This is a genomic window from Clostridium sp. AF23-6LB (genome assembly GCF_003461085.1).
Taxonomy (GTDB): Bacteria; Bacillota; Clostridia; order Lachnospirales; family Lachnospiraceae; genus Coprococcus; species Coprococcus ammoniilyticus.
The window spans coordinates 462,671-520,341 of record NZ_QTWK01000002.1 but is presented as its reverse complement, the minus strand read 5'-3'; the positions used below and the strand labels follow the sequence as shown (position 1 = coordinate 520,341).

The 57,671-nt window shown below is 42.3% G+C and carries 45 protein-coding genes and 1 riboswitch (2 of these 46 running past the window's edge); of the genes, 12 read left to right on the top strand and 33 right to left on the bottom strand.

Annotated features, from left to right (window positions below; translation table 11 throughout):
• The 10 genes from DWY07_RS06725 to DWY07_RS06680 all read right to left on the bottom strand — a co-directional run.
• Nucleotides 1-254 carry the start of a hypothetical protein gene (locus DWY07_RS06725; protein ID WP_117822530.1) on the bottom strand. Its footprint begins 595 nt before the window's first position, so 254 of the gene's 849 nt are visible here — the first part of the coding sequence; it begins with the start codon at nt 252-254; its stop codon lies beyond the left edge, outside the window.
• A gap of 20 nt (nt 255-274) precedes the next feature.
• On the bottom strand, nt 275-2,026 hold the full coding sequence (locus DWY07_RS06720; protein ID WP_117808567.1) for an ATP-binding protein: 1,752 nt from the start codon (nt 2,024-2,026) through the stop codon (nt 275-277).
• Between the two features lie 301 nt (nt 2,027-2,327).
• Complete coding sequence (locus DWY07_RS06715; protein WP_117822529.1) at nt 2,328-5,519, bottom strand: GtrA family protein; 3,192 nt, start codon at nt 5,517-5,519, stop codon at nt 2,328-2,330.
• A gap of 76 nt (nt 5,520-5,595) precedes the next feature.
• The gene (locus tag DWY07_RS06710; protein ID WP_117808565.1) at nt 5,596-7,905 is read right to left on the bottom strand and encodes a glycoside hydrolase family 9 protein; all 2,310 of its coding nucleotides are present in this window, start codon (nt 7,903-7,905) and stop codon (nt 5,596-5,598) included.
• Nucleotides 7,906-8,028: 123 nt separating this feature from the next.
• Nucleotides 8,029-8,805 (bottom strand): phosphoribosylformimino-5-aminoimidazole carboxamide ribotide isomerase, encoded by a 777-nt coding sequence (gene hisA, locus DWY07_RS06705; protein WP_117808564.1) that lies wholly within the window; start codon nt 8,803-8,805, stop codon nt 8,029-8,031.
• Between the two features lie 202 nt (nt 8,806-9,007).
• Nucleotides 9,008-9,730 (bottom strand): ComF family protein, encoded by a 723-nt coding sequence (locus tag DWY07_RS06700; RefSeq protein WP_117808563.1) that lies wholly within the window; start codon nt 9,728-9,730, stop codon nt 9,008-9,010.
• A gap of 81 nt (nt 9,731-9,811) precedes the next feature.
• Nucleotides 9,812-12,061, bottom strand: a complete 2,250-nt coding sequence (locus tag DWY07_RS06695; protein ID WP_117784690.1) for an ATP-dependent RecD-like DNA helicase — start codon at nt 12,059-12,061, stop codon at nt 9,812-9,814.
• A gap of 15 nt (nt 12,062-12,076) precedes the next feature.
• A complete protein-coding gene (gene mreB / locus DWY07_RS06690) occupies nt 12,077-13,069 on the bottom strand; it encodes a rod shape-determining protein MreB (protein ID WP_021944010.1) in 993 nt (330 codons plus the stop codon).
• Between the two features lie 24 nt (nt 13,070-13,093).
• Nucleotides 13,094-15,583, bottom strand: coding sequence for a PAS domain-containing protein (locus DWY07_RS06685; protein WP_117808562.1), 2,490 nt, complete (start codon nt 15,581-15,583; stop codon nt 13,094-13,096).
• Nucleotides 15,584-15,682: 99 nt separating this feature from the next.
• The gene (locus DWY07_RS06680; RefSeq protein WP_021944012.1) at nt 15,683-16,612 is read right to left on the bottom strand and encodes a hypothetical protein; all 930 of its coding nucleotides are present in this window, start codon (nt 16,610-16,612) and stop codon (nt 15,683-15,685) included.
• A 267-nt stretch (nt 16,613-16,879) separates the two neighbouring features.
• On the opposite strand from DWY07_RS06680, the gene DWY07_RS06675 reads away from it, so the two are divergent.
• Entirely contained in the window at nt 16,880-17,575 is a 696-nt protein-coding gene (locus DWY07_RS06675) for a hypothetical protein (RefSeq protein ID WP_117808561.1), read from the top strand.
• A 338-nt stretch (nt 17,576-17,913) separates the two neighbouring features.
• On the opposite strand, the gene DWY07_RS06670 is transcribed toward DWY07_RS06675, so the two are convergent.
• The 3 genes from DWY07_RS06670 to metG form a co-directional block, all read right to left on the bottom strand.
• The gene (locus DWY07_RS06670; RefSeq protein WP_173784002.1) at nt 17,914-18,978 is read right to left on the bottom strand and encodes a DUF6382 domain-containing protein; all 1,065 of its coding nucleotides are present in this window, start codon (nt 18,976-18,978) and stop codon (nt 17,914-17,916) included.
• Between the two features lie 43 nt (nt 18,979-19,021).
• Nucleotides 19,022-20,839 carry a glutamine--fructose-6-phosphate transaminase (isomerizing) gene (glmS, locus tag DWY07_RS06665; RefSeq protein WP_117822528.1) on the bottom strand — a complete coding sequence of 606 codons (1,818 nt, stop codon included), beginning with the start codon at nt 20,837-20,839 and terminating at the stop codon, nt 19,022-19,024.
• Nucleotides 20,840-21,205: 366 nt separating this feature from the next.
• Nucleotides 21,206-23,242: a methionine--tRNA ligase gene (gene metG / locus DWY07_RS06660; protein WP_117808559.1), complete on the bottom strand. Its 2,037-nt coding sequence runs from the start codon at nt 23,240-23,242 to the stop codon at nt 21,206-21,208.
• Between the two features lie 311 nt (nt 23,243-23,553).
• Between metG and DWY07_RS06655 the strand changes: the two genes are divergently transcribed.
• Complete coding sequence (locus DWY07_RS06655) at nt 23,554-24,474, top strand: DMT family transporter (RefSeq protein WP_117808558.1); 921 nt, start codon at nt 23,554-23,556, stop codon at nt 24,472-24,474.
• A 90-nt stretch (nt 24,475-24,564) separates the two neighbouring features.
• Here DWY07_RS06655 and DWY07_RS06650 read toward each other — a convergent pair whose 3' ends face one another.
• Complete coding sequence (locus DWY07_RS06650) at nt 24,565-24,942, bottom strand: DUF2752 domain-containing protein (protein ID WP_117808557.1); 378 nt, start codon at nt 24,940-24,942, stop codon at nt 24,565-24,567.
• Nucleotides 24,943-24,951: 9 nt separating this feature from the next.
• Nucleotides 24,952-25,530: a DUF4234 domain-containing protein gene (locus tag DWY07_RS06645; RefSeq protein WP_117808556.1), complete on the bottom strand. Its 579-nt coding sequence runs from the start codon at nt 25,528-25,530 to the stop codon at nt 24,952-24,954.
• Nucleotides 25,531-25,896: 366 nt separating this feature from the next.
• Here DWY07_RS06645 and DWY07_RS06640 point away from each other — a divergent pair, with 366 nt between their 5' ends.
• The 6 genes from DWY07_RS06640 (at nt 25,897) to DWY07_RS06615 (ending at nt 34,366) form a co-directional block, all read left to right on the top strand.
• Entirely contained in the window at nt 25,897-26,829 is a 933-nt protein-coding gene (locus DWY07_RS06640; protein WP_021944020.1) for an ornithine carbamoyltransferase, read from the top strand.
• A 149-nt stretch (nt 26,830-26,978) separates the two neighbouring features.
• Nucleotides 26,979-27,893: an aspartate carbamoyltransferase gene (pyrB, locus tag DWY07_RS06635; protein WP_117808555.1), complete on the top strand. Its 915-nt coding sequence runs from the start codon at nt 26,979-26,981 to the stop codon at nt 27,891-27,893.
• Between the two features lie 13 nt (nt 27,894-27,906).
• Nucleotides 27,907-28,320 (top strand): aspartate carbamoyltransferase regulatory subunit, encoded by a 414-nt coding sequence (locus DWY07_RS06630; protein WP_008400467.1) that lies wholly within the window; start codon nt 27,907-27,909, stop codon nt 28,318-28,320.
• Nucleotides 28,321-28,452: 132 nt separating this feature from the next.
• Nucleotides 28,453-29,754 (top strand): UDP-N-acetylglucosamine 1-carboxyvinyltransferase, encoded by a 1,302-nt coding sequence (locus DWY07_RS06625; protein ID WP_021944022.1) that lies wholly within the window; start codon nt 28,453-28,455, stop codon nt 29,752-29,754.
• A 312-nt stretch (nt 29,755-30,066) separates the two neighbouring features.
• The gene (locus DWY07_RS06620) at nt 30,067-32,151 is read left to right on the top strand and encodes a dockerin type I domain-containing protein (protein ID WP_117822527.1); all 2,085 of its coding nucleotides are present in this window, start codon (nt 30,067-30,069) and stop codon (nt 32,149-32,151) included.
• 34 nt (nt 32,152-32,185) lie between these two features.
• Nucleotides 32,186-34,366, top strand: coding sequence for a cadherin-like beta sandwich domain-containing protein (locus tag DWY07_RS06615; protein WP_117822526.1), 2,181 nt, complete (start codon nt 32,186-32,188; stop codon nt 34,364-34,366).
• Between the two features lie 325 nt (nt 34,367-34,691).
• Here the strand turns inward: DWY07_RS06615 and metK are convergent, their stop codons facing one another.
• The 7 genes from metK to DWY07_RS06585 all read right to left on the bottom strand — a co-directional run bounded on the left by metK (nt 34,692) and on the right by DWY07_RS06585 (nt 39,687).
• The gene (metK, locus tag DWY07_RS06610; protein ID WP_117808553.1) at nt 34,692-35,879 is read right to left on the bottom strand and encodes a methionine adenosyltransferase; all 1,188 of its coding nucleotides are present in this window, start codon (nt 35,877-35,879) and stop codon (nt 34,692-34,694) included.
• 148 nt (nt 35,880-36,027) lie between these two features.
• A riboswitch (SAM riboswitch) is annotated at nt 36,028-36,158 on the bottom strand.
• A 125-nt stretch (nt 36,159-36,283) separates the two neighbouring features.
• A complete protein-coding gene (locus tag DWY07_RS06605; protein ID WP_117822525.1) occupies nt 36,284-37,030 on the bottom strand; it encodes a TraX family protein in 747 nt (248 codons plus the stop codon).
• Nucleotides 37,031-37,037: 7 nt separating this feature from the next.
• Complete coding sequence (locus tag DWY07_RS06600; RefSeq protein WP_021944027.1) at nt 37,038-37,454, bottom strand: HIT family protein; 417 nt, start codon at nt 37,452-37,454, stop codon at nt 37,038-37,040.
• A 60-nt stretch (nt 37,455-37,514) separates the two neighbouring features.
• Complete coding sequence (locus tag DWY07_RS06595) at nt 37,515-38,147, bottom strand: HipA domain-containing protein (protein WP_347465279.1); 633 nt, start codon at nt 38,145-38,147, stop codon at nt 37,515-37,517.
• The gene (locus DWY07_RS13580; protein WP_347465277.1) at nt 38,104-38,373 is read right to left on the bottom strand and encodes a HipA N-terminal domain-containing protein; all 270 of its coding nucleotides are present in this window, start codon (nt 38,371-38,373) and stop codon (nt 38,104-38,106) included. Before DWY07_RS13580 ends, DWY07_RS06595 begins: the two co-directional genes overlap by 44 nt.
• Entirely contained in the window at nt 38,354-38,638 is a 285-nt protein-coding gene (locus DWY07_RS06590) for a helix-turn-helix domain-containing protein (RefSeq protein WP_021944029.1), read from the bottom strand. Before DWY07_RS06590 ends, DWY07_RS13580 begins: the two co-directional genes overlap by 20 nt.
• Nucleotides 38,639-38,862: 224 nt before the next feature.
• Nucleotides 38,863-39,687: a nitrilase-related carbon-nitrogen hydrolase gene (locus DWY07_RS06585; protein WP_117822524.1), complete on the bottom strand. Its 825-nt coding sequence runs from the start codon at nt 39,685-39,687 to the stop codon at nt 38,863-38,865.
• 316 nt (nt 39,688-40,003) lie between these two features.
• Between DWY07_RS06585 and DWY07_RS06580 the strand changes: the two genes are divergently transcribed.
• Nucleotides 40,004-40,576: a biotin transporter BioY gene (locus DWY07_RS06580; protein WP_117822523.1), complete on the top strand. Its 573-nt coding sequence runs from the start codon at nt 40,004-40,006 to the stop codon at nt 40,574-40,576.
• Nucleotides 40,577-40,698: 122 nt separating this feature from the next.
• On the opposite strand, the gene DWY07_RS06575 is transcribed toward DWY07_RS06580, so the two are convergent.
• The 8 genes from DWY07_RS06575 to DWY07_RS06540 form a co-directional block, all read right to left on the bottom strand.
• Nucleotides 40,699-42,663: a leucine-rich repeat protein gene (locus DWY07_RS06575; protein WP_117822522.1), complete on the bottom strand. Its 1,965-nt coding sequence runs from the start codon at nt 42,661-42,663 to the stop codon at nt 40,699-40,701.
• Between the two features lie 309 nt (nt 42,664-42,972).
• Nucleotides 42,973-43,404: an HI0074 family nucleotidyltransferase substrate-binding subunit gene (locus DWY07_RS06570; protein WP_117822521.1), complete on the bottom strand. Its 432-nt coding sequence runs from the start codon at nt 43,402-43,404 to the stop codon at nt 42,973-42,975.
• Nucleotides 43,385-43,666, bottom strand: coding sequence for a nucleotidyltransferase domain-containing protein (locus DWY07_RS06565; protein ID WP_117822520.1), 282 nt, complete (start codon nt 43,664-43,666; stop codon nt 43,385-43,387). Before DWY07_RS06565 ends, DWY07_RS06570 begins: the two co-directional genes overlap by 20 nt.
• Before the next feature lie 212 nt (nt 43,667-43,878).
• Entirely contained in the window at nt 43,879-45,564 is a 1,686-nt protein-coding gene (locus tag DWY07_RS06560) for a [FeFe] hydrogenase, group A (RefSeq protein ID WP_117822519.1), read from the bottom strand.
• 14 nt (nt 45,565-45,578) lie between these two features.
• Nucleotides 45,579-47,420: an NADH-quinone oxidoreductase subunit NuoF gene (locus DWY07_RS06555; RefSeq protein WP_242997321.1), complete on the bottom strand. Its 1,842-nt coding sequence runs from the start codon at nt 47,418-47,420 to the stop codon at nt 45,579-45,581.
• 49 nt (nt 47,421-47,469) lie between these two features.
• The gene (locus tag DWY07_RS06550) at nt 47,470-47,952 is read right to left on the bottom strand and encodes an NAD(P)H-dependent oxidoreductase subunit E (RefSeq protein WP_117822517.1); all 483 of its coding nucleotides are present in this window, start codon (nt 47,950-47,952) and stop codon (nt 47,470-47,472) included.
• 332 nt (nt 47,953-48,284) lie between these two features.
• Nucleotides 48,285-49,838 (bottom strand): SPOCS domain-containing protein, encoded by a 1,554-nt coding sequence (locus tag DWY07_RS06545; protein ID WP_021944124.1) that lies wholly within the window; start codon nt 49,836-49,838, stop codon nt 48,285-48,287.
• 21 nt (nt 49,839-49,859) lie between these two features.
• Nucleotides 49,860-50,291, bottom strand: coding sequence for a protease complex subunit PrcB family protein (locus tag DWY07_RS06540; RefSeq protein ID WP_117822516.1), 432 nt, complete (start codon nt 50,289-50,291; stop codon nt 49,860-49,862).
• A gap of 364 nt (nt 50,292-50,655) precedes the next feature.
• On the opposite strand from DWY07_RS06540, the gene DWY07_RS06530 reads away from it, so the two are divergent.
• From DWY07_RS06530 to DWY07_RS06520, 3 genes are read left to right on the top strand one after another with little or no spacing between them, the layout of a single operon-like run.
• Nucleotides 50,656-53,031 (top strand): endonuclease MutS2, encoded by a 2,376-nt coding sequence (locus tag DWY07_RS06530; protein ID WP_117822515.1) that lies wholly within the window; start codon nt 50,656-50,658, stop codon nt 53,029-53,031.
• A 25-nt stretch (nt 53,032-53,056) separates the two neighbouring features.
• Entirely contained in the window at nt 53,057-53,773 is a 717-nt protein-coding gene (locus tag DWY07_RS06525; protein ID WP_117808537.1) for a response regulator transcription factor, read from the top strand.
• Nucleotides 53,774-53,775: 2 nt separating this feature from the next.
• Nucleotides 53,776-55,278 (top strand): HAMP domain-containing sensor histidine kinase, encoded by a 1,503-nt coding sequence (locus DWY07_RS06520; RefSeq protein WP_117822514.1) that lies wholly within the window; start codon nt 53,776-53,778, stop codon nt 55,276-55,278.
• 259 nt (nt 55,279-55,537) lie between these two features.
• Here DWY07_RS06520 and DWY07_RS06515 read toward each other — a convergent pair whose 3' ends face one another.
• The 3 genes in view from DWY07_RS06515 to DWY07_RS06505 are tightly spaced (at most 18 nt apart) and all read right to left on the bottom strand, a layout consistent with a single transcriptional unit that may run on beyond the window.
• Nucleotides 55,538-56,614, bottom strand: coding sequence for a WYL domain-containing protein (locus tag DWY07_RS06515; protein WP_226801096.1), 1,077 nt, complete (start codon nt 56,612-56,614; stop codon nt 55,538-55,540).
• Nucleotides 56,615-56,626: 12 nt separating this feature from the next.
• On the bottom strand, nt 56,627-57,118 hold the full coding sequence (gene trmL, locus DWY07_RS06510; protein WP_117808535.1) for a tRNA (uridine(34)/cytosine(34)/5-carboxymethylaminomethyluridine(34)-2'-O)-methyltransferase TrmL: 492 nt from the start codon (nt 57,116-57,118) through the stop codon (nt 56,627-56,629).
• A gap of 18 nt (nt 57,119-57,136) precedes the next feature.
• Nucleotides 57,137-57,671, bottom strand: the 3' portion of a protein-coding gene (locus tag DWY07_RS06505; RefSeq protein ID WP_117822513.1) for an AIR synthase family protein. The gene runs 410 nt beyond the window's last position; only the last 535 of its 945 coding nucleotides appear in the window; its start codon lies off the right edge, out of view; its stop codon occupies nt 57,137-57,139.

The following is a 57,671-nucleotide window of genomic DNA, read 5'->3' as shown; positions in this document are numbered from 1 at the left end:
TCCAGAGCTGCAATATTCTCTAATCCCTTTGCAGCACTGTCAAACAGATGCTTGATCTCCTCCGGTGCTTCTTCCTTGTTCAGGTTGTAATAATATCTTCCGATCTCTGTATAGATTCTGTCAAGATTGGAATTCTCAGATGAGATCTTGCCTTTTATCTTTGTCTTCTGTGCAGCACACTTTGTGCTGTCAACTGCCTGATTAGCTAATGACTTTGTCTTTTCAAATGCATTCTGAAAAAAATTACCTGCCATTGTCAAATGACCTCCTTATGTTAATCATCAATATATTTGTTCAATGTCTCAACAACATCGTTCAGATTATATGGTTTTGCTATGTAATCATCCAGTTTATTCTCAAGAATACGTTCCTTATCACCAAACATGGCTCTTGCTGTTACTGCGATAATTGGAAGTCTCTTTCTCTTCTCTTTCTGCTCGATCTCACGGATCTCCTGTGTAGCTGCGATACCATCCATAACAGGCATCTGTACATCAAATAACGCTGCATCGTAAATCTTCTGCTTGAAGAGTTCAACTGCTTTCTGACCATTCTCTGCAATATCGTAAGAGAAGCCTGCCATACCAAGTAACTTACCGATTACCTGCTGATTAACCGGTTCATCCTCAGCTACAAGGATTCTTGCCTTGCTGTGTGCATTGATTGAAAATACAGCCGGTTCTTCTTCCTGCTCAATCTCTACTGATGCATCATCCGATGCCTTTACAACCTTCATAGGTACTTCTACGATGAACGTAGAACCAATGTCTTCCTTACTCTGAACCTGAATGTTGCCACCCATCAGTTCAACGATCTGCTTTGTGATTACAAGGCCAAGGCCGGATCCACCATATCTTCTTGTATCAGAAGAATCAACCTGGCTGAAACGGATAAACAGCTTGCTCATGTTAGCCTCTGAAATACCAATACCGGTATCTGCAACTGCCATACGGATCTTAACCTTATTTTCCCCTTCCATATCCATGGATGCGATCTTAACACGTACACTTCCCTCTGACGTAAACTTGATCGCGTTTGATAACAGGCAGTTTAATACCTGCTGAATTCTCTGTCCATCGCCCTTTACCAGCTTTGGAATATTGTTTCCAAATGAACAGTCGAGCTGTAACCCCTTATTATTTGCAAGTGGTACCTGAGCAGCAACCGTCTCCTCGATCGCCTGTTTGATATCAAATGTTTCTTCTTTGATCTTGTACTTTCCTGCTTCCAGCTTACTGATATCAAGGATATCATTGATCAGTCGGAGCAGTGTATCCGCACAGTTCTTTGCTGTTACAAGGTTATCTCTGTAATCTGCCTGAAGATCATCAGCCATCAGTGTAAGCTGGAGCATACCCAGAATACCATTGATAGGTGTACGGATCTCATGGCTCATATTTGCAAGGAACTCAGCCTGTGTCTTATAGGCTGCATTCGCATCAACAATTGCCTTGGACAATTTGTTCTCTGTATCTTTCTGATCTGTGATATCAATAACCACCATGTTAATGTAATCTGCTTCTGACTTATACATTACGGTGTTAAATACCTTCTGAAGAGATTCCATTGTGATCTCAACATCCATCAGATCTCCTTCTTTTGTTCCGGAGTTATTATATGCCGTAAACCAGGCATTGATATCCTGAAGGACCTCGATCTTGCTTTCTTTCAGGTTCTTGCCGGTGTAATCACTGACATCCAGCTTGAAATACTCACCAAAGATCTCGTTTGCATCTACGATCTGATAACTGACACCATTTACAGGATCATCTATGATCTTTGCCTGTGCAAAACCGATTGGCAGGTTCATAAATAACTTTTTATATTTATCTCCCTTTCCGCCACTTCCACTCGTACCGTCACCACAGATGATGAATACTCCTCCAAATGTTACAACTGCAGCAAGTATTCCAACGATCAGAGCACCCACTCCTACACCTGCAACACCTAAGATACCTGCCAGAAGACCAAGTACCGCACCGGCTGCTGCGACCGGTTTCCAACCCAACTCCTTAATTTTCTCCATTGATGCACCTCTATTTCTACTTTTTTGAATCTAATACTTTGACTCCACATGTTATTATATTATAAATGAATGTTAAGGTCAACGAGATGATAAAAAAACCTATAGATTTTTCATAAAATCTATAGGCCTTTTTTGATATTTTTTACTAGATATCACTAATGCACTGATTACACTATCTCCAGGAATCTGGCAGATATAAACAAATTTCAAGGTTCCATATGCCCTGTTTTTTATATATGTTATACATCTGTCAATTCCCGGCTCACAAAAGCGTACGCATTATGGTTATAATGCCTGTTTTTTATTTTGGATCGTTATCAAATACATCCTTCAAGATCTCATCTACATGCTTATAATAATCATCATCTAAAGTCTCCGGTTCTGTCTGCTCCACCGCTTCATCTACTGACAGGCTCCGGTCGTCCGGTTCTGGCAGATCACTTGTTGCATCCGACTCCGTTTCATTTATGCCGGCACTCTGTGTTCTGCGTTTTCTCCTGCCTGATGTTTTCTCCGCGTTCCGGTTCTGAAGCTGTCTTCTTCCACACAGGAAGCCAAACAGCAGCCAGCATGCAAAGGTAAGGATCAGTCCAAGTTTCAGACCAGGTGGAAAATATTTGAATTCGATCACATGATCACCCGCAGCAAGCTTCAATGCAATAAATGCATTTCCAACCTTGTCAATCTCATATTTTTCGCCATCGACATATGCTGTCCATCCGGCATCATATGGGATCGATGTGAACAGCAGTCCCGGATATGAGATCGTAATATAACCCTTCACATATCCATCTTCCATCTTTCCGATAAGAAGCTGCTGGCTCTGCAGGATATCATATGCCTGAAGGAAGGATTCCCAGTTCATATCTGCAACGATCAGCCGGGCAGTTCCTGTATTTGCCTGGGTATCGCGGAAACAATACTCAACCGTTACCTTCTGTCCCTTTACCAGATGTCCGACATGATAGGTCTGATTCTGAAGTCTTTCATAATTCTTCTCTTCATTGTCAATATAGATACGAACCTTGTTGATACCGGAGCAATTCGCCATGATATAAATATCATTCGTCTCATCCGTAATATCAAAGCTCAACTGGAAGTTACAGGTGCTGCTATCGGTACGCTTGTATGAATAATACTCACTCAGATCTCCCTGACGCGTTACCTCACAGTTATCACTGTATGTGGATACCTCCGGATATAATTCAGAGAATACTCCCGGCACACCGGTAGACAGCTTCACAAACTGGTTCAGCGTCTCAAACATATTTCCGATATCGCCATCATAATCCAACAGATCATTATTGACCATATAACCAAGGCTCAATGCATACGGATTCTCGTATAACCGTATACCATCCACCTCATTTACATAATTCACATCAAAATAATTATACTCGCCATCCCTCTGAAGCAGATATTTTATACCAAGCAGGGAATTGGATACTGTATTTCCACCATCAAACAGAAACTCATTTGCTCCTGTGTAATATCCCAGATCATGCATCATATCAACCAGATCTGCAGATACTGTCGAGCCAAACAGACAGACGCTTTTCAGATTATAAAAGGTCGGTTCGTCTACGATCTTTGTATTCATCATCTCTACCCGGTATGGCTTATCCTTGCAGTCCAGATAATCAATTGCATTCCGGATCTCCGATTCCAGACCAAAATACTGACTGATATCTACATAACCATTGCTGTCATATCCCTTAATTCCATTGATCGTTGTCTCAACCAGACAGACAATCAGAAGCACATAGGATATGATCCGTTTCCACATACCCTTCGTCAATGTGAAGCCGACCATGCATACTGCGTATGCTGTTATAAAGATCTCTGTCCATAACAAGGTTTCCTTTTCCAGTGTACACTTCTTTGTCGCCAGGATCAGGAATGCATATCCACAGGCAATTCCAAGCATAACTGACAGGATATCCTTCTTCTGAAGCTTCATCAGCACTTCACAGCACATGGCAAGCAGCAGGAAAATGAACAGAAATGAAAAACGATTCGGGATTCCATACTGATCATGGAAGCCATGCCAGATATAATTCAAAAGCTGGTTGTTAAAACTTGCAAATATAACTACAAGTATGATCACATTTTTAACCTTATCCCACAACTTGATCCTACGGTTCAGCAGATATACAAACAGCAGAACAAAACAGATCGTTCCACAGTATATATTCAGCCCGCCGTCAAATTGCTGGTTCTTGATTGGCTTTGTCAGATAAAAAAGCTGTTTGATCTGATCCCAGATGCTTCCATACCATTCTGCTTTCGGAAATACACGATTTGCCGAAGCGGTTGTATTCAGTCCAAGGTACGCCGGGATCAGAAGAAATGCTGCCATTCCGGCCGCCAATAAGGAACAGCCCGCTAAACGGAAACCATCCGTAAAGAATTTCTTTATGCTCTTATGATTGGTCAGCAGGAATTCCATAACGAGGAAAATACAGATCATGAAACAAATATAATAATTACACATCAATCCATAGAACAGGGACAGCACATATAACTTATAATTCCCGGTTTCTGTCATCCGTTCAAAGCCCGCCATAATAAGCGGAAGGATCAGGATGCAATCCATCCACATTAAGTTCCAGGAATAACCGATAATATAATTGCTTAATGCATATGCCGTTGAAAAGATCAGAATCACTGCCTGATATTTCCCCTGTTCCTTACATTTTTCCCGCATATAATAAGCAAATGACATACCGGATAAAATGATCTTGATTCCGATAAACAAGCTCATCACAATATAGATATGCTCCTGCTTGAACAATACCACAAGGAAATTGATCGGGCAGGCAATATAATAGGCAATGATCGACAGCATATTGCTTCCAAGACCGATATCCCAGGTATAAAACAGACTTCCTTCATTTTGAAGCTTATCATAATAATCAGAAAAAAACGGAAGGTACTGATGCAGGCTGTCCACCATGGTCAGACTGTTCCCGCCAAATGGTCCGATCTTTTCTGCTATCCATACTCCCAGCAGGAAACAAGCCGGAAGCAGTCCGGCAAGAAGAATAATATAGTTTTTCTTCATAAACAACCGTATAGACGGCTTTTTTTTCTTAAAGACGAAACATTTGCCAAATACATAATTGATCACAACTACAAAGAACTGAATAATGATCTTGGATAAGAATTCATTACAGCGGAAGGAATCACATAACAGATTCGTTCCAACTACTTCGACCAGCATGGCAAGAAGCCTGGTTCCGACAAAGGATATAAATTCCCGGCTTAAAGTCACGGCATCCTTCTTACTACTCTCCGTAAATACAAAAAACTTATTTGCAAAAAATGCAAACAGGATCGCCAGCGATATCGCTATGACATTCGCTCCGCTTCTGGATAAGCCGGTGAACATCCGCAGAAGATAAAATGAAACAATATTTACAACTGTCGTGGCTACACCCGCTATTACATATCTTACAATCTCTTTTTTTAATAACTTCTTTATTGTGTCCATAACTATAACTCTCTTATATCAGTGCAGCCGAACAGATACCCCTGCCGGCTGCATGTTCATGTGTGTGTATTCTTTTTTATTTTGTATTACCCAGACCTGACAGCAGATAGATCAATGGAGAATTCCAGTAGATTGTTATCTCATTACAGGAAAATGACTGTGCATTGTCTGCATAGCGGCTCTCCGGTGCTTTGCCCAGAAGAACAGCCTTCGCATATGGATCTTCCAGATTACTGTCTGCTCCGCCAACTAACATACCCGGCATTGCTACATCTAATACCTGAGATGGTCTGTGGTGTGGATGAAGCGGAGTTCTTGTACCAAAGCCTGTTACATAACAATAGCCGACTGCATTCCTTCCAAGCAGGTAATCTCTCTGATAGGAAGCATATTTTACATAGTCTGCATCTGGCTTCAGCTTGTTTGCCATCAGAAGTAACATTCCCTTATTTGCAATGTTCATATTACTTCCCCATGCAAATGTCTTAGTTGGTGATACCCATACGCCAAAACCATTGTCTTTGATCTGTTCTACCGTCTTATCTACTTCATTGAAGAACAGTTCGTTTGCCTTAGCTGAACCGCCGTCATACTTAATATAATCGTACAGGGCATAATATCCGACATCTGCCCATCCAAGTCCGTAGTTTACAATATCGTCGCCCTCAATGATCGCATCGGCTGCTTTCTTATAGGAATCATCTCCGGTTGCTGCATACAATTCTACTGCTGCCCAGATTGCTTCATCACGGAAAATGGTATCCGGATATTCACCGGTTACAATATCATCCGGATTGGAGAATCCGTGCGCATCCATGTTGCCACTCAGATATTCGTATGCTTTCTTTGATGCTTCCAGACATTTTGCTGCAAAATCTGCATCGTATTCTTTATATAGAACAGACGCCTTTGCCATAACAGCTGTAAAATCTCCGGTGGCTGTATTTGAGATCGGACATGCGATCAACTGTGCTGTTTCTTTCTCCGGCATAACCGTCTCAGGAAATACATCACAGGTTACCTTGTGATATACACCACCATTGTCATCCTGCATTTTAAGCATCCAGTCCAGTTCATATCTTGCTTCATCTAAGATATCCGGAACACCGTTTCCGCTTTCCGGAATACCAATATCATCTGCCTTGTATTCATTATCCTCGTATGTCATAAACAGATCCTGTACCGTCTTGGCACCGGATACAACATAACGGCCATAATCTCCGGCATCATGCCAGCCGCCTGTCACATCGATCTTCTTATCAGTCCCGTATACAACCGCTTCTCCTGTATGGCAGGCAGGATGTGCAAATTCGCCTGCAATGCTGCTGTCAAGTTCTACTCCACAACGCTGGTTATACAGCATCAGTACAACATCCTTATACAGGTCACCATAGATATCATCACCGATCTTGAACTCTGCGGATTCTTCTCCATCATCTGTCTTGATCTTATAGGTTCCTGCATCCTTTACGGATGAGAAATCTGCCTGCTTGCAGAACATCTCTGATGGTGGATCGTAGGTAGCTTCTTCCGGCAGATCTGCTGAATATACGGACTTGTTTGATGTTACATCTATTACTTCAAATGACTTTGCATTTTTTTCGATCACAGTAGCAACCTTGGAATCGCCGGTCAGATAACCAACCTGGTTCACATTGATAGCCATAGGATCCGGTGTTGCTTCTACCTGCTGTGCGCCGGAAGCATCAACTGCCTCTAATAAGATATTATCAAAATAAATATTATGCTCTGCTTCGTCTCCGGTCATACCTTCCTGCTTTCCCATATTAAAGCAAAGACGAGGTGCAGGATCGGAATCCTCTTCCATCGTAAACTGTGCTGTAATGTGCTGCGTCTCCGGTCCGATCGTGATCACATCACTGGTATATGCATGATAATCTCCGCCATTGATCTGTAATCTCCATTCGATCGTACGCTCAATGTCGCATCTTACATCAAAGGAATATTCATAAACGCATCCCTGATACAGACGAAAGCCATCGTAATAGATCTGGTTTGCATAATCCGCACTTCCTGTCTTTTTGATGTTGATGTGAAGCTCTCCATCCTCATTGGTCATTTCTTCATTTCCACCATTCGTATAGGTGTGGAAACCATCCGTATCCTTATCATCAAAATTGATATTGATGACTTTATCACCATCTGAAACACCCAGTGCCTCTGTTGTTGGCTCCTCTGTTTCCTCTTCGGTTGCCTTCTCCGTTGTCGTTTCTTCTTCCTCAGTGGACTCGGCTTCCGTCGTAACCTCTGTCGTCTCAGCGGTCGTTCCATCTGCATCTTTCTTTGTACCACTGCAGCCTGCAAGCAGTGACATGGTCATCGCCGCAGTCAGACAAAGAACAGCAACTTTTTTCATTTTTCTCATGTTTTATTATCCCTCCATATTTTCTTTATGTACGATACCTTCTCAACTGTACATATATTTATAACACGTCGCCTCCCGGCTCCATATGTCTTTCACTTTTATACCATAACAATTAGCCAGCTCTTACTGCTCCGGATATCGCACGACATCCTGATACCGCATATGTCCGCCAAAGATATCAAGTGCGCTTCCGATTGTAAAATCAACCCGGTTTCTGCCAAGCAGCTTCAGTTTATCCAGATCCTCAAAGGACGCGATCCCGCCTGCATAGGTCACAGGGATCCTGCCCCAGTTTCCAAGCAGCTCGGCAATATGTGTCTCGATTCCGGACGCCTTACCTTCCACATCCACCGCATGGATCAAATATTCATCGCAGTAACCGGCAAGCATATCCAGTGTTCCTTCCGTCATTTTTACCTTTGTGAACTTCTGCCAGCGATCTGTCACAATATAATAACCATCCTCGCATCGTCTGCAGCTCAGATCCAGTACCAGATGATTCTTGCCAACTGCCCGTCGGATGGCTTCCAGATTGTCATAGTTGATCTCTCCATTTTTAAATACATACGATGTAACAATCACATGGGATGCCCCCATGTCAAGAAACCGTCCGGCATTTTCCGCATTGATACCGCCACCGATCTGCAAGCCTCCCGGATATTCCGTAAGTGCCAGCTCTGCCTGATAGCAATCCTCCTCATAATACTCGCTTCCCGCCGGATTCAACAGGATAATATGTCCACCCTGTATACCCGCATCCTTATACATCCGGGCAAATGCTGCGCCATCGTACTCAGATACAAAATTCTCTTTTGCAGCATTTCCTTCATCCTGAAGGCTGCTGCCAACGATCTGTTTCACTTTTCCATTATGTATATCGATGCATGGACGAAATTTCATATTTTCTCCCAGGCAATATGCCTTTTTTCATTTTTATATCGTTACAATGTCTGCAAATACAAAGTGTCCGCAGACATTGTTTATTCTAACACAGAACCTTCTATAATCCAAGTGTCATATAAAAACCTGCGGCAGTTGTCCATCTCATGCAGACTCAGATCATGACTCATAACTTACACAAATAGAAAAGGCCGATGCAAGCTCATCGACCTTCTCCTATACATATCACTCCGACATAGACCTGTTCCACGCCAGCCTCCTGTAATGCTTCCGTACATGCCTGCACTGTCGCACCTGTCGTATAAATATCATCTATTAATAAGACCGTCTTCCATTCCGCCGGAAGTGCCCGGACCTCTAATGCCTGTTTTATATTATTTGCACGTTCAAGCGGTGATAATTCCTTCTGTGGTGTCGTATCCGACACACGGAGCAGATGTCCGTTATCTACCGGAATATCCAGTCTCCGTCCTACCACATCTGCCAACAGCTCCGCCTGATTATATCCCCGTTTCCGTAATTTACTTCTGTGAACCGGTACGGGCAAAATGATCTGCAGCCGTTCTGCAAGTCCCGCTTTCCGGATCCGTTCTGCAACAAGACTTCCATAATATTCCACATATTCCCGTTTATTGTGATATTTGATCGCGAGCACACTGGATGCGACCGGTTCCACATACCGGAAGACCGGATATGCCCGTTCAAAGCTCCGGGTATGCGTCCTGCAGTCTGCACAGTATTCCAACTCCTCGTCATCCAGACTTTTTCCACATTTCATACATGTGGGTTCTGTCACATATGGCAGCAACTCATGTTTTCCGCAGATTCCTTTTGCACCATACGGCATAACCTCATCACAGATCGGGCATCGTCTTGGAAATACCAGATCTATCATTGCCCGGTTCCATTTGTTCTGTATCTGCATATATAGCCCCCTTTATTGCTTTTCCTGTTATATCATGTGCTTCGCACATTCAATGCATTCGGAAATTATCCCTCTCCTGATTTATGCCAGTTCTACCAGTCGTTCTGCAAATGTCGTATACCGCTTCTGTTCGTCGATATTATCAATCATCGTCTTAACCAGACCTATATTGCCTACGATCACAACACCCTTTCTTGCCCTTGTAACTGCCGTATAGAGCAGATTCCTGTTCAGCAGCTTTGCCGGACCTGTAAGAAGCGGAATCACCACGACCGGATACTCACTTCCCTGTGATTTGTGTATTGTGATAGCATATGCATGTTCCAGTTCATCAAGCTGGGAGTAAAGGTAATCTACCAGTCTTCCATCATCATATTCGACAACAATCTTCTGATCAAACTCATCAATCTCTTTTACAAAACCGACATCCCCATTGAATACACCTACCCCCTCTTCCTTCACGAAGCGTCCTTTTGCATCCATGATCTTCCATTCCAGCTTGTAATTGTTCTTGATCTGCATGACCTTGTCGCCCTTACGGAATACAACGTCATTTTTCTCTTTCTCCGGTATGCTTCTGTTCGGTGGGTTCAGGATCTCCTGCAGCCGTTTATTCAGATTCTCAACACCCAGCTCATACTTCCGCATCGGAGTAAGCACCTGAATGTTCATCGGATCGACCTGGAAGAACCCAGGCAGACTGTCTAAGATCAGATGTTTCAATTCTGCGATAATATCCTGTGATCCCTGTCTTGGTATGTAGAAGAAATCCCGGCTTTTATTATTGATCGCAAGCTGTTTTCCCGCATTGATCAGATGGGCGTTCGTGATAATGTCACTGTTCTCGCCCTGTCGGAATATCTTATCCAACACTGTTACGGAAAATACTTCCGAACGAATGATGTCCTTTAATACATTTCCCGGTCCGACAGATGGAAGCTGGTTGGAATCCCCTACCAGCACCAGTCTGGTTCCCGGCATGATCGCCTGCAGTAAACTGTAAAACAGGCTGCTGTCTACCATCGACATCTCATCTATGATAATTACATCCGCTTCTAACGGATTGTTTGAATTTCTTGCAAATGTATAGGTGGAACTGTTTCCTTCTTCATCAATCCCGCCACCGGACAGTTCCAGAAGCCGGTGGATCGTCTGTGCCGTATATCCGGTTGCCTCGGTGATCCTCTTTGCCGCGCGTCCGGTCGGTGCTGCAAGCAACAGTTCCAGATTCAATTTCTCAAACATCTTGATCATGGCATTGATCGTTGTTGTTTTACCCGTACCCGGTCCACCTGTGATCACTGCCACGCCGTTATTGACTGCATTCTTGATCGCAAGTTTCTGCTTTTCTTCCAGTGTAATCTTCTCTACTTCCTCGATCTGTGCAAGCATCTTATCCAGTGGACGATCCTCTGATGTGAAATCCAGATCGATATCTGACAATATTCTTGCTGAATTCAGCTCAATATAATAATTTGCCGCAGCATAGACCGCAATTACAGCTCCGTCAAGCTCCTTTACGATCGCCTTGCCTGCCATCTGAAGCTCTATAATCTGGCTTCCGATCTCATTTTCCAGTTCTTCATTATATGGCACATTGTCATCCACCAGAAGTGAATACGTCTTTGCCACCAGCATCTGCTTCGGAAGATACATATGCCCAAGCTGGCTCGCATTTAACAATGTATATAACAATGCTGCCCTGATACGAAAATCCGAATCACTGCTGATCCCCATTCGTTCAGCGATCTCATCCGCCGTCTTAAAACCGACACCACTGATATCCTCAGCGATCTTATATGGATTTGACCGGATGATTTTATACATCTCCTGACCGTATTCATTGAAGATCTTCACTGCCAGATTGATCGATATTCCATATCCGGTCAGAAAAATGATCGCATCCTGCATCTCTTTCTTTTCATTATAAGAGACTGCGATCTCTCTTGCTTTCCGCTCCGAGATACCCTTGACCTCTGCCAGTCGTTCCGGCTCTTCTTCAATGATACGCAGAGAATCCATCTTAAATTTCTTTACGATACGTTTTGCAAGTGCCTCACCGACACCTTTAATGATACCAGAACCCAGATATCGTTCTACACTTACCATATCGTCCGGCATCTTGATTTCATAGGATGTAAATTTGAATTGGAGATCATACTGGGGATGATTGACATATTCCCCTTCTGCAGATATGTAGATTCCTTCACTGATACCGTGAAGGGTTCCGACAAAAATGTCTTCGCCGTCTTCACCTTCTACAGTGAAAACGGCGTAGCCATTGTCGTCATTTTTATAGATAACTTTTTCAACATAACCTTCTTTTATCACAACAAGTCTCCTGCGTTACTCTGTCTTACTGTTGAGTAATTCGATATATTTTCCTGTTCCGATAGCAACTGCACGAAGTGGATCTTCTGCAGTCATGGTTGTAATTCCTGTCTTTTCTTCCAGAAGCTCTTCCAGTCCATGGAGCAATGCTCCACCACCGGTCAATACGATACCTCTGTCTGCAATGTCTGCTGCCAGCTCAGGAGGTGTCCGTTCCAGAACGGAATGAACGGCTTCACAGATCTGGGATGCAGGCTCACGCAGCGCTTCTTCTGTCTCATCTGATGTTACTGTTACTGTCTTTGGAAGTCCGGTTACCAGATTCCTGCCACGGATATCCAGTGTGATGTTCTCTGGTCTTCTGAAACAGGTTCCGATCTTGATCTTAATCTCCTCTGCGGTTCTCTCACCGATCAGAAGATTGTGCTTCTTTCTCATAAAACGCACGATTGCTTCATCAAAATCATCTCCGGCAACCTTAATGGAAGCACTTACAACCGGGCCGCCAAGGGAAATAACGGCAATATCTGAAGTTCCGCCACCGATATCGACGATCATATTACCACATGGTCTGTAGATATCAATTCCTGCGCCGATTGCTGCTGCCACCGGTTCTTCTATAATCGATACATCTCTTGCACCTGCTGCATAAGTTGCATCTTCTACTGCTTTCTTCTCCACCTCCGTTACCTGCGAAGGCACACATACACTGATACGTGGACGTCTTCCAAAGTAACTTCTTCCCACTGCTTTCTGGACAAAATACTTTAACATCTTTTCTGTTATTGTGTAGTCTGATATAACACCCTGACGAAGTGGGCGGATCGCTACGATATTTCCCGGTGTTCTTCCAAGCATCAGTCTGGCTTCTTCACCGATCGCTACTATTTTATTTGTATCTCTGTCATAGGCAACTACGGACGGCTCTTTTAATACAACGCCCTTGCCTTTTACATATACCAATATACTGGCGGTACCTAAATCTATACCGATATCTGAACTTGCCATGATTGGTCCCCTTTCTGGTTACTGTTAATCCTGTACATCCCTTAATATTACAAGAGATGCCTTTCTTCCGTCAAGCCATTTCATGCTGACTTCGGATAAATCCATGATCTTATCGAACTGTCTGATATAACTTCTCCAGCTCACTTCTTTCCGTTCGGTCAGAAATGGCTTCTGCACCGTTGATACACCTTTAAATGTATCATTCAGATCACGGATCAGTGTCTTACTATCTTTTCCTGTAAAATCATATCCAAGCATATCGTTTAACGGCTGATTGGAGAACAATACCTCTCCGGTCTCTTCATCACGGATAAAGATGCCGATCTTGATATGGTTATATGTATCTACCAGAAGCTTATTTACCATTCGAATGTTGCCATCACCCTCTATTCTGGCAAGGATACCCTGAATGACGTTTCGAATATCCTTCGAAAATTCAATATCATCCTCTGACCATATCTTATCTGTATGATTGTTCGCCATAACAATACAACCGCTGATGATATTATTGATCTCTATGCTGAGTGCGACAAAACTCGTTACACCGATCTGCTCCATATTGCTCTGGAAGTTCTTAAAGTTATGGTTCTTATCTGCTACAATGCAGTCGTAAGAACGTTCCTTGCTGTGTGCAAAGAATTTCTTGCCCCGCTGCCATTCTTCCACATATTCTTCTGCAGACATGTTCTTTTCTCTTGACCAGATATGACTGCACATATACTCTTGATCTTCGTTCAGGGAATAGATCGCCATAACATCGATTCCCAGATAATCACTGGTTCTTTCCAAAATATTGCTGATTGTCTTATTATCATCACTGTCCATGGAACTGAGTGCTTCTGTCAGAATCTTCTGTCTCTGGATCTTCTCTTCTAACAACATCTCAACAGATTTGCTCCGTTCTGCTTCTTTGGACAGGACCTTGTCATTATATGCATATTCTGAGAAGATATTGCACATATTCCACTGGATCTTATAGACCTTCTTCATCTTTGTAACATCTGCTGTATCATATCCGCACAGGATCCAGGTTGCAATGTGTTTCTCTCCAATCTTAATCGGGGCTCCGCAGATAATACTTCCATCTATACCGTCATCCATCTCCATAATGACCGGAACATTGTTCTGAAGGATCACCTCATTTAACTTCACAATGATACTCTTATACTGAGGTTTTTCAAAAAGATCATAAAAGCTTCCCATATGCAGAGACGGTCCTGCCGGTTCTACAAGCTGATCTCCCGCCGGAGATACAACCGTTGAATATAGCCCGCTTAAGCTTGCAAATGCTTTTACAATACTGTTCCATTTGTCTTTATCGATACTCTCGCTCGTATATTCATTCTCATCTACAGTCGTGTTCATAATGTAAGAAAGCTTGTCTTCATACTCTTTCTTAGCCTCCTCTACACTGTTCTGCAGCTTCTTGTTTTCTGTAATATCTGTTATAAAGAACTCAATCGTATAAGAAGAATCCCCTGCCTGTGTGATACTGTTCTGGGAACGAACCCATCTGACATTTCCATAATCATCTACGATACGATACTCGTCCTCATAATCGGATCCACCACTCTTTAACACATTCTTCGCATTCTGAATAACTCTTGCGCGATCCTGTGGATGAATATAGTCTTCTGTCAGTTTATTTCCCGCCATAAGTGCATCCACATTCATTCCAAGTAATCTGGCATTCGGTGTAATGTATTTCAATGTGCTGTGTCCTCTGCTAATGGATTTTACCATCACAAGACTCTTGATCTTGTTCATAACAGATAATATATATTCACCTTTTTCCCCATCATAGGAATGCTTTTTTTCTTTTACAAATAATAATTCAATGCCATCAGCACATCCATCCGGCGACTTTACGATGTGACAGTTCAGCATCATAGTAGTGATTGCACTCTCTGCCGATACAAAACGTACCTTCATCTCAAAATCCGTATGTCCTGTATTCTCCGCCTTATAGAGATTCCCGATCAGAATATCATAGTCATTCTTAACTATAATATCGCGAATCCCTACTGCTCCACTGTAAAAGTCACCTTCTTTATATCCGAATTCCGTTATATTCTTTGTTACATAACGAGTCTGCCATCTGCTGTCCGGCTTGTAGAGATACAGTGCCAGAATGCCCGCATGGTTAATGATACGTTCCAGACTCATACTTCCGATTGCTACATCGGAGCGCAGTTCAAACAGTACCATATATGCCTTTTTCCCGTTATATTCAAACTGATTGACAAATCCACTTACAACCAGTCTTTTTTTCTTATTTATATTCAGCAGAAGCCGATGCCAGATAATCGTTTTCTTCTCATTTAAAATTGGCCAGAACTCATCACTGGACATAAACTTATCCGGCTCCATCGTGATCGAATCGATCTGGTTGCCGACCAGTTTTACTGCCGCATTATTGATACTTAAAACTTCTCCATCCTCGCAGAATACAACTGCGGGATATTCAATATGGCTCAGAAAATCTGAATAATTGCTGATTTTGCCTATCTCCAAATGTATCCCTCTTTTCTCTTATGTAACCCCATAGACACATAAAACTTTTCCATGTCAGCCATAGAAAAGTTTCATGTATGCTAAATATCGCTGTTAATATTATTCCTCTGTTTTGTCGTCTTCCGTTCCGGCAGCTTCTTTATCATCCTCGGATGACACCATTGAAGTTGCTTCACTCTTCAGACCTGTAAATGCCTTATCTGCAATATCCTTTGTTACACAACATGCATCTACAACACCATCTAAGGCAGCCAGAAGTTCTCCCATATATTTGCTGACTGCATCACATTCCTTCTTTACATTCTTTCTGAGAACGTATGCTTCGCTGGTCGCTTTGTTTGTAATAGCTTCTGCTTCCTTCTGTGCATTTTCCTTCTGGGTTCTGCACTCATAATCTGTCTTTGCACTTAAAGCTTCTGCAGCTTCATGTGCTTTATTTCTTGTACGCTCGCTGTCGTTGTAAGCCTGTTCCTTCAGACTTGCGCAAGTTGCTTCCGTCTCATCATACATCTGCTTACACTTTGCATTTGTCTCTGTCTCAAGTGCATTGCAACGATCGGTTGTATCCTTCTCCATTGCTTCACACTTTGCAGTCATCTCTGCATGCTGTGCCTCACACTCTTTATTCGTCTGGGCGATCAGCGCATCTGCGCTCTCTCTTGCCTCTAAGAGTGTTCTTGAAATGGATTCATATCTTCCTGCGGATTCGAATTCCTTCTGCTTATAAGCGTTTACCTGCTCCTTCAGAGATTCAATCTCGCTTTCATATTCTGCATTCTTTGCTTTTAAGCCATCAATTGTCTTATTTGACTCTGTCAGATTTACTTCTCTCATAGTCTTAAGGCTTAATACGGCTTCGCTGAGCTTGTTTACATTTGCCTTTAACTCATTGACTTCCTTTTCATGATCAGCCTTTAACTCTTCAATATAATAATCAACTGAATTCTTATCATATCCACCAAATGTTACTGTCTTAAATGATGCTTCTGTCTTTACTTCTTCCTCATCAAAATTATTGTCTTTTGCCACGATGATCCCTCCAAAATAATCTATTATTTAAGCATCTTCCTGTCGTCAGGGCGATCATTGCGCCTGCCATCGTCGTCTATTTCTGTGTGTTATACTTATGCATTCCAGTACAGATGCTCATTTTCTGTAAGCACTAATTGAAATGATTATAACACACCCTTATAGTTTTGCACAATTATTTTTTCTTAATTTAGTTACAAAGCACATATTTTGTGCTATATTGGACAAGGAAATCAAACCGAACTGTTAGGAGGAATTTTTATTACTATGAAACACACAAGAAAATGCCTGACCACTGCATTTATGATCCTGATCTGTCTTTTTGCTTTTACCGGCTGTGGTCAGAAAAAAGTTACCGCATACCAATCGTATGTAAAAAATCTTCTCGATGTTAATTATAAAGGTGATTACACCAATTATGTGAAACAGAATAAAGGAAATGAAACCGATGCACTTGCACTGTATCAGGACTGCCTTTCCAATCTCGCAAACCAATTGATCACACATTATAATCTGAATACCAACCAGTCTGTTGAAGTAAACCAGACTTTTACCACTGTTGCTGCCGCTATTTACAATGATGCACGATATGAAGTATCGGAAAGCTATAAAGAAAACGGGGACTACTATGTGGATGTAACCATATATCCACTGGCAATCCTTGACCAGTCCTACGATGAAATTATTGCTTATATTGAAGCCTTTAATAAAGACGTAGACGACGGTGTCTATAATGACGTTAAGAAAGAGGAATATGATAAAAAGTTTGCAAACGGTATTGCATCGATCCTTTCTTCTCATACCGAAAAACCACAGTACAAGGATCCTGTAGTCATCAAGGCACTTATCAACGATGACGGTGAATACTACAGCATCTCATCCGACAGTCTGAAGGAGATCGACCAGGCAATGATCGCCACTGAGACCGCTGACGCTACGGAAGCCGACACTTCCAAGGAATAAACGGGCGAAAGACAACAGCACCAATTTTTCATCTAAAAAAAGAACAATACCCTTTCACTACGCAGAACACTCTCGTTCTATTTCTCACGTAGCGGTACTAAACTCCCACCTAACGGTGGTTCGTTAAGGACCGACGTTCGTAACTGAGACCTTAGCGAGGCTCGCCGAGGTTAGTTCGAAGTTATACAGAGTAAAAAGGTCTGCTACATGAAAGATATTGTTCTTTTTTCTATCTATACATACTACACGCTGTTGTCTTTCTGCCTATTGATAAAATACTTACAGAATAGTTATATGAAAAGGCTTCGTCTGTCAGAAACAGGACGAAGCCTTTTGGTTTATTTCTCGCGGAATGTGAATTCCTCGTTTGCAAGTTTGAATTTGCTGCCATCGATCAGCATCATGTCTGTACCGCTGTTGATGATCTTGCCACCAAGATAGGTGTGGTTGGTTGATTTGTTATCACGCAGATAATAAACACCATTGACGTTGATGATATATGCATGACGACGGCTGACAGAATTGTTGTCTGTTACCTGATAATCAACACCCTGTGCAGACTTACCGATACAGAAGATCGGTTTGTCGATCTTAATCCGCTCACCGGTTCTGGTTCTTACGATAACAGGACCCGGTTTGCTCTTGGATGCATTCGTCAAAACAGTCGTTGATGTAATGTCTGAATCATCATCAAATCCGATATCATTACCGGAATAATCCTTAACTTCCTTTGCCAGTTTAAAACTTGGAATTGATACAACGGTTGTCTGTAATGGAACTTCCGTATCTTCTATTGCCTCTGCTTTCTGCGGTCTGACAATGAAATGCTGCTCATCCTCCGGATGAACATTGTTGTCGTTCTTCATATCTGTGATCATCTTGTAGAACTCTGACAGATAGAAAGATGGATTATGATCAAAGAATTTGATCAGTTCATATCCACAGTCTGAAGCTTTCTTATTCGCAAAGTCAAGCTTGTTTACCAGATCTCTGACAAACTTCTCCATATTGCATTTTTCCATCGGTTTATCGATTGGAAGGAATACAAGCTGAACACTCATATCTTCCAGATTCAGATACATGTATCCAATATTCAGGATAACCTTACCGAGTGGCATATCATTCGCCTTCAGGTACATCAACTGGTCAGCTATGCTGAACATAATATCCACCAGTTCGTCCCTGTGAATCTTCTTTGTAATAAACTGATTCATCGTAATCATGGCCGGAATCGAATATGTAAGCGCTCTCTGTCCGTCAATATACTCTTCATGGCAAAAGCTGTTGTTTCCTACAAATGATGTATTGTACAGCTCGACTTCATTATGAAGGATCTGGACATCATCTTCAATCTTAAAATATAATTTGTACTCATCGCACAAATATGTCTTCTCTGTGCTCATAATAACACCCTCCGCAATTATTCTCCAGCCACTCAAGTCCCATTTACTCTACAGTAACAGACTTGGCAAGATTACGCGGTTTATCTACATCCAGCCCTTTTGCATCTGATGTATAATATGCGATCAACTGCAAAATAACAGCCGCTGCAAATACAGTAAATAAACTATCCTGCTTAGGTATTCTTATATGCTTATCACATATCTGGGTGTCAGTAACTTCGTCACCCATACTAATTAGAATAACATATGCTCCCCTGGCTTTTACTTCCCTTATATTTGAAACCATCTTCTCGTATACAGCCGGCTGTGTCGCTAACGCGATAACCGGTACATTCTCTGTGATCAGAGCGATCGTACCATGTTTTAATTCACCTGCTGCGTAAGCCTCCGCATGAACATAGGATATCTCCTTCAACTTCAGAGCCCCCTCCAGTGAAAGAGTATAATCCATTCCCCTTCCGATAAAGAATGCATCCGGAGCCATCTTTATATAATTAGCAACAGTCTTGACTTCATCTGCCTGAAGCAGGGTTTCTTCTATTACCGGAATTGTTCCCAACAGTTTGCTGATAAATTTCTTTGCCTGCTCTTCTGAATAAATTCCTTTTACAAGTCCAAGCCTGCAGCCGATTAAATACATTGCCGCCATCTGAACCGAATATGCCTTTGTACTTGCAACTGCAATCTCCGGTCCGGCATGTGTATATAACACATAATCACTTTCTCTTGCGATCGTAGACCCTTTTACATTTACGATCGAAATAACCTTGGAACCACATCTTTTTGCCAGACGCATTGCTTCCAATGTGTCAATTGTCTCTCCCGACTGGGAAGTTACGATAACCAATGTCTTCTCATTGATCAGTGGTTCTTTATAACGGAATTCTGATGCGATCTCCACATTTACCGGTATACGAAGCTCTGATTCGATCATTGCTTTTCCTACGATTCCGGCATGCATAGCAGTTCCGCATGCAATGACTGTGATATTTTCACAATTTTTAAATACTTCATCATCAATCCCGTCTTCTGTAAAATCAGGGAGTGAATTCACAATTCTTGGTGTGATCGTATTTCTCAGGGATTCCGGCTGCTCATAAATCTCTTTTAACATGAAATGTGGAAATCCACCTTTCTGAGCGGCTGTAATATCCCATGTAATCTCTAACATCTGTGGTTTTACTTCATTGCCTTTCAGATCCTCAACCCGGATTCCTTCCTGTGTCATTGTAAGGATATGATATTCCGGCACAACAAAATAATCTTTTGAGAATGAAATGATCGCTGTCAGGTCTGACGCAATGATAGATCCTTCTTCGCTGTGTGCTGCTACCATCGGGCTGACATTTCTTACTGCATATATGATTCCAGGTCTGTCTGCAAACATAATGCAAAGCGCAAATGAACCCGCAATTATCTTAACCGCCTTCCGAATCGCTGCGATCGGATCACCATCATACAAAGTATCCAGCAGGGCTGCCACAACTTCAGAATCTGTTTCTGATACAAGCTTATCTGCCAGTCCATACTCTCTTATGATGTCACTGTAATTCTCAATGATACCATTGTGGATAAGAGCAACATTTCCACATCTGTGCGGATGCGCATTCGCATCTGTAACTCCACCATGTGTTGCCCATCTTGTATGTCCGATACCGCAAGTCGATGAATAATCTCCATCCTTACACAGTTCCCTGAGTTCGCTGACTCTTCCTGCCTTCTTCCGGATCGTTAATGTATCATCGTCATTTAAAAGTGCAATACCCGCACTGTCATAGCCTCTGTACTCTAACCGCTCCAGTCCATCGATCAGGATATCCTTCGCCGGCTTTCTGCCTGTAAAACCTATGATTCCACACATATATTCAATTATCTCCTTTCGGCTTATGATGCATATTTCTTTTTCTGTTCGTATATCTGTCTTTATCGTCCGCCAGATATTTTACTGCATCATCAAATTATCCGGTCATGCTGCTTTGTTTTGGAATCTCTTCCATATTTGGCATGCATGTGCGCATCCGGACTCTGCGTAGAGGCATCCGCCGAATTTTCGATAACCTCTATCCTCGTCACCCTTTTCGTCGTTGATCCAAAGGGACATGGCGCTAAGATTTCTAAATCTTTCAAAATCTGCTTTCCTCCATACTATAAGCAGACATTAAAATTTTATCATAGACCACCCAATAAATCAACGACTTCATATCTGTAGGGCTGCGTTTTCTATTAATTAGCTGATGAATGAACCACCTGGCAGATTCTTCTCGGTTGTAAGAAGGGACAGATTGCCCTCTGCATCCTCTGCACACAGCAGCATACCTTCTGATACAACTCCTGCAAGCTTGCATGGCTTCAGGTTTACGATCGCAACAACGCGCTTTCCAACCATTTCTTCCGGTGAATAGGAGCCTTTAATTCCCGATACGATCTGTTTCACATTGTTCTCACCGAATTTAACCTGAGAACATAAAAGTTTTCTGGAATTCTGTACTTCCTCACATGCAATGATCTCGCCGATCATCAACTGCATCTTCTCAAATTCTTCGATCGTGATCTGCTGTTTATTCAGAACAGACGGATCATTGTTAAGTGCAGCGACCTTAGCTTCTGCCTGTTTCATTTTCTTCTTTTCTTCGGAATTCTCTTTTTCTTCCTTCTGCTTCTTTGCTTTCTCGTAGATAGTTTCTTCTACCGGAGGTGCAAACTTGGCAACTTCTGCCATAACTTCCTTTACGTCCAGTCTTGCGAACAGGATCTCAGGAGTTTCTGTTACCTTGTTTCCGGATGGATAAAGTCCGAATCTTCCAAGCTCTGTTACCTTTCTCTTTGCAGCATTTAACTGGTTCAGGATCTTAACAGAGGTATCCGGCATATATGGCTCCAGAAGGGACGCACCGATCACGATGCTCTCAACCAGATTATATAATACGGTATTCAGACGATCCTGCTTTGTTTCATCTTTTGCAAGTGCCCAAGGCATGGTCTCGTCGATATATTTGTTGCATCTCTTGAATAAGGTGAAGATCTCTGAGATTGCATCTGCAACCTTTAACTTATCCATGCATTCTGCGACCTTGATACGGCAGTTTAATACGACATTCTTCAGATCTTCATCTACTTCTTCTATTACTCCGGTATTCGTAACTACGCCGCCAAAGTATTTGTTTGACATAGAGATCGTACGATTTACCAGATTTCCAAGTGTGTTTGCAAGCTCGGAATTGATTCTTTCTACAACCAGCTCCCATGAAATGATTCCGTCATTCTCAAACGGCATCTCATGCAGAACGAAGAAACGGACTGCATCCACACCAAACAGGCGGACCATATCATCTGCATACATTACATTTCCCTTGGACTTACTCATCTTACCGTCATTCTGGATCAGCCATGGATGTCCGAAGATCTGCTTTGGAAGCGGTACTCCAAGCGCCATCAGCATGATCGGCCAGTAGATCGTATGGAATCTTAAGATATCTTTTCCGATCAGATGTAAGTCAGCAGGCCAGTATTTTTTATATAATTCATCGTTATTACCGTCTACATCGTATCCAAGACCTGTAATATAGTTTGATAATGCATCGATCCATACATAGATAACATGCTTGTCATCAAAATCAACCGGGATACCCCATTTAAAGGATGTTCTGGATACGCACAGATCCTGAAGTCCCGGCTTGATGAAGTTATTGATCATCTCGTTCTTTCTGGACTCCGGCTGAATAAAATCAGGATTCTGCTCAATGTGCTTCATCAGTCTGTCCTGATATTTGCTGAGTTTGAAGAAATATGCTTCCTCTTTTGCTTCCTGTACCGGTCTTCCGCAGTCCGGACATTTGCCGTCTACAAGCTGTGAATCTGTAAAGAAGGATTCACATGGAGTACAATATTTTCCTACATATTCTCCCTTATATATGTCACCCTGATCGTACAGCTTCTTAAAAATCTTCTGAACCTGTCTCTCATGGTCTGCATCTGTTGTTCTGATAAATTTGTCGTAAGATGTGTTCATCAGATCCCAGATATTCTTAATCTCGCCTGAAATCTCGTCAACGAATTCCTTTGGAGTCTGCATGTTCTCAAAAGCCTTATTCTCGATCTTCTGACCATGTTCATCGGTTCCGGTCTGGAATCTTACATCATATCCTGCGAATCTCTTGTACCTTGCAATGCTGTCAGCCAACACAATCTCGTAGGTGTTGCCTATATGAGGTTTACCTGATGCATATGCAATGGCGGTTGTAATATAATACGGTTTTTTTGCCATTTCAAAAACCCTCCTTGATAAAACTACAAACACGAATGAAATGTCTGCGCTATTTTTTCTGGCAATCTTATGTGCTCAGATAACAAAAATTATATGCCTTTTTTGTGCAAATTGTCAACAGATTCCATTTGTTTTTATACAGTTTTTGCAACCTTCATCTCTAAATAAAATTATGTCTTTTTTTTCGGATTTCTTTTATGCTATAGTATGTCCGAACAGTGCGATCATGTAATACCGCACGACACATCTGTGGATCTGCCGTCATCTGTTACTGTTTAAAATTATACTTTTATTATTGAGGTTATTCTGTCATGAAAAATTTTTTAACGAAAACACCTGTTGTTATCACACTTGCACTCATCTGCTGTGCCTTATGGGGAAGCGCCTTTCCCTGCATCAAGATCGGCTACCGGATGTTTTCAATCGGCGGAAATGATACCGCATCCCAGATTCTGTTCGCCGGCATCCGTTTTCTGCTCGCCGGACTTATGGTTATCCTTATCTGCAGCTTCATATATAAAAAGCCTTTGATCCCACATAACAGGACAACGGTCAAACGTATCTTTATCCTGTCATTGTTCCAGACTATCCTGCAATACGTCTTCTTTTACATCGGTTTGGCAAATACGACCGGAAGCAAGGCAGCGATCATTGAAGCGACAAACGTCTTTCTGGCGATTCTTGTATCGGGTCTGTTATTTAAAATGGAAAAGGTTACATCCAAAAAGATGCTTGGATGTCTGATTGGATTTATCGGAGTTGTTATCATCAATCTGGGAAATGGTGTAGACGCGCATTTCTCTCTCACCGGAGAAGGCTTCATCCTGTTATCAACAGTGGCTTATGCTTTCTCTTCAGTTATCATCAAATATTTTTCCGATAAGGAGAATCCGGTTCTGCTCAGCGGCTGGCAGTTCTTTGTCGGCGGCTTCGTGATGATCCTTTGCGGACTTGCCGGAGGCGGACATATCGCAGGAGACTCCGCTCCTGCTGTCCTGCTTCTGCTCTATATGGCGTTCATCTCGGCCTGCGCCTATACATTATGGAGTCTGCTGTTAGCGCACAACCCGGTATCCCGGATCGCCGTCTACGGCTTCTCGAATCCGGTCTTTGGCGTACTGTTATCAGCTCTGCTTCTGCATGAAACATCTGCCTTAAACATCCGCTGTCTGGTCGCACTTGTTCTTGTCTGTGCCGGCATCATCCTTGCAAATAAAGAAAAAGCCGTATAAAAATACCATCTTTCATTCAACAAAACCTTACACTAAAACTTTTATAATGCTATGTTCTGTCAAATAAAAGATGGTATTTTATAAATTTTTTTATAAATTTCTCACAACGCCGAATATCAGCGCCGCCATGATCAGTATATAGATTAAAACCGTGTCCGCTGAACCCAGCCGATATGCGTCTCCTTTTATGTAGTTCAAATCTCCCCTGACTATCAGATATATGATACATGGTCCTGCAATGTACAAAAACGGATTATAGGAAAAGGATGTCCGTATCTCTCCTTTTAATAAAGACAGGCATGCTCTGGTTATCCCACAACCGGGGCACTGCCATCCGGTCAGTGTCCGGAATATGCAGGGTACTGCCAGACCGGTCAGTCTGACAAATACCGCATACAGGATTCCTGCTAAAAGAATAATGCTATCCCGATATATAATCTTTCGGACACGATTTTTCTTTTCTTCCATATATGTTTCTTACTGTCCGTTATATGGGTTGTTATTATCATTTCCATTGCTGTATGGATTATTGCCGCTCTGGTTGTAACCACCATACTGCTGGCTCTGATCATAGCCACCATACTGCTGATTCTGGTTGTATCCGCCGTTATATGGCTGCTGATTCTGGTTGTAACCGCCGTACTGCTGGTTCTGATTATAGCCGTTATACTGCTGGTTCTGATATCCACCATTATATGGCTGGCCATATCCGTTCGTGCCGCTGTACTTATTAATCGCATCCTGTGCCAGTGCGTAGTCGATAATTCCAAGTCCAAATAACTGAAGAACTACAAACAGGATACCGCTGTTGCTGGATGGCATACCGCCTCTGCTCTTAATGATATCGACCTTTTCACCCATCTTGTAAGCCCAGTACCATCCATAAATACCACAGGTAACAAGTGTAAGCAGCAGTGCCATTCCGCCACCTGCCAGTTCATTCTCACCCGACATCTCATTTGTATCGTCTGTAATACATACAAACCAGTAAAGTCCATAAATACCACAGGTAACGATCGTCAATAAGATACACATACCAATACTTCTTTGTTTCATACTTTCCTCCTTGCCGATGCTCCTTCCGCATCTCTGATTTCATATAATAAAAAGTATAAAATATTTATAAACTGCTGTCAATGAAGTCTGTACCAAAATATTGCTTATTCTGCTATATTTATGCATAATGTACCAGTATCTATCTGTTATCGTCCTGTATGTTTGCAAAATAAATACAAAAAAATTGAAAAAAAATACATATCGTGATACAATTTGTTTTTCCGTTATTATTTCAATAACAATATTATAAATATGCCCTGCTTCTCTATTTTATGTTATATGAATATATGCAATTTTTCTGTATAATTTATGCATATATGCGAAGCAGTGACGGATACATACTATTTTAAAGAAGAGGTGTCAGTTATGAAAAACATGTTAAACTTCAAGGAATTCACAGCAGATGAGCTGATGGATATCCTGAACCTTGCTCTGGATATGAAGAAGAATCCGGAGAAGTACAGCGAATCCTTAAAAGGAAAGAAACTTTATACTTTATTTGAAAAGACATCAACTAGAACCTTTCTTTCATTTGCAACCGGCATTACCGAGTTAGGTGGTACCTACTACAACCAGTTATGGAAGGACTCCAACTTTGTACTCGGCGAGCCTGTTTCCGAGATCAAATATGTCTGCCGTAATGTTGATATCATCATGGCACGTCTGATCAAAAATGAAACTGTTGAATTATTTGGCAAGAATGCTACGGTTCCATTTATCAACGGCTGTGATAATTCCTACCATCCATGCCAGATCCTTGCAGATGCCCTCACGATCCTTGAGAAGTTTGGAACTCTGGATGTCAATCTGATGTACATCGGTGCAAAGAACAATGTATTTAACTCCCATGTTGAATTCTTCTCCAAGATGAAGAAGGGTACGTTATACGGACTGACTCCACTTGTAAATGAGACAGCCTGTGGTCCTGATTTCTATGAAGAAGCAAAGAAAAGCGGCCATTATATCGAGCTTGATCCTGCCATGTCCATGGAAGAAGCAAAGGAATATGCAAATAAGATGGATGTCCTCTACACAGATACATGGGTAGATATGGAATTCTTCAACAATCCTGCTTACCAAAAGCAGAAGGAAGAAACCCTTGCAAAGATGATGCCTTACCAGTTAAACGGCGACTTCACAAAAGACAGCAAAGCGATCGTATTCCACGATATGCCAATGCATGTCGGCTTCGAAATCTCTCAGGATGTCGTAGATAAGAACCTCGATCACATCCTAGACGAGGCAGAAAACCGTCGTCATGCTGAAAAGGCCGTAATGTACACACTCTTAAATTCATAAAACCATGGAATGTTGATAACCGCCTGTGGCGATATAACAGTATGCCCCCCGGCGGTTATTTACATTCCATGGTTTTACCGGAAAAACCGGTTGCATGGCATTCAGGCAGGTGCTATAATCGGGGATAGCAAATTTGTAAGGAGGCCGCCATGAAACATCTGATAGACCCAATGGATTTAAGTTTGGAAGAGCTCGATCACATTTTAAATCTTGCTCAGGATATTATTGATCATAAAGAAAAATACAGTGAGTTATGCAAAGGCAAAAAGCTCGCTACTTTATTTTTTGAACCAAGTACAAGAACTCGTTTAAGTTTTGAAGCCGCCATGATGGAATTAGGTGGTAATGTACTTGGTTTTTCTTCTGCCAGTTCATCATCCTCATCTAAGGGTGAAAGCGTTGGTGACACAGTAAAGGTTGTAAGCTGTTATGCAGATATCATAGCCATGCGCCATTTTAAGGAAGGTGCTCCGATGCTTGCATCCATGAAATCCGATGTACCGATCATTAATGCAGGTGACGGTGGACATAACCACCCAACACAGACACTGGCTGATCTTTTAACGATCAAACGTGAAAAAGGAAGACTGGACAACCTTGTGATCGGCTTCTGCGGAGATCTGATGTTTGGACGTACCGTTCATTCTCTGATCAAAGCAATGTCCCGTTATGAAAATATCAGTTTTGTGCTTATTTCACCGGATGAATTAAAAATTCCTGATTATATCCGCACAGAAGTGATCGAGAAGAATAATATACCTTATAAGGAAGTTTCATCTATGGAGGATGTGATCGGAGAACTGGATATCCTCTATATGACAAGAGTACAGAGAGAACGTTTCTTCAACGAAGCAGACTACATACGATTAAAGGATACCTACATACTGGATAACAGTAAGATGGCACTTGCCCGTCCGGACATGTGTGTCCTGCATCCGCTGCCACGGGTAAATGAGATTGCTGTTGAAGTGGATGACGATCCAAGAGCATGTTATTTCCGTCAGGTATTAAATGGTAAATATGTCCGTATGGCATTAATTGCCACACTGCTTGGTTTAGCATAGGAGGTACAAACAGATGAACATAGACAGTATTCAAAATGGTATCGTACTTGATCACATTGCTGCAGGCAAGGCACTCCAGATCTATAATGACCTGCATCTCGACAAGCTGGACTGCTCCGTAGCAATTATCAAAAATGTCAAAAGCCAGAAAATGGGTAAAAAGGATATCTTAAAGATAGATCAGGATATCGACATCAACCTTGATGTCCTTGGATATATCGATCCGGATATCTCCGTTAATATTATCCGTGACGGAAAACTGGTGGAAAAGAAAAATATTGAGCTTCCGGAACGTCTGGTAGGTATCAAGAAATGTACCAATCCGCGCTGTATAACCTCAACCGAACAGGGAATCCAGCATATCTTTAAGCTTACAGACAGAGCACACCGGATTTATCGTTGTATTTACTGCGAAGCAGATAAATAATTTTACTTGCTATTTACTTTTCGCAAAAATATGCTATAATCTAGAAGTTATCTGTGCGGTAAAGTATCGAAAAAACGACAGAAATTTTAACCGGACTTTTTAAATATGTTTATAAATATTTAGAGGTGCAATATGGAACAATATGTGATCAAAGGCGGTCAGCCTCTTGAAGGAGAGGTAACTATTGCAGGTGCAAAGAACGCAGCTCTCGGAATCCTTGCTGCTGCTGTAATGACCGATCAGGAAGTTATAATAGAAAATGTACCAAATGTAAGAGATACCCGTGTCCTTCTTCAGGCAATTCAGGGTATTGGTGCGACAGTACGCTACATAGACGAACATACCGTATCCATCTGTGGCGCCGCTATCAATCCAAACAGTGATCTGTGCGTAGATGATGAATTCATCCGTAAGATTCGTGCATCTTACTATCTGTTAGGTGCATTACTTGGAAAATACAAGCACTCTCAGGTTGCATTACCTGGTGGCTGTGATATTGGTGCAAGACCGATCAATCTTCATATAAAAGGATTTGAAGCACTTGGTGCACAGGTTGATATTACAAATGGAACCATCTCCACTTATGCCGAAGAACTGATTGGAAGCCATATTTATATGGATGTTGCATCCGTTGGTGCAACGATCAATATTATGATGGCTGCAGTTCTCGCTGAAGGTAAAACCACCATTGAAAACGCAGCAAAAGAACCACATATTGTCGATGTTGCCAACTTCTTAAACAGTATGGGCGCAAATATCAAAGGTGCAGGAACTGATGTCATCCGTATCCGTGGTGTTAAAGAACTTCATGGTACTACTTATTCCATCATTCCGGATCAGATCGAAGCCGGTACATTTATGGTAGCCGCTGCTGCAACAAAAGGTGATATACTGATCAAGAATGTAATTCCAAAACATCTGGAAGCTATCACCTCCAAGTTGAACGAGATCGGTGCTCATGTAATTGAATATGATGACTCTGTAAGGGTTATGTCTGATAAACGTTTGAAACCAACCAATATCAAAACACTTCCTTATCCGGGATTTCCAACGGATATGCAGCCGCAGATGGCTGTAACACTGGCACTTTCAAACGGAACCAGTATTGTAACAGAAAGCATATTTGAGAATCGATTCAAATATGTTGCCGAGCTTGCCAGAATGGGCGCTCACATCCGGGTAGAAGGCAATACCGCTATCATTGATGGTGTAGAATCCTTCTCTGGTGCAAATGTAGCTGCTCCGGATCTTCGTGCCGGTGCTGCTCTTGTGATTGCTGCATTAGTTGCAGATGATTTTTCCGTTATATCAGATATTAAGTATATCCAGCGTGGATATGAGAAATTTGATGAAAAGATCCGTGGTCTGGGCGGAAAGATCGAAAAAGTTGATACTGACAAAGATATTCAGAAATTTAAATTAAAAATCGGATAAATATACACATGAAAAAAGAGATGCCTGCTCCACTATATCGGTCAGCATCTCTTTTTATTTTCAAATCAACAATCACATTTTCGCAACCAAATATTTTTGGCCTGTCCCGCTGTCCTATTTTCTATTCCAACCTATATGTTCTATATTGTACGCACATCCAATTTTTTCTGTGAAATCACTAATTTTTTGACGAAAAAGGGGTTTGTTTTTTCTGAGATTATGGTAAACTAAAATCAGTATTGTATTTTTTAGGTTTATATATTTTTATCACAAAAATCGAATCGTGCATTTATATACAAAGGAGAGCATCATATGAATAACAAACGGCTAAGTAACAGACCATACCGATCCGCCATACTGGCGATCGCAGCACTTATCTGCTGTCTTGTGGTCTGTCTTTTCATGAACAGCGGACTTTCTGATGCCGCAGGAAAATCCGGTCATATCAAAGATGGAGTAACGAATGTTTATTTCCGTGATGCCCCCGGCGGCAATCCTGTAACGGATCACGGCAGTAACATTATGTTAAATGGGGGTCACAAGCTTACAATCCTGAACACCTCAAACAGCTCCTGGTATAAAGTATCCCTTGTTTATAACAAGACAACCTATACCGGCTACGTATCCGCTTCATATGTCACTATCGACAAAACAGACTCTTCTGATAAAAACAATACAACAGCAACGACAGAATCCTCAGGGAAAAAATCCGACAAAGATTTTGAATCCTATATGAATGATCAGGGATTTCCGGAAAGCTATAAGGCACAGCTCCGGGAACTGCATGAGGCTCATCCATCCTGGACTTTTAAAGCTGTCCAGACAGGAATCGACTGGGATGATCTTGTAGATAATGAACGAAACAAATCCGGTCAGATCAAAAATCTTGTTCAGGGAACCAGCAGTTATCCACGCTACAACTGGCGTTCCACGACGATCGGTTACAACATCAAAACCGATACATGGGCATCCTTTGATGGTAACTGCTGGTATGCCGCATCGGATAAACTGGTCTCCTATTATCTGGATCCCCGTGTTTATCTGTATGAACGGTTCGTATTTGCATTTGAGAATCTCTCTTATGAAGATTCTCAGTCCAAATCCGGCGTGGAATCCATTTTGAACGGAACCTTTATGTACAAATCCAAGCCATCCGGTTCCAACAGTACATATTCCGAACTGATCATCAAAGCCGGAAAGGCAGTCGGTGTCAGCCCATACCACATTGCCTCCCGAATCAAACAGGAGGTTGGCTCATCACTCAGTTCTGCCACAAATGGAAAGCATTCCGTATATCCGGGGATCTATAATTTCTATAACATCGGCGGTTTCGACAGCGTAACCGGAAACGCCGTTACAAATGCACTTAAATGGGCATCCTCCGGTTCTACCTACGGAAGACCATGGAACACCGTATACAAATCCATCTATGGCGGTGCTCAATACATTGGAAATAATTACATTCTGCAGAAGCAGAATACTTTGTATACACAGAAATTCAATGTCACAAATACCTCTGCCTTATACTCCCATCAGTATATGACTAATGTGCAGGCAGTTTCCTCTGAAGCCTCTAAGGTATACGATGCCTACAGTGGTGCAGGCACACTGAACAATTCAATCACATTCTGTATCCCGGTATACAAAAATATGCCGGATACCATGGTCAGCAAACCGGCAGACAGCGGCAATCCAAACAACTATCTCAAATCACTGAGTATTGATAACTATTCCCTGACACCAACATTTGCAGTCAATACAACAACCAAGTATTCCCTGATCGTATCAGAGAAAACAAGTTCTGTTACGATTTCTGCAAGTCCGGTCAACAAAAACGCTTCCGTATCCGGAACAGGAAAAGTCAGTCTGTCAAAGGGTACGAATACAGTAAAAATTACGGTAAAAGCCCAAAGCGGCGCAAAACGTACTTATACATTAACGATCGTCCGTGGTAAATCTTCCGGTAATTCCGGCTCAGATCCTGAATTTGACGGTAACTATACTGTATCCGACGGAACCATAACCGGCGTAGCAGTATCAACCACCGTATCTGCATTTGTCTCCAATCTTGGATGTACAAACGGAACTGTCAGTGTAAGGACTTCATCCGGTGAAGAAAAGACATCCGACCGTATCGGTACCGGTGACATTGTAAAAATAACTGTTTCGGGCAATACCAGCACCTATACCGTTATTATTTTCGGTGATGTAAATGGTGACGGAATTATCAATGCACTGGATCTGTTAAAGATACAGAAGCATATTATCGGTGCTTCTACCTTAAAGGATCCATACCTGAAAGCCGCAAATATCAAACGAAGTGGTATGTTATCTGCTCTCGATCTGTTAAAAGTCCAGAAATATCTGATGGGCGCAGCACAGATCATGCAGCAGTAAATGAATAGATGATAAAATACAGGAGATATATAAAATGAAAACAAGAAAAAAATTAGCAGCATTATGTATGATCTTGGTTCTGGGATTAAGCTGTCTGGTATACGGAAACAGCATACACTCCTATGCAGCATCTACCCAGTTCTCGATCTCGCTTTCATCCTCATCCATTCAAAAGGGTGGTTCGGTTACAGTAACCGTATCGATCAGTTGTTCTGAAGCACTGGGCGCTTACAGCTATTGTCTGTCCTATGATTCCTCCTTACTGGAATATCAGTCCGGCGATGGCTATGGCGGAGGTGGAACCGTATCCTGTGCCGGATATGGCGATGGAAATATTACTTCTGCTTCCAACAGCTTTACATTTTCTGCTATAAATACAGGATCTGCCTATGTCAGTACGGGAAGCTCCGATGTCTATACATGGGGCGAAGAACATGCCGGAGCATCAGATGCAGGTGCTACGATCACAATAACAGCCGCTGGCGGCAACAGTACAACAGAAGCAACGACCAGCGAACCAAATACAACAGACACCCCGGCTACAACAGAAACAAATTCTTCCGAATCTACAACAGAAGATACGACAGACACTTCTTCCGAGGACACAACGGAAGATACCACAGAGGAAATGTCTGATAACTGTTATCTGTCTTCGATCCAGATCACACCAGGTGAATTAAAGCCTGAATTTGCAAAAGATACATATACTTATGAGACAACCGTTCCCGGAGATACCACAAGCCTTGTGATCAATGCGATCCCGGAAGACAGCAAATCATCCGTTTCCATTACCGGAAATGAAGATTTTGAACCGGGAAAGACCTCTCATATCTCTATCAAGGTTACTGCGGAAACCGGCGATAATCATATCTACGACATTGCGGTTAATGTGGAAGAACTGGTAGATACAAGAGCGATCATCCAGATTGATGGAAAAGATTATTATTTTACAGAAGATTACAGCAAGCTTACTATTCCTGAAGGATTTGCCGAAATAAAAGAGAAATATAATGATACCGAAATCATTCTCTATCAGTCTCCAAACGGACTGGTTAAATGTGCTTATCTGACAGATAAGGACAGCAAAAACGGAGCATGGTATATCATTGATACTACCGCAAAATCTGCGGTTCCATTTATCAATGTTGCATCTGCTTACAAAAGCTTTATCATTCTGACAGCCGGCGAAGACGTTACAGTGCCGTCGGGTTACACGGCTTTCACCTATAAGTTTAACAAAAATTCCGTAACCGCCTATCACAAATATGAAGATGATACGATCCTCGTAGTATATGCCATGAGTCCGGACGGTGAACCTGGATGGTTCTACTATGATACCGTTGAGAAAACATTTACCCGATTTGTCGCTTCAGCAGTTCCAACAGAAGCAGTCACGACTGCTTCTGCGACAGATGCCAACAATGGTTCTTTCTTTGATCAGCACAAGGACAAGGTTATCACTATATGCATCATCGTGATCGTAGTTATGTTCTTCCTGATCATTATCCTCGGAATTATGCTGATCCGGGTGATCAAGCAGGGACTTCCTGACGATGATCCTGACGATGATCCTGATGGTGATGCAAGCAACGGTTCCGATAACGATACCGACGACAATGCAGGCAATGATTCCGATAACGATACCGCTGACAACGCAGGCAATGGTCCTGATAACAATACAAGCGGCGATGCCGAAAACGTTCCCGACAATACCAGCAATAATGCTGCCGATGATACACCAGACAACACAGATCACAACACAGGCAATGATACAGGTATCGATACTGATAATACCTCGGATGATACTGCTTCTGCAAATGATACAAAGTCAGAAGATACGATAGCCGCTGCTGTTGTTCTGGACGAAACGCCAGCAGAAAATGCCGATGATACAAACAACCAAAAGCCTGCGGACATTCCGGTAACAGATGGCATGACAGAGCTTACTGCTAAGCCATCCGTAAAAGCTGAAGATGTCACTTCCACCAGATTAAGCAGCGAAACTAAAAAAGCAAAGGAAGAAAAAGAAGCAACTCCGGCAGATAAAATCATCAAAAAGGCGGCTCAGTACTCTTCCATGAATACGGCTGACCTGTCAGAGGTATTCAATATGGCAGAAGCGATCGTGAATCACGAAGAGCCAAAGAAAAACACCGGCTCCTTGCAGTTTAAGCCGATCAAGCAGAATGTACCGGATAGTAAAGAAGAAAAATAAGACCTGACGAGAACTGTTACTTTCTGAGTAAGGTTTCTAATCAAGTTTGCATATTATTTGTTACATTAAAACTGTTCATTGTGTACATTATTTTATGCAAATATAAAAAAGCCTGTCGAGAGTTTGCAGCATCTGAATAAGGTTTCATAATCCATAGTGCAGCCGACTGAGTTTCATTCAATTTTGTGCCATGTCGTCGCCGCAAAAGTTTTTATTGCGGCAGAGACATGTGCATATAAAATTGAGTGAAACAAAGGCAGGCAAACGTGATTATAAACCTTATTCAAAAGTTGCAAGCCCTCAACAGGCTTTTTATCTATACCTCTTATAAATATGCCTTCAACATATCAACTTTGTCGAGTCTCTCCCATGGAAGGTCGAGGTCAGTTCTTCCGAAGTGTCCATATGCTGCTGTCTGCTTGTAGATTGGTCTTCTGAGGTCAAGCATCTTGATGATTCCGGCTGGGCGAAGATCAAAATGCTCACGGATGATCTCAACCAGCTTCTCATCGGATACCTTTCCTGTTCCGAATGTGTCTACCATGATAGATGTAGGTCTGGCAACACCGATCGCATAAGACAACTGGATCTCACATTTATCAGCAAGTCCTGCCGCTACAATGTTCTTTGCTACATATCTTGCTGCATACGCTGCGGAACGGTCAACCTTTGTACAATCCTTTCCTGAGAAAGCACCGCCGCCGTGACGGGCATATCCACCATAAGTGTCTACGATGATCTTACGTCCTGTAAGTCCACTGTCACCATTTGGTCCGCCGATAACGAATCTTCCGGTTGGATTGATAAAGAACTTGGTATCTTCATCTACCATATCAGCAGGAAGAACCGGATCAAATACATACTTCTTGATATCTTCATGGATCTGTTCCTGTGATACTTCCTCGCCATGCTGAGTTGAGAGAACTACCGCATCGAGTCTCTTTGCTTTTCCATTCTCATCATACTCTACTGTTACCTGAGTCTTACCGTCTGGTCTGAGATATGGAAGTGTTCCATTCTTTCTTACTTCTGTCAGTTTTCTTGCAAGCTTATGTGCAAGTGCGATCGGATATGGCATATATTCCGGTGTTTCATTTGTTGCAAATCCAAACATCATACCCTGATCTCCGGCGCCAATTGCTTCGATATCATCATCGCTCATCAGATGCTCTTTTGCTTCTAATGCCTTATCAACACCCATTGCAATATCTGCTGACTGCTCATCAATTGCTGTGATAACACCACAGGTATCACAGTCAAATCCGTATTTTGCTCTGTCGTATCCAATCTCACGGATCGTCTCACGAACGATCTTCTGAATGTCTACATATGCTTTTGTTGTAATCTCACCCATTACAAGTACAAGACCTGTTGTGATCGATGTCTCGCAGGCAACACGGCTCATTGGATCCTGCTCCATCAATGCATCCAATACTGCATCGGAAATCTGGTCACAGATTTTATCCGGATGACCTTCTGTTACTGATTCTGATGTGAATAATAATTTTTCCATCATTTCCTCCTTGTATAAATACTATCTATAGTTACTGCCATGCGTATTCGTTCACATAGCTTTTGATTTTTCTTTTTTCAGATAAGTTATCCCCACCTGGTTTTATGCAAAAGAAAAATCCGCTCTGAGCGGATTGATAAAATCAAACCTCTCATTGTTCGACGTCTGCATATCACAGACTCGCTCAGGAAGGCACCTTCCATACAGGTCTTTCTTTCACCTGTTCCGGGGTTGCCATGGCTTCATAGTCCCTTATGACTCCACCATTCTGAATAAGAGCATTTATAAATATTTATTTGTATTCAAACTGCAATGCAGTTCTGAAACAGCTATACTCTAACTGATATATTTCCATAAGTCAATAGGTAATTTCTGTTTTGCGACAAAAAATCATTAAAGCTATCCTATAAAACCGCCTTGCTGAGCAGGTATAAGATGAGCAAATGTGCCGGATAGAACACATAAAATGTATATTTAAGAACTTTATTCTTCCGACCATACTCTCCGTTGTACAGACTGATCGGCAGGATTGCCAAAACTGCATAGAGCTGCCTTATTCCGTAAAACAGGAAATACAGCACTGCCGATACGATTGCAAACCCCATATTCTGACGCAGCTTCCAGCCAAACGGATAATGTCCGGTCACAAGACCGGCATTTCTGAATACTTGTTCCGCCGTGTCATCCTTGGCCGAATAATAAATTAATACGATCAGAAGAATGCCCGCCATTCCATAATCAAAATGCAGAGCCTCTGAAACTACCATAATGACAACAATTCCGATGACTGCGCCCATCTGATTCCATTTTGCGACTTTTCCAAGATAAAGCACAACCAGCCCCGCCGCAAGTGTAAAGAAAATATTCTGCTTCTGCAGATCAAATACCTGTCCGGTCGATGCCAGATCAAATGGAACTTCCGAAATCAGCGCAAACAAAAAAAGCCGGATAAAATATTTTCTGATATCCGACGTATGCCTGTACCCTTCTACCAACAGGAATGCGAATATAGGAAATGCGAGCCGTCCTACAGCCCGCATTATCCAGTTATTATTCATTAGAACAAGTCCTACATGGTCACATAACATAAATATGCATGCCAGAAGCTTTAACTGATTTGAAGTTATCCCTGTCTCTGTCCTTTTATCCATGTTTTCCTTAAATTCTCTTACGAAGTGCCTTTGACAACCGATCCAGTTCCTCATTGTCTGACTGACCCGGAACCCATGTAACTGTAACCGTATCCTTAATGAATCTTGGCACAAGATGCATGTGAAAATGGAATACTGTCTGTCCTGCAGCAGCGCCATTGTTCTGAATAATGTTCAGTCCGTCAGGATTTAATTCCGCTTTCTGAGCCTTGGCAACCTCTGTCGCAATCGTAAAGATCTTTGAAGCAGTATCCGCGTCCATGCTATATATATCATCATAATGTTCTTTTGGTATAATTAAAGCATGACCTTTATTTGCAGGATTTACATCAAGTATTACTCTACATATGCTGTCTTCATAAACTGTTGCTGATGGTATCTCACCATTTGCAATCTTGCAAAAAATGCAATCGTCCTTACCCATAAAAGTTTCCTCCTTAATTGCTTTTTCCATTTTACTCCATTATGTGATATTTTACAAGCTTTATGTGGTTTGGAAGGTTGCATAAGCCTTCAGATCTTCCTCAACCCGTTGTTTGATTTCGTTTATAATCTCCTGACATTGTTTTTTCTTCATTCCTGCCTGCACTCCTACTGTCAAAAGCTCCGTTTCTTCCGGATCTTGTCCATTTCCATCAACAGATGTTGTATGCTCACCATAATAGGTTGTGCTATACGTCAGATCATATGCCGGACTCAATCTCCATGTTTCTGATTCAGTATCATATACAAACGAAAAATTCTTTGAATGATCATCCCTGTTATGTGCAAATACATTAAAACACATTCTGCGAAACATATTTTCAACATCCATTTTATTATCTCGCGTCATTATTCTTGTTAATTTCATCAGGTCATGGTAGTCCAGACTTGGCTGGTTAAAATCAAGTTCTAACAACGCTGCCGCCGTTGCCATATGAACCTTGCTCCCATCCGTTTTTCTATTAAATCTCCGGGTTCCAAAGTATCCTGCATGTCGCTGCGATGGAAACAACCTTGTCTCACTCATAACGATTCCACATTTTTTTGCACAGACCGAATAATCATATTCCATTTGTCCAATATCTGCCCTGTCAACATGTGCTGGAAATTTTATGATCCAATCTTCCCCACGCATCTGGAAGACTATCTGCAAATATTCCAAACAGCCCGCCGAAATAATCTTTTTTCAGCACAAATACCTGCTTTTTCAGCGGCAGCGAAAAAGGGCTGATTGAAAATCCATCTTCCAGCCATTCATCACTATATTCAAAAGCAGCTTTTCGGTCTGCTGTTAACACCATCGTTCCCACCAAACGATCCTCATAGCAAACCTGAAGCATCCTATCTTCTATTTGTCTCATTCATAACCTCCTGAATATCCTTGTACGGAACCCGTGTAAACAATTCCCGAAGCTCATCTGCTATATCCAGTGCAACCGCAATCCGCGTCAATCCCAACAGAGAGATCTGTCCGGTTTGCTCAAATCGTTTGATTGATCCATAGCTTACGCCACTTTGTTCCGCTAACTGCTGCTGTGACAACGATCTACGCTTTCGTATATTGCGAACTCTTTCTGCCAATTTCTTATCTAATTCATCCGGTGTCTCCCATACAAAAGGTTCCATGTATCTTTACCCCGCAAATTATTTATATAGATAATATTTTATCTATATATCCGTCATTTTTATTATAATTGATAATATATTATCCATATTTATTATATACTATTATCTTATCACTTTCAATTTATCTTTATTCAAAAAATGAAATGTACTTATAACCAGTCGAATAAAAACGAAACATATCATGTATTTTTCATGCCGATCCAACTGTCTATAAGCACATTTCATTAATAAAGCATCTTATAAAATGTATTCTTTCTGTCATTTGTCTGTGGAAATTCTGTTCTTGCATGTCTGACTGCCCCGGGATCAATATCTGCGACACGCAGCTTCTCACTAACCCGAACTGATACATCCCGCCCAAGCCAGTCATATACATGAGAGCCCGGAATATAGTGAAACCCATCTCCATCTCCAACCCGGTTGACTGCGATCACATATGCCTGATTCTCGATCGCCCTTGCCTTCAAGAGTGTTTCCCATTGTTCCGCCCTCGTTTCCGGCCAGTTTGCGATCACCATGATAACTTCATACTGATCTCTCATTGCAGAGAAAATCTCCGGGAAACGAAGGTCATAGCAGATATATCCACCTATCCGAATATCCTTTACCTGTGCCTGTGCAAGCTTTTCTCCTGCCCGATATACCCTATCCTCACCACTATATGAAAATGGATGAATCTTCGCATAATCAAGCAACACATTTCCTCCATCCACAAGCACCAGCCGATTCTCGTAAGCCTTTTCTTTCATTTCATCATTCACCAGGCTACCATCTGCCATAACCGCACGAATATACCCAAATGCCATCGGCATCTTATATTTTCTGCTGTTCTCCATAAAAAATGAAACACTGTCCGGGATGTTATCCGCATCCCAGCTTTCCGCATACAACCATGGCCGCATCGTGAATCCTGTCAGTGTCATCTCCGGAAATACCAGAAGCTCTACTCCATTTGCACTTGCTTCTTCCATAACTTCAAGGCAGCATTTCTTTGCTTCTTCCCTATTCTCAAATCCAATATTCAGTTCTGTAACTCCAACTCTAAGCATAGCCGCTGCCTCCTGCCTGTTTTTCTTTATTATATTCTTATATAGTATATTTATATCTGCTTTTTTTCAACCCTTAAGCCTCCCGCTCCAATTGTCAACCTTAATGTTTATTCTATGGTTGACATTTTAGAATATACCATCTATAATGTTATCCAGTGGGTGCCATTTAATAGTTGACATTCAATTTGTTATCGGGAAGCGGATAGCTTAGCCCTGCTATCCGCTTCATATTTTTGTCAATCCCCCTTAACCTCATCCAATCGAGGGATGGCATCCATTGTACCTATATTATTTATTCAACAAGGAGAACACACACATGAAAAACAAATTCACAACCGTGGAGATTACAATGATGGCTGTATTCGCAGCAATCTTATGCGTATCTGCATATTTAAGTATCCCAACTCCACTCCCAAATGCAGCACACATTACGTTACTGAACTTTATGATCATGCTCATTGCACTGGTATTTGAAGTCCGCGACTCAACAATTATCGTTGCCTTATGGATGATCCTCGGTGCAGTCGGTGTTCCGGTATTTATCGGCGGTGGCTCCGGTATCGGTTATCTGACAGGAGTATTCGGTGGATATACATTCTCATTTATCATCGTTACTATCTTTGCAGGTCTGACAAAGGGTAAGAAATACAATCGTATCCGTTATACGATCGTTGCCATTTTAACAGCAGCACTTATCGACATCATCGGTATGTTATGGTGGAAATTCAACGGAAACTTAACCTGGAAAGTCGCTTTCCTTTCAGGCTTTGTTGCATTTATTCCACTTGATCTTGTAAAAGCTATCATTGCTGCACAGATTGTTCCATTATTCAAGAAGCTGATGCCGGAAGCAAATGTAAACACAGACGCAAAGAAAGAAGCAGCATAAAAAATATTATATAGTTATAAAACAAGCAGGAATCTTTAAAAGATTTCCTGCTTGTTTTTATTTTATAATAACTTAACCGCTGCCTCTGCAACAAATATATTATATTACTCTTTCCGACTTTTTTAGATTGCCTTAACCTTTACATTCTTGCTCAGTCCGCACTTACGGAAAAGCTTCTTATATGCGCTAAGCTTGCTCTTTGGTACTTTGACTGTTGTCTTTGAGGTGATACCGGCAAAGGTTTTCTTGCTCAGCGTTTTGGATGTCAGCTTGGTTGTTTTGATCTTTAAAACCTTTAAATCCCTGCTGTTAGCAAAAGCATATGATCCAATTTTCTCAACTGATGTTCCAAGGGTGATCGTCTTTAAAACTTTTGTTCCGGCAAATGCCTTGGATCCAATTGTTTTAATACTTCCTCCCATCACAATATTATTATTTCCATCATATTCAGAGAATGTTGCACCTGCAAATGCTCCGGAATCAATGGAAGTCAGCTTATAAGTCTGATTTCCATATTTTATTCCTTTCATATAGCTTTTCCAGACTTTTGTGCCGAAAGCACCTCCATTGGTCCATGCTCCAAGAGATACTGTCCGGTTTCCGGCCTTTGTACTTGTAACACGGAAGGTACAATATGGATAATTATAAGTATCCTCAACAAAATAGGCTCCATTTTTGACTGGTTTTGTCTTCTTCTTTATGGATACCTTCAAATTTTTATCATAGTAAATTCTATCGTTTTCCATATTCTTTGGTACGATAATTTCTGTCAATTTATTCTCATAGCAAACAACAGAATCACATAAAGGACTTGCACTAAAATCCAGTTTCGTTAACCTGTTATTTGTACACTTTACCCATACTAAGGCATTATTATGACTGGTATCCAACTGGGTCAACTGATTCTTTGCACATTCCAGCTTTACAAGCTGTTTATTATTTGTAAGATGCAACTGAGTCAGCTTATTATCAGAACAGACCAAACATACAAGTTTTTCGTTTTTATCAACATTCAATTTTGTTAGTTTATTGGTCTCGCAATTCAAGTCTACAAGATCAAGATTCTTGGTAACATCAAGCTTCGTAAGTTTATTACTCCTACACCACAGAGTATGAAGTTTTGTATTTTTTGTAAGATCGAGCTTTGTAAGTTTATTACTCCTACACCACAGATCATGAAGTTTTGTATTTTTTGTAAGATCGAGCTTTGTCAATTTGTTTTCGTCGCAAAACAACCCTACCAATTTTGTATTCTTACGGAGATCCAGCCCAGTTAAGTTATTGCTGTCACAAGCTAATATCTCCAGTTTTACATTTTTGCTGACATCTAACTTTGTCAGTTTATTATCACAACAACTCAGTTCTTTTAATTTCGTTAATTTGGATACATTCAATTCTTTTATGCCGTTACGACCACATTCTACGAATTCCAGTTTTGTATTTTTGCTGACATCCAGCTTTGTCAGTTTATTGCTGCCGCAATCTAATTTTACTAACTTCGTATTTTTGCTGACATTCAGCTTTGTCAATTCATTGCCGCCGCAATCTAATTCTACTAACTTTGTATTTTTGCTGACATCCAGCTTCGTCAGTTCATTGCCGTCGCAATCTAATTTTACTAACTTCGTATTTTTGCTGACATCCAGCTTTGTCAATTCGTTATACCTACAAGACAAATATTCCAATTTGGAGTTCTTGCTAACATCCAGCTTCGTCAGTTCATTACCAGCGCACTCCAATGTTTGTAACTCTGTAAATATATTGATACCGGTCAGACTTTTACATGTATAGCCATATTCTTTACTCGTATAACTCAGACATATTGTCTTTACGCTCTTAATCTCTGACTTTGACAATACACCATCCTCATTCAGATCGATATTCTCAGAAATATATTTCCGAAATCCTTCATCCGGGAAATTCGTTGAATTGATCTTCACATCCCCCTGTGCTGCATCAACTTTCCTCATTCCTGGATTTCCCAATAACAGTGGTACTGCTACTAATGCTGCCAGTCCTCCGGCAATCAGCAGACGTTTTAATTTTGTCTGCAAAGCCAATTTGTTCATTTGTTTTTTGTTTCTCATATTGTCTCTCCTTCCAATTCCTTCTTTTTACTCCGGGTTGACACAAGCGCAAAAAAGACCCGAAACAGGATAATCTTCCATTATCCTGTTCCAGGTCTTCTCAACTGCAGTTCTATAATTTACGGTATGCAAAAAAGCGCTATTTAAGCGTGCTGTGCTGTGCTGTGCTGTGCTGTGCTTAAGCCCTTTCCTTTCTGCATCCTTTGTCAATCCCTTTCGCAAAAAATTTACGAATTAAGTGTAGCACACCAAATGGTGAATGACAATTGTTAAAAACGTAGATTCTATATGTGATTCTATATGACATGTTTACTCAAAATGCATTTCATCCATATCCCAGTTTTCATAGAATTTTTTATTTTCATCTCTGAATCTTTCAAATAAAATAATATACGTTTCAACAATCTTCTGGAATACATTTTCCGCCAAAGATCCATCATAATCATGTGCAAGCTGATTCCTTATTTTCAACATCTCAAGCCAGCGATCATCATCTATCAAGCGGTTCGTAAATGCTGTTTGTAAAACTTCCCGTGGTGAGCCAAGTGCAAAATTCGTAATTTCAAGTTTCTTCACCAGAATATCTTTCATTACTTTCCATGAAATATCAAACGTAAGATTGAAGTTCTGAATCGTTCCCTCCAGTACGAAATCCTGTTCCGGATCTGCATTTTGACTTTTTTTCAGATTGTTCAGGCAATTACAAAATGTACGATATCTGTTAATAAATTTGTTTTCCATATAAATCTATATCCTCCAATAATTGCTTATTCCTTATTGAGTCATAATCAAATATGTCTATCTTCCGAAGCGTTTCTACATCCTCCATATCCCGTTCCAATTTCAGTATATCCGGGCATCCATACACAACAAAATCAATATCGCTATACTCCGTTGCTGTTCCTGTGGCAAAAGAGCCAAACAATTTTAAATGCTCTATATTATTTTTTTTGCAAATTTCTGTTACTTTTTCAATAATCCGTTCAACCGGCATCACATTCATATCATTCTCTCCAAACCATGGCATTGCAAGCAAGCGATTTTGCACTCATTATTTCGTGAGCATAGCTCACTCAATGCATTCTGCAAAATCAGCATCCTTGCGAGCAAATAATTTTGCATTCATTATATCATGCATGTAACAAAGTAGGAAATAAAAAATGGATATATCTACCTTATTATGGAAGATATACCCATTTTATCTTAATATTAAGCTTACAGATTCCGGTGCAGCAGACGATGTTCTTTTCCGGCAAGGAAATGATCGTACAACTGGCGGACTGCCGGGTTTTCCTCGGAGAAACGGACATTGGAGCTTGCGTCTGCATTGTACATACCTTCCATACGGCTCCGTCTGGTTCTTGGGCCTGCGCCGGATGGCTGACCGCCACCCATGATACATCCACGTCTGCACGCCATAACCTCAACGAAATCATAGCTTGCTTCGCCGGATCGGATACGGTCAAGCAACCGTCCTGAATTTGCAAGACCATGTACAACTGCAATCTTCACTTCTCTGCCATCTAACTCGATCGTTGCTTCCTTCGTTCCTTCAAATCCCCGGACACCTGTATAACTGATCTCACGGATCGTGTTATAGGATTTGTCCTCCGCAAGACGACGGAGCACCGCTTCCGTTACACCACCTGTCGTTCCGAAGATCTTGCCTGCACCGGAAGCCACCGAAAATGGTGCATCTGCGGATTCATTTTCCAGTTCGGTAAACTGCAGTCCCATCTGCTTAATCATCCGCACAACCTCTGTCGTTGTGATGACATAATCGGTATCCTGTCTGCCATCCGTGAAATTATCCGGTCGGAGGATCTCTCCCTTCTTTGCTGTACAAGGCATGATCGATACAACCATCGTTCTCTTACCATCTTCTTTATCTTTCTCCGCAAAATAATCCTTGATCACTGCTGAGAACATTCCTTGTGGAGAACGGCAGGTTGACAGATTATCTGCAAATTCCGGATATTTTTCTTCACAATATTTGACCCATCCCGGACAGCAGGATGTGAATAACGGAAGCTTCTCATCCGATGCAAGACGCGCCACAAATTCTTTGGATTCCTCCATAACCGTAAGATCGGCACCAAAGCTTGTGTCAAATACCATGTCAAAGCCCATGATACGAAGTGCTGATACCAGCTTACCAAAACAGTTCTCGCCCTTTGGTATACCGAAGTTATCTCCAACTGCCACGCGGACTGCCGGTGCGATCTGTGCAACCACCCGGATGGACGGATCTTCGATCGCATCCCAGATATCGGTTACATTGGTACGGATCGAGATTGCTGCGGTCGGGCAGACAACTGCACATTGTCCGCATCCTACACAGTCTGTCTCTGCAAGCGGCTTGTCAAATGCCGGCTGTACCTTCATTTTCGAACCACGGAATGCAAAATCGATAACACCAAGCCCCTGAATCTCATCGCAGGTACGCACACAGTCACCGCATAGGATACATTTATTTGGATCCCGGACGATAGACGGTGAACTCATATCGATCTTTTCTTCTTTTTTATTATTCAGGAAACGAACCGCATGCACACCAACCTTATAGGCAAGTGACTGGAGCGCACACATGCCATTCTTCTGACAGGTCGTACAGTCTCTGCAATGAGAGGATAACAACAGCTCGATAATAAGCTTTCTGTACTGCTGCACTTTCTTTGTATTCGTATAGATCACCATGCCCGCTCTCGGTGTCTCGGAGCATGCTGCAAATATTTTTCCTCTGTCATCTTCTACCACGCACATACGACATGCGCCATAGATGGATAATTCTGAATGATAACAGAATGTCGGGATGTCGATCCCTGCCTTTCGGATCAGAGACAGAACATTCTTCTCGCCCTCGATCGGCACTTTGATTGAATTGATCGTAATATAATCCATGTTCGTCTCCCTCCTTAATTCTCTGTATATACTGCATGGAACGCACAATTATCGATACATGCACCACACTTGATACATTTGGCTGTATCAATGACAAATGGTTTCCGGATCTCGCCTGTGATCGCACCGACCGGACAGTTTCTCGCACATTTGGAACAGCCCTTACATGCTTCCGGATTGATCTTATAGCGAACCAGTGCTTTACAGTTTCCAGTTCTGCATCGTTTGTCAACCACATGCTCGATGTATTCCTGACGGAAATTCTTCAGCGTACTAAGTACCGGAAGGGCTGCGCTCTTACCAAGTCCACAAAGGGCTGTGTCGGTGATCGCCTGTCCCAGTTCCTCTAACAGATCCAGATCCTCTAACGTACCATTTCCGGCAACGATCCGCTCCAGGATCTCAAGCATCCGCTTGGTTCCTTCACGGCATGGAACGCATTTGCCGCAGCTCTCGTTCTGTGTAAAGTTCATAAAGAAACGGGCTACCTCAACCAGACAGGTATTCTCATCCATAACAACCAGACCACCCGAACCGATCATCGCTCCTTTGCTCTTTAATGAATCAAAATCCAGACTGACCTCCAGATCATCCGTCACCAGACAGCCACCGGATGGTCCACCGATCTGAACTGCCTTTAACGGGATATCATCCTTTAAACCACCGCCGATATCATACACGATCTCACGCAGCTTTGTTCCCATCGGTACCTCGATCAGTCCCGTATTCTTTACACTTCCGGTCAATGCAAATGCCTTGGTTCCCGGACTTTTCTCCGGTCCGATCGACTTGTACCAGTCTGCACCATTTAAAATGATCATGGACACATTTGCATAGGTTTCTACATTATTCAGAACTGTCGGCTTGGCAAATAAGCCCTGCTCTACCGTTCTCGGCGGCTTGGTTCTCGGCATTCCGCGCTGTCCCTCGATCGATGCCGTGAGCGCACTTCCCTCTCCGCAGACAAATGCTCCCGCACCACGATTGATATGTATATGGAAAGAGAAACCGGAGCCTAAGATATTCTCACCAAGAAATCCCGCTTCCTCTGCCTGTGCGATCGCAGTCTTCAAACGGCTGACTGCCAGCGGATATTCTGCTCTTACATAGACATATCCCTCCTGCGCACCAACCGCATATGCAGCAATGATCATACCCTCTAACATCTTATGCGGATCGCCTTCCATCACGCTTCGATCCATGAACGCACCCGGATCTCCCTCATCACCATTGCAGACAACATATCGGATCTTCTCCGCCTGTCTGGCAACCTGCTGCCATTTGTATCCGGTCGGGAAACCACCGCCTCCACGTCCACGCAGATTGGAGTCACTGATGACCTGAATAACTTCCGAAGGCTCCATGGTAAATAACACCTTACGAAGTGCTTGATATCCACCGACCGCAAGATATTCATTGATATTTTCTGCATCGATATGTCCACAGTTTTTCAGTACCAGTCTGGTCTGTTTCTTATAAAATGGAATTTCTTCCTGCTGTCTGTAGACAACACCATCCTTGTGATACATCAGACGCTCTACCGGTCTTCCGTGCAGGATCGTCTCGTTGAAGATCTCCTCGCAATCTTCTTCCTTTACTTTTATGTAGATATAATTATATGGCTCGATTCGCACAAGCGGCCCCATCTCGCAAAATCCATGACAGCCGCTTTTCTTCACGCCGACATGACAGGATTCTTTTATAACTGTATCCTCCGCCTCCGGGACAAATTCTACCTTCACGCCCTCCGACTGCTTCGCCATCTCGCAGAACCGGTCGTATATTTTCTGAGAGCCACCCGCCAGACATCCGGTTCCTGCACAGACAAGGATCCTGTGCGAATCCGCATGCAGCATCTCTTCTGCCTGTTTTACTGCTGCGTCAAGCTCTGATACATTTGTTATTCTATTCATCCGCACCCTCCTTCAATTCTGCTATCAATGCAGTTACCTTCTCCGGTGTCATAGCCGGATGAACAACATCGTTTACCGTCATGACCGGTGCGAGTCCGCATGCGCCAAGACATGATACTGTCTCTAATGTGAACATCATATCATCTGTTGTGTGTTTCTCTTTTGACAATCCAAGTTCTTTATACAATTGATTTAAGATATCCATGGATTTTCTGACATGGCATGCGGTTCCATCGCACACCTTAAGAATGAACTTTCCTTTTGCATCAAATGAAAAGTTCTCATAGAATGTTGCTACGCTGTAAGCTTTTGCCTCTGCGATATTCAGTTTGTCCGCCACATATCGTAATAATTCCGGCGGAAGATACTTATATTCACTCTGAATATCCTGAATGATCGGGATCAGAAATCTTGGCTCTGTCCCATATGCAGCAATAATCTTATCAGCCTCATCGTAGTAAGATTGTTCCAGCATGTATTACCCTCCGTGCTTTGCCCCATTGTTGGGAATTTTTATCAATACCTCATATACAGATGATAACATTTTTCAATAGGATTTGCACGAAGATTTTGGATTGAAAAATAAACCCCCGCCCGTCTCCGGCACGATGGTGGGTAGTGTTTCAACTCGTTGCACTTTCTATTCGCTTCATGCAACTATTTGTCAGCAGTCGCCCAAACTTGCCTTATCAGGCTCAGACATGGGCTTGATGCTGACAGTTAGCATGAATCTCATAACGAAAGTTCCACTGATGTTGAAAACACTACCCACCATCGTGCCGGAAACGGGCAGGGATTTTTATATTGCTAACATTTTACAATTAATAATTTCTCACCCGGTGTTACCTCGTCGCTTTCCAGATGGTTGATGGTTCGGATGGAATCCAGGCTGGAAAAATATTCTTTGGCAATAGACCAGATGCTGTCGCCTTCTTTTACAACATATCCAACCATACCCGGCATGGCTGCCTTCTTATTCCAGTCGATCGGCAGAATATTCATATCGGTAATGACATCCACAGAACCCGGTGCAAATACCGTAACATTCATATTGATCACCGCCTTGATCTCCACCTCATCGGAATTCAGCATCTGGGCTGTAATCTGATCAACGGATGGATTGATGCGGATCGAATCCTGATTGACAAATGGTACGGATTCCACCTGATAATTGAATGGTATCGCCGTTTCAATCTGCTGTAACGGCTTGCTATCCTCTGCTGATACATAGAGTATTTCAGCTTTTACCGCACCTGATATATCAATGCTGTCCTCTCCTGCTTTTACCTCATCGATCTCAACCGTTCCGGTTGCATATACGATCTGCAGGATCTTCGGGAAGCTGCTCTTGATTCGCTCTTTATGTACGACTTTTGTCTTGGCATTATTTTTTATCTGAAGATTCTCAAATGGAAACTGTTCACAGATCGTTTCTACATTTGCCGACGGAGAGAACATATCCCCGATGATAGAAAGCTCCATATCTTCGTAAATCTTCATATCTGTATGGAGATTATATTCAACCTGAAGCACACGGTCTTCTCCGTCATTGTCAGCACGCACACTGACTTCTCCTTTTCCCATCGTGATGCGGTCATCCAGGATCATTCCTTCATTTGCTTCTTCGCAAGGGATCAGACCTTCAAATTCCCGGCTCTCATTCAGATACTGCATCGGTACGCCGGGCTCCTCCGCCAGATAGATTACAAACAGGTCCATCTGTCCTTTCATATTTATTCCCCCATCTACAACCTTTGTCTCGATGCCATAGAAGGACACCCGGCTCCAAAGCACCCGACCGATGTTTGGTTTATTGGCAGCGATCTCGAAATCTTCTTTTACCTTCAATATATCTTTTACAGATGCCACATTATTTGTAAATGGAATCTGCTCATTCCTGCATTCGATTCCCGATCCGTTTAACAATCCGGTTGCCCCGGACAGCTCTACGGAATCCATAGCCCACAGTTTCATGCCAACCAGACCGCGAACTTCAAATTTTCTTGAATTGATCATGGTTATGTACAGATCTTCCAGCACGCAGCTGACATCGACCTTATCACCGGCAAGTATGCCATCCATATTGATGGATTCCTCAAATGGAACATCACCCTCATAGGTTTCAAACCGAACATCTTCACCAACTGTCTGATACAGGACTTTAAATACAACTGTTCCTGATATCCGCACCTTATTTTCCAATGTCTCTACATCATCCAGCAGGACATTTCCTGTACTTGCAATGATCCGTTCCATATCGTCTTTTGCATCCGGTACATTAAAATCATCATTGATCGTAAACTGCGAATACTTAGAAGTCTTTAAAATCGTTGTACTGAGTTTATTTTTTACAAGTTCCATATGATACCCCCATACTATTTTCTAATTTTTAAATACAACCGGTGTCGTTGTCCGTGCGATCCGAAGAACTATATATGGATACGATACCGTATCCTTACTTACTGCATCTGATGGTGTCGCCGTCTGCCTGAGAACCGATTCGATGTAAATAGCATTTTCATCCATATACATCTTATCTACAACCACGCCAACATCATCCCGATTCTGCCTGCCACTGCAGATCACGATATATGTGTAAGTGTTGTTTGAGTATGTCAGATTAAACGGTTCTTCTTTCTTGCTGTTAATGACGCTCAACAACTCCTCCGGCAGCATGGTGTCGTCACAGATATCGTAAGTCAGTGCTTCACCATCTTCTTTCACCTTATAAAAACTGCATCCGGCAAACAAACTCAGCCCGACCACCACAGTCAACAGCCCTGCCAGAATACGCAGCCATCTTTGTCCTCTCATCTCACCGCTCCCTTCCCAATGTCTTTTTTCGGCTCTATCTTTACCCTTGTCAATCTCTATACCATTATTTATATGTCCTGCTTTGCAAGTCTATGCATGGAAATTTTGCCGGAGCTTTCTCCTTTTTTAAGGACATACAAAAAGCACCTTAACGATCATTAGCTAAGGTGCTTATCTCTACATTCCCATTTCTTCTATCTCTTTTAACATAAATTCTTCTAGTTTCTTCTTGTCCGGCAAGTATAACATATAAGTTGAAACAACATATAGGTTTCCGGCGCCAACCCACACTGGACAGCCACAGGCAAACTGTTTATAATGGATTGTGTATGCGTATTTGTGCATTTAAGATGGAGAAAACGATATGAATTTAAGGACTTTAAGACTTTTAGAATATAATAAAATTGTAGAAATGCTGACCTCCTACGCGGCATCCCCGATGGCAAAACGAAAATGTGAACGCCTGAAGCCCCGCAAGGATCCGGCTCTGATCCAGACCTTACAGCAGGAAACAAGAGATGCTCTGATCCGGCTGAATACACAGGGCAATCTGTCATTTGCCGGTCTCCGGGATATCGGCGCTTCGATCAAGCGACTGGAGGTACAAGGAGCACTTGGCATCAAGGAACTGTTAGATATCGGAAGTGTCCTTGATATGGCATTATCCGCCAGACAATATGGCAGCGGCGATGACAACGAGGAAAAGGCACATGACAGCCTCTACTCCCGCTTCATGGAGCTTGTTCCGCTGGAACATTTAAGTCAGGAGATCCACCGCTGTATCCTGTCAGAATCCGAGATCGCAGACGATGCCTCGTCCGGTCTGAAGGCAGTCAGACGGAACAAAAAACTGACAAATGAAAAGTTACATAACCAGTTGAACAAACTTGTAACTGACCAGAGCAAGCAGACGATGTTTCAGGATAATCTGATCACGATGCGTAACGGAAGATACTGTATCCCGGTCAAGCAGGAATATAAGAACAGCTTTCCGGGCATGATCCATGACCAGTCTTCCAGTGGAAATACTGTATTTATCGAACCTCTGGCGGTAGTTAATCTGAACAACCAGTTAAAAGAGCTGGATAATCAGGAGCTGGCAGAAATCGAAAAGATTCTGGAAAGCCTGTCAGCGCAGGCAGCATCTGAATACGAAAATATAAAATTTGACTTTGAGACGTTGACCGATCTGGACTTTATATTTGCTAGAGCGAATTTTGCAAGATCCTATAAGGGAACCGAACCGATCTTTAATACGGACGGCATCGTGGATATCAAGCAGGGACGCCATCCACTTTTAGACAAACATACCGTTGTTCCGGTCGACATCAAACTGGGTGAGGACTACAACCTGCTGATTATTACCGGTCCAAATACCGGTGGTAAGACCGTATCCTTAAAAACACTGGGTCTGTTTACTCTGATGGGACAGTCCGGACTTCATATTCCGGCACTGGATGGTTCCAGACTGAATGTATTTGATGATGTATTTGCCGATATCGGAGATGAACAGAGCATCGAGCAGAGTCTCTCGACCTTCTCCTCCCATATGAGCAATGTCGTATATATCATGAACCATGTGACACCAAACACGCTGTGCCTTTTCGATGAGCTTGGCGGTGGAACCGATCCGGTCGAGGGTGCAGCACTTGCGATCGCGATCTTAAGCAGCTTAAACGATCAGGGCATCCGCTGCATGGCTACCACGCACTACAGTGAACTGAAATTATTTGCCATGTCGACTCCGGGCGTTCAGAATGCAAGCTGTGAATTCGATGTAGCGACATTGATGCCGACCTACCGGCTCATCATCGGTATTCCCGGCAAATCAAATGCATTTGCAATATCTAAGAAATTAGGCTTATCCGACGATATCATCGAACGGGCAAAGACAAATATCGACAGCAACAAGGTTGATTTCGAAACACTGCTATCCGACCTGGAAAACAGCCGAAAAGAGATTGAACGGGACAAAGCGGAGATTGCGCAGTTTAAGGAAGAAGCCAGACAGCTTCAGGAACGGGCAAAAGCAAAGGATGACGAACTCTCTGCCAAGAAGGCTCAGATTCTTGCAGATGCAAGAGAAGAAGCGGCGGATATTCTGGAAGAAGCAAAGGAAATGGCGGATTCAGCCATTAAAAAATATAATAAATGGACAACAAATCCTCATAAAGCAGATGCGAGCACTATGGAGAATGAGCGAAAAAAGCTCCGTACCAAGATGGACGATTACCGGAAGATGACGCCGGAAAAACGCAAATCCATGACCTCCCATCATACGGCAAAGGATTTCAAGGCCGGAGACACCGTGCATGTTATCAGCATGGATACAACAGGAACGGTTACTGCTCCTGCTGATTCGAAGGGAAATATCAAGGTTCAGATGGGCATCTTAAGCTCTCTGCTTCCTGCTTCTGATCTTGTGATCATCGAGACACCAAAGCAGAACAACGCTCAGGTATCGATCAATAATAAACGTGGAATGAGCAAGGCTCTAAACATCCAGCCGGAGATCAATGTACTCGGCATGACTGTAGCCGAAGCTACCTCTTTGGTTGACCGTTATCTCGATGATGCCATGATGGCGCACCTGCACAAGGTAAGGATCATCCATGGAAAAGGCACCGGAGCACTCCGGAAAGGCATCCATGACTATCTGCGCAAGCAGTCATACGTCAAATCCTTCCGTCTGGGTGAGTACGGGGAGGGCGAAGCCGGCGTTACGATTGTAGAGTTATAAAATACACAACAACAAGGAGAACTATATGGACAAAGAAAAAATATTGATCGTTGACGATGACGAAAACATCGCCGAACTGATCTCCCTTTATCTGAATAAAGAATGTTATGAAACACAGATTGCCGCAGACGGAGCTTCTGCCTTGGAGGCATTTGTCGAATTTATGCCAAATCTCATCCTATTAGATGTCATGCTTCCGGGCATGGACGGCTATCAGGTATGTACGGAAATCAGAAAGCAGTCCAATGTACCGATCATCATGTTATCCGCAAAAGGTGAGGTATTTGACAAGGTGCTCGGACTTAAGATCGGTGCCGATGATTACATCGTAAAACCCTTTGATTCCAACGAACTGGTTGCCCGTGTCGGTGCATTGCTTCGCCGCTGCAACTCACGGACGGATAATTTCCAGAACTATAATCCGACAAATGCCGATCATATCGGCACCTATGTCGAGTATGATAATCTGGTCGTTAATATTTCAAATTATACCGTTACATTAGAGGGCAAAAATCTGGAAATGCCGCCAAAAGAACTGGAACTGCTGTATTTCCTTGCAAGCCGTCCAAATCAGGTATTTACCAGAGAACAGCTTCTGGACAAATTATGGGGCTACGAATATGTCGGTGACACCCGTACCGTTGATGTACACATCAAACGTCTGCGCGAAAAACTGACCGATAAATATAACTGGTCCATTTTTACAGTATGGGGAATCGGTTACAAATTTGAGGTTAAATGACCATGAAAAAAACGATTTTTGATAAGATTGTTGTCGGCTTTGTCCTGCTGGTCATTGTAATCTTCAGTGTACTTGCTCTGTATACCGTCAATATGACACAGTCAAAGCTGCTAAGCAACACAGAACAAAATCTGAAAACAGAATCCAAGCTTATCATCAGCACCACCGTAACGGATTATATGAACGGCCTGATCGATAAGGATACGTTTTATCAGAAGCTGGATGAACATGCTGCTGATATGAACGCAGAGATCTGGCTTTCTACTGCAAATGGCGAGATCATATACTGTTCAAACAGTGAAAGTCCTGCTGCAAAAGATATGATGATCACTGATTTTTATGACCGGACGGATATATATTCCCAGACAGTAAAAACCGGTACGCTGAACGGCTGCTTTTCAGCCAAAACCTTAAGCCTCAGTACCCCTGTTTATCAGGATAAATCCTATGCAGGACTGCTGTCCATTCACTTGTCACTGCAGTTTATCAAGGATATTGCGCAGAAAACATTTGCATCCACCTATATGCCATTTCTGGTCATTGTGGTGTTGTCTCTGATCGCCTTAATGCTGATCACGAACAGTACATTAAAACCAATCCGTGAAATCATTGCAACCTCCAAGCAGTATGCCGCCGGAAATTTCAATGCGCGAATTGATGTGCATACCGATAACGAATTTGGTGAACTTGCACGATATATGGAGGAAATGGCAGACGAGCTGAGTCGTTCCAATGAATACCGAAAGTCTTTCATTTCCAATATATCCCACGACTTCCGTTCTCCTCTGACCTCGATCAAAGGATATATTGAAGCCATGATCGATGGAACAATTCCACCGGATAAGCATGAGAAATATCTACAGATCGTATTAAATGAGACAAAACGTCTGACCAAGCTGACACAGGGACTTCTGGAACTAAACAACTTCGACTCCTTTGACCTTCAGCTTGATAAGTCGAATTTTGATATCAAGAGCATTATCCTTCCTACGATCAACACCTTTGAAGGTCGTTGTCAGGACAAAGGCATTTATCTGCATGCAATCTTCCATACCGACAATACCATTGTCTACGCAGATCGTACAAGAATCCAGCAGGTTATCTACAATCTGGTTGACAATGCGATCAAATTCACCCCGGAAGGCAGACAGATTACAGTTCAGGTCACAGAAAAATCCGATAAAATCTTTGTCAGTGTCAAGGATGAAGGTGTCGGAATTCCACCGGAATCGATCAAGAAAGTATTTGACCGTTTCTATAAAACGGATCCAAGCCGCGGAAAGGATAAGACCGGAACCGGTCTCGGACTTGCCATCACAAAAGAGATCATCAAGGCGCATGGTGAGAATATCACCCTCAACAGTAAGGTCGGCGAAGGAAGTGAATTCATTTTCTCTCTCCCTATGCAGAAGGAAATGCAGGTTCCGATCAAAGCCGTGCATGTGAAGAAGGAAGAAGATACACAATATATCTCCAACGGAAAGTTCCGTATTAAGAAGAACTAACAAAAGCCCCACCCGCTCTTGCCTCTATGATGGATAGGAGTTGAAACTCGCTACACTTTCTATTCGGTTCGCACGCTGATTTGTCAGCAGTCGCCCAAACTCGCCTTATAAGGCTCAAACAAGGGCTTGATGCTGACAGCTAGTGCAAACCTCATAACGAAAGTTCCACTGATGTTTCAACTCCTATCCATCATAGAGGCAAGAGCGGGTGGGGCTTTATTTTATGTCTTACTCAAAATGTCTCCATTAATAGGAGGCATTATTTATATCGTTCTGCCATCTCATTTACAGCATCACGGATACGCTCGCGGAGATCTGCAGGCTCTATGACCTCTACGCTGGTTCCGTACTGCATCGCCCAGTGAAACATGGCATTCTGGCTGCAGGTCACACGGATAAACGCCTTATTGGCATCTGTCTCAGGATTAAAGTTATCTGGATAATTGTTCTGAACAAATTTTGGTGACAACACTTCAAAGTTCTTATCAAACCAGTCTACAATATCACCCATATTCCCTTTCTGAACCTTTAATACAATCGTAGCTGCGGGATCACTGAACATGTAGAGATGTTCCGCCATATGCTGTGGCAGATTCAGTCCATGCTCCATCCCTTTTACCAGACTTTTATCCTTGACCTTTTCATCTAATATCTCAATCTCCGTCATACGATCGATCCGGTAATTCGACAGATTGTCATATTTATCATAATTGCAGATCAGATAATATTTGCCCTCATTTGCAACCATCTGATATGGATTTACGATATACTTCGTATCCTTTCTTGGATGAAGCTGTTTATCGATACCATAGGTGTTATAGAGAAATGCAACCTTCTTGCCCTCACTGATCGCATCATCGATCATCTCAACATTTAACATGGTCTGACGGTTATCGGTATGTGATAACCCCGGCAGATTGCACACATGCTGTACCTTCGCACTGAAATACACATTCGAAAGCCCCTTGATCTTCTCGATCAGCTCCTGTGCCTGATTTCTCGGTATCGTCTTTGAAAATAAAATACTGTCGATCAACATTCTAAGCTCAGCATCATCAAATTCATGATTGTAATACCAGTCCTTTGTCAGGATCTCGGCCTCTCCGTTTTTATTTTCACGTTCAATCTCCGTACATTCCAGATTATAACCAAAATCCACCAGATTCATCAGATTGCTCTTGACGGATTTCCGGTCAACCTTCATTCCATATTCGGTTTCCAGCTTCTTTATGATATCCTTCTGATCCATTGTATGTTCGGAATCCGTATATTTCCGAAGAATCTCAAGGATACAGATATTCATCATTTTCTTTCCATCTACCATGTATGTACTCATAAATACTCCTTTTTACCACTCATAATGGTGAAGCTGTCCCTTCGTCTCAAGCTCTGGGAAGCCCTGCTGTCTGAGTGCCTCATATAACACGATTGCTACAGAATTTGCCAGATTCAGGGAACGGATCTCCGGGAACATCGGAATCCTGACTGCTGTTTCCTTATAGTCTAACAGAATCTCCTCCGGAATTCCTGCGCTCTCTTTTCCAAACATGATATAGGCATCTTCCTCATAGTTTACATCTGTATATTTCTGTTTGGATTTGGTCGTTGCCATATAGATCTTTGCGCCCGGATTCTTTTCAAGGAAATCATTGAAATCATCATAGATCGTTACATCTAATTTGTCCCAATAATCCAAACCCGCACGCTTTAACTGCTTCTCGTTGATCTGAAAGCCCAGAGGCTCGATCAAATGAAGTCTTGCACCTGCTGCCACACAGGTACGTCCTATATTTCCTGTATTTGCCGGCATCTCCGGCTCATGAAGTACGATATTTAACATGTTTTTCTCCCTTCGCTCTTATGGTGTCAAAAAGCTTTCCTCTCCGTCATGGATGATCACGCGGTCATGTCCGGTTGTTGTTCTGCCGATCACAGCAGCCTCAAATCCGGCTTCATACAGACGATTACTTAACATTCCACCATCTGCTGTGACAAATAACGCTGCTCCACATCCATCGATCCGGTATGGATCATCCCCGGTAAATTCACAGATCTCAATGGTTTCCTGCATGATCGGTATATGGTCATGGCTGATCCGAAGCCCGACATTTCCAGCCTCTGCCAGTTCCCATAATGCGCCATATACTCCTTCTGTTGAGATGTGGCGTGCATATATACTGCCACATGCCATCGCAATACCTCCCTGATTCTTCATAAGTAATAACCGGTCAAATTGCTCTGCTGTGCGAAGATATTCCTCAGAATATCTGGTCAGAAGCTCTTCTTTTCTTTCCCTTACCCGAAGCAGGGTTCCAAGGATGCCGGTCTGTCCGCACATAACGATATCCATATCCGGCTTGATCTTTGCATTTTTCTCGCCCTGCGATATCTTT

Bases quoted from the DNA above. Each gene is read 5' to 3' on its own strand.
- DWY07_RS06630 (WP_008400467.1), top strand. From the start codon at position 27,907: ATGAACATAGACAGTATTCAAAATGGTATCGTACTTGATCACATTGCT.
- DWY07_RS06590 (WP_021944029.1), bottom strand. From the start codon at position 38,638: ATGGAACCTTTTGTATGGGAGACACCGGATGAATTAGATAAGAAATTG.
- DWY07_RS06540 (WP_117822516.1), bottom strand. From the start codon at position 50,291: ATGAGAGGACAAAGATGGCTGCGTATTCTGGCAGGGCTGTTGACTGTG.
- DWY07_RS06560 (WP_117822519.1), bottom strand. From the start codon at position 45,564: ATGGATTATATTACGATCAATTCAATCAAAGTGCCGATCGAGGGCGAG.
- DWY07_RS06655 (WP_117808558.1), top strand. From the start codon at position 23,554: ATGAAAAATTTTTTAACGAAAACACCTGTTGTTATCACACTTGCACTC.
- DWY07_RS06715 (WP_117822529.1), bottom strand. From the start codon at position 5,519: ATGGACACAATAAAGAAGTTATTAAAAAAAGAGATTGTAAGATATGTA.
- DWY07_RS06550 (WP_117822517.1), bottom strand. From the start codon at position 47,952: ATGCTGGAACAATCTTACTACGATGAGGCTGATAAGATTATTGCTGCA.
- trmL (WP_117808535.1), bottom strand. From the start codon at position 57,118: ATGTTAAATATCGTACTTCATGAGCCGGAGATGCCGGCAAATACAGGA.
- DWY07_RS06545 (WP_021944124.1), bottom strand. From the start codon at position 49,838: ATGGAACTTGTAAAAAATAAACTCAGTACAACGATTTTAAAGACTTCT.
- hisA (WP_117808564.1), bottom strand. From the start codon at position 8,805: ATGAAATTTCGTCCATGCATCGATATACATAATGGAAAAGTGAAACAG.
- DWY07_RS06585 (WP_117822524.1), bottom strand. From the start codon at position 39,687: ATGCTTAGAGTTGGAGTTACAGAACTGAATATTGGATTTGAGAATAGG.
- DWY07_RS06600 (WP_021944027.1), bottom strand. From the start codon at position 37,454: ATGGGTAAGGACGATTGCATTTTTTGCAAGATTGCAAATGGTGAGATA.
- DWY07_RS06565 (WP_117822520.1), bottom strand. From the start codon at position 43,666: ATGAATGTGATGCCGGTTGAACGGATTATTGAAAAAGTAACAGAAATT.
- DWY07_RS06640 (WP_021944020.1), top strand. From the start codon at position 25,897: ATGAAAAACATGTTAAACTTCAAGGAATTCACAGCAGATGAGCTGATG.
- DWY07_RS06575 (WP_117822522.1), bottom strand. From the start codon at position 42,663: ATGAGAAACAAAAAACAAATGAACAAATTGGCTTTGCAGACAAAATTA.
- glmS (WP_117822528.1), bottom strand. From the start codon at position 20,839: ATGTGTGGAATCATAGGTTTTACAGGCAGAAAGCCGGCGAAGGATATC.
- DWY07_RS06645 (WP_117808556.1), bottom strand. From the start codon at position 25,530: ATGAAACAAAGAAGTATTGGTATGTGTATCTTATTGACGATCGTTACC.
- DWY07_RS06675 (WP_117808561.1), top strand. From the start codon at position 16,880: ATGAAACACACAAGAAAATGCCTGACCACTGCATTTATGATCCTGATC.
- metK (WP_117808553.1), bottom strand. From the start codon at position 35,879: ATGGAAAAATTATTATTCACATCAGAATCAGTAACAGAAGGTCATCCG.
- DWY07_RS06700 (WP_117808563.1), bottom strand. From the start codon at position 9,730: ATGCAGATACAGAACAAATGGAACCGGGCAATGATAGATCTGGTATTT.
- DWY07_RS06520 (WP_117822514.1), top strand. From the start codon at position 53,776: ATGAAAAAAACGATTTTTGATAAGATTGTTGTCGGCTTTGTCCTGCTG.
- DWY07_RS06615 (WP_117822526.1), top strand. From the start codon at position 32,186: ATGAAAACAAGAAAAAAATTAGCAGCATTATGTATGATCTTGGTTCTG.
- mreB (WP_021944010.1), bottom strand. From the start codon at position 13,069: ATGGCAAGTTCAGATATCGGTATAGATTTAGGTACCGCCAGTATATTG.
- DWY07_RS06525 (WP_117808537.1), top strand. From the start codon at position 53,057: ATGGACAAAGAAAAAATATTGATCGTTGACGATGACGAAAACATCGCC.
- DWY07_RS06710 (WP_117808565.1), bottom strand. From the start codon at position 7,905: ATGAGAAAAATGAAAAAAGTTGCTGTTCTTTGTCTGACTGCGGCGATG.
- DWY07_RS06620 (WP_117822527.1), top strand. From the start codon at position 30,067: ATGAATAACAAACGGCTAAGTAACAGACCATACCGATCCGCCATACTG.
- DWY07_RS06595 (WP_347465279.1), bottom strand. From the start codon at position 38,147: ATGCGTGGGGAAGATTGGATCATAAAATTTCCAGCACATGTTGACAGG.
- DWY07_RS06555 (WP_242997321.1), bottom strand. From the start codon at position 47,420: ATGCTGCATGCGGATTCGCACAGGATCCTTGTCTGTGCAGGAACCGGA.
- pyrB (WP_117808555.1), top strand. From the start codon at position 26,979: ATGAAACATCTGATAGACCCAATGGATTTAAGTTTGGAAGAGCTCGAT.
- DWY07_RS06670 (WP_173784002.1), bottom strand. From the start codon at position 18,978: ATGAGCACAGAGAAGACATATTTGTGCGATGAGTACAAATTATATTTT.
- DWY07_RS06720 (WP_117808567.1), bottom strand. From the start codon at position 2,026: ATGGAGAAAATTAAGGAGTTGGGTTGGAAACCGGTCGCAGCAGCCGGT.
- DWY07_RS06625 (WP_021944022.1), top strand. From the start codon at position 28,453: ATGGAACAATATGTGATCAAAGGCGGTCAGCCTCTTGAAGGAGAGGTA.
- metG (WP_117808559.1), bottom strand. From the start codon at position 23,242: ATGGCAAAAAAACCGTATTATATTACAACCGCCATTGCATATGCATCA.
- DWY07_RS06605 (WP_117822525.1), bottom strand. From the start codon at position 37,030: ATGGATAAAAGGACAGAGACAGGGATAACTTCAAATCAGTTAAAGCTT.
- DWY07_RS06650 (WP_117808557.1), bottom strand. From the start codon at position 24,942: ATGGAAGAAAAGAAAAATCGTGTCCGAAAGATTATATATCGGGATAGC.
- DWY07_RS06530 (WP_117822515.1), top strand. From the start codon at position 50,656: ATGAATTTAAGGACTTTAAGACTTTTAGAATATAATAAAATTGTAGAA.
- DWY07_RS06515 (WP_226801096.1), bottom strand. From the start codon at position 56,614: ATGAGTACATACATGGTAGATGGAAAGAAAATGATGAATATCTGTATC.
- DWY07_RS06580 (WP_117822523.1), top strand. From the start codon at position 40,004: ATGAAAAACAAATTCACAACCGTGGAGATTACAATGATGGCTGTATTC.
- DWY07_RS06570 (WP_117822521.1), bottom strand. From the start codon at position 43,404: ATGGAAAACAAATTTATTAACAGATATCGTACATTTTGTAATTGCCTG.
- DWY07_RS13580 (WP_347465277.1), bottom strand. From the start codon at position 38,373: ATGAGACAAATAGAAGATAGGATGCTTCAGGTTTGCTATGAGGATCGT.